Source organism: Rhodanobacter hydrolyticus (assembly GCF_044904645.1).
On the sequence record NZ_JADIKK010000008.1, the window covers coordinates 3,199,417 to 3,256,439 of the forward strand.

Here is a 57,023-nt window from a genome sequence, read left to right on the forward strand (position 1 = left end):
GCGCGACTAGACTGTCGCCGTCCCCAACCCCATCGGAGCATCCGTCATGCACTCACGCGCCCCACGCCTGGTCCGTTCCCTGCTGCTGGTGCCGGCGCTGCTCTGCGCCGCGTCTGCGTGGGCGCAGTCCAATCACAGGATCGATCCGCAGAACCTGTACCACTACTGGATCCGGCTCAACACCAAGGTGGATACGGACCTGCCCAATTCGGGTCTCAACCTGGACAAGCCGGGTTGCGCCGCGGTGACCTACACCATCGGTTCCGACGGTGTACCGATGAACGTGCAACTGGCCAAGCTCGTGCCCAGAAGCGACCTAGGCAACGCCGCAGTGACCGCGGTGAAGAACTTCCGTTATGGCCCCTCGCTCACCAATCGCATTGGCCAGCCCATCGACACTTACTACGTTGTGCCGTTCAACTCCCCCGAAGGTGCGGACGGCATGCAAAAGGTGATGGAGCCCTGCAAGTTGCCCGGCTACGGGCAGTAATCGGCGTCCCCAGGGCGGTTTCGCTATAATCCGCGGTCTTCCATCCCGTCGCCCGTCCGGGCGGCATCCACCTTTAGCGGGCGGATTACGCCTCGTTGCACGGAGTCGTCATGAGTATTGAAGATCTCGAAAGCGTCGCCCTGGCCATGGTGGCCCCCGGCAAGGGCATCATCGCCATCGATGAGTCGACCAACACCATCAAGAAGCGCTTCGAAGCCGTCGGCATCGAGAACACCGAGGAAAACCGCCGTGCCTACCGCGAGCTGCTGCTCACCACGCCGGGGCTCGGCGAGCACATCTCCGGCGCGATCCTGTATGACGAGACAATCCGCCAGTCCACCAAGGACGGCGTGCCTTTCACCCAGCTGATGAAGAAGGCCGGCATCATTCCCGGCATCAAGGTCGACAAGGGTCCGGTGCCGCTGGCCGGCTTCCCCGGCGACGTGGTCACCGAGGGGCTCGACGGTCTGCGCGAGCGTCTCGCCGAATACGTGAAGCTGGGTGCCCAGTTCGCCAAGTGGCGTGCGGTGATCAACATCTCCGAGGAGAACCCGAGCTCCACCACCATCGAGGCGAACTGCCACGCGCTGGCGCGCTATGCCGCGCTGTGCCAGGAAGCCGGCCTGGTGCCGATGGTCGAGCCGGAAGTGATCATGGACGGCGACCACACCATCGAGGTCAGTTACGAAGTGCACGAAGCCGTGCTGCGCAGCCTGTTCAACGCGCTGTACGAGCAGAACGTCATGCTGGAAGGCACCATCCTCAAGGTCAGCATGGTGATCCCCGGCAAGGAATCGTCCGAACAGGCCGACGTCGAGGAAGTGGCCGAAGCCACCGTGCGCGTGCTGAAGACCTGCGTGCCGGCTTCGCTGCCGGGTATCGTGTTCCTCTCCGGCGGCCAGACCGACGAGCAGTCGACCGCACACCTCAACGCCATGAACCGCATCGGGCCGCATCCCTGGCCGCTGTCGTTCTCCTATGGCCGCGCTATGCAGCAGGCTGCGCTCAAGCTGTGGGCCAAGGACATGAAGGCCAACTACGCCGAAGCACAGAAGACCGTGCACGCGCGCGCCAAGGACAACGGCCTGGCCGCGCTGGGTCGCTGGAACGGCTGAGGGGCGAGTTCTTGCGATCGTCCATGGTCGCGAGAGTGAAGCAGGCAGCCATCCGTGGCTGCCTGGCGCAAGAAAACGGGTGCCTCGCGGCGCCCGTTTTGCTTTTGCCTGATAAGGAATTTCAGAAGCGGTACTCGGCGCTCACCGAAAAAATGTGGGTGCCGATGTCGTAGCCGTGCTTGTTCATCGAGTAGTAGTCGAAGTTCGCACCCACGCTCCAGTGCTTGTTGAAGTCGTAGCCGGTGCCCAGACCGCCGTACCAGCCGAGCGATTCCTCGCTGCCGCGGTACGTTGCCGAGCCCAGATAGGAATCGTTGACCGAGAGCGTGGCTTTCAGCTTCCACTGGAAGCCGCCGGTGCGCGCCGACATGTACCAGTTGTCGTTGAAGTTGAAATGACCATCGAGGCCAAACGTCCAGCCGTCTGCCTTAAGTTTGGCGCGGTCGCCGTAGCCATCGGTCGAGCTGAGGCTGCCCAGATTGGTATAGCCGGCTTCGAAGCCGATGAGGCCCTGGTCGCGCCAGCCTGCGTTGAGGATGAAAGCGGTGTTGCTATCGGTGCCCGAAAGGCCATCGACCGTGGCCTTGTAGTGGGCAGTGCCGGCGCTGCCGTCCACGAACCAGCCATTGGTCTGGTCGGCGTGGGCGGCGGTGGCGAAGAAGCCACAGGTTGCGGCAACGAGCGGAAGCAGTTTCTTGTACATGTAGGGATTCCTTGTGCCCTGAAAAATTGTCGTGTCGCTTCGTTCCGCGACCGCGGAATGTTAAGAGCACGTTTACCGGGCTTCAAGGACCGTTAAATGAAGGAAGGGCGCCTTGCGGCGCCCTTCGCGGTTGCATCCGGCATTGACGATCCGGTCAGAAGCGGAATTCCGCGCTGGCCGAGATCATGTCGGTGCTGAGATCGACGTTGTGCTTCTTGGCGTCGTAGTAGTCGTAGTTCAGGCCGACGCTCACGTTTTGCGTGATGTTGTAGCCGATGCCGGCACCGGCATACCAGCTGTTGTCGCTCAGGCCCTTGTTGATCGGATTGACGTCGTTGCTCATACCGTGGCCGGTCCAGCTGTAAAGGCCGGCGCGGCCGCTGAGGTACCAGCTCGGGCTGAGGTCAAGATGGGCGTTGGCACCGGCAGTCCAGCCGTGCAGCTGCGACTTGCCTGGGGCGACCACCGGCTGGCTATTGAAGATGTTTTTCGCGCGGATGTTGCCCAGATCGTTGTAGCCCACTTCCGCGCCCAGCTGGAAGTTCGGCGACAGCGCCCAGCGATAGCCGCCATCGATCGCGTAGCCGGTGTCGTGGCCGTTGTCGTACGGGCCCTGGTTGATGGCGGTGCGGCCGACATTGCCGTTGAGGAACCAGTTGTTGCCATCGGTCGGTGCGCTCTGCGCGAAGGCGGCAGGAATGGCCAGCAGGCTGCTGGAGGCGAGGGCGAGGGCGAGCAAGGTCTTCTTCATGGAGAGTCTCCTGTTATTGGGAAGGCGGCGGCCGGTCGTCGGGGAAGGGAGCGGCGCCGCATGCCAGGATCCGGGGAGAACCAGGCACCCTACTTGGATGGCGGCTCGGCCAGAAGATTCAATACTCATTAGTACATTATTAAGTAACGATTAACTTTCACGCCAATGGCTTGCCTGTAAAGGAAAACGGGCGCCAGCGGCGCCCGTTCCGGATCACGCTGCGGAGCCAGGAAACTCAGAAGCGATATTCCGCGCTCAGCGAGTACTTGCTGGTGGCCAACTGCACGCGCTGTACACCGTTGTCGGAACCGGCGTAGTAGTCGTAGTTCAGGCCCAGGCTCCAGTTCTGGCTGAGGTTGTAGCCCACGCCGGCTCCGGCGTAGTACTTGGTGCGGTCGTACTGGCGGAACTCCGGGTTCGTCCCGTTGGTGATGCCCTCGCCCTGGGCGTAGAACAGGCCGCCACGCAGCTCGCCATACCAGTTGGGGGTGAAGCTGTGACGCAGATCCAGGCCGGCGGTGCTGCCGCGCAACTTGGACTTGCTGTTGCCGGCGATCTGGTCGGCGTACTGGCTCTGGGCAGACAGGCGACCCAGGTACTGGTAGCCCACTTCCACGCCCAGTGACGTCTCCGGGGTGATCGCGAAGCGGTAACCGCCCTTCACGCCGCCAGCGAACTTGCCGTCGTCATAGGGACCCTTGCTGACATTGGCGTAACCGGCATCCGCGCTGACGTACCAACCCTGCTGGGTAGCGGTGGCGGGAGCCTGATCCTGGGCGAAGGCAGCCGGTACGGCCACAAAGCCGGCAGCAGCCAAGGTGAGAGCGAGCACAGTCTTTTTCATGGGGGAATTCCTCTTGTTATGGTCAATCCGTGGGCCTTGGGGAAAGGGTGGCCACGGCTCGGCACCAGCTCGTAGGCGGCGCCGGACCATTAAATGAGGAGGTGGCTGAAGGAATTCAATACCGACCAGTTCATAATTAAGTGCAGGTTAATGTCAAGAAGCCAAGCGATGCCAATAGGGGCAATCGCGCGACAGCTTCAGCTGGATCGGCGACAATGCGTGCTTTTCGCCGCCGCCAGTCCCGGAGAACGCCCCATGACCACCCGCCGTCAACTTGCCAATGCCGTGCGCGCCCTCGCCATGGACGCCGTGCAGAAGGCCAATTCCGGCCATCCGGGCATGCCGATGGGCATGGCCGACATTGCCGAGGTGCTCTGGAACGACTTCCACCGGCACAATCCGGCCAATCCTCACTGGTTCAACCGCGACCGTTTCATGCTCTCGAACGGTCACGGCTCGATGCTGCAGTACGCCGTGCTGCACCTCTCCGGCTATGACCTGCCGATGAGCGAGCTGGAACGCTTCCGCCAGTTGCACTCGAAGACCCCGGGCCATCCCGAGGCGCATCACACGGTGGGCGTGGAAACCACCACCGGTCCGCTGGGCCAGGGCATCGCCAACGGCGTGGGCTTTGCGTTGGCCGAGAAGGTGCTGGCCGAGCGCTTCAACCAGCCGGGCTTCGATATCGTCGACCACCACACCTGGGTGTTCTGCGGTGATGGCTGCCTTATGGAAGGTGTCTCGCAGGAGGCGATCTCCCTGGCGGGCACCTGGAAGCTGGGCAAGCTCACCCTGATCTATGACGACAACAACATCTCCATCGACGGCGAGGTGCCGGGCTGGTTCACCGACGACACCGCGATGCGCTTCGAGGCCTGCGGCTGGCACGTGATCCGCGACGTGGATGGCCACGACGCCGACAAGATCAAGGCCGCGCTGGTCGCCGCCAAGGCGGAAACCGCAAGGCCCACGCTGGTGATGTGCAAGACCATCATCGGCTTCGGCGCCCCGCACAAGGAAGGCACCGAAGCCTGTCATGGCTCGGCACTGGGCAAGGACGAAGTGGCCGCCGCACGCGACATGCTGGACTGGCGCTCCCCGCCGTTCGAAATTCCCGCCGAGATCTATGCCGGCTGGGACGCAAAATCTGCCGGCGCGAAACACGAAGCCGAATGGAACGCGCTGTTCGATGCCTACGCCAAGGCGCACCCCGATCTGGCGGCCGAACTGAAGCGCCGCCTTGCCGCGGAGCTGCCCACGGACTGGACCGTGAAGTCGCAGGCCTGGATCGACAAGCTGCAGGCCGAAGGCCCGGACGTGGCCAGCCGCAAGGCCTCGCAGATGACGCTGGATGCCTACGGCCCGCTGCTGCCGGAACTGATCGGCGGCTCGGCCGATCTCGCCGGTTCCAATCTCACGATCTGGAAGGGCTCGGTCAGCGTCACCGAAACCAGCCCCAACGCCAACTACATCCACTCCGGCGTGCGCGAGTTCGGCATGACCGCGATCGGCAACGGCCTGGCGCTGCATGGCGGCTTCATTCCCTACGACGCCACCTTCCTGGTGTTCTCCGACTACGCGCGCAATGCGGTGCGCATGAGCGCGCTGATCCCGGCGCACTCCATCCACGTCTATACCCACGACTCGATCGGCCTGGGCGAAGACGGTCCCACCCACCAGCCGGTAGAGCACCTGGCCAGCCTGCGCTATATCCCGAACAACCGCGTGTGGCGCCCCTGCGACGCGGTGGAGTCGGCGGTGTCGTGGAAGGCGGCGATCGAGCGCAAGGACGGTCCGTCCTGTTTGGTGTTCTCACGCCAGACGCTGAAGCACCAGCAGCGCAGCGCGCAGCAGGTGGCCGACATCGCGCGGGGTGCCTATGTGCTCTCGGATCCGGCGGACACGAAGTTCAAGGCCATCCTGATTGCCACCGGTTCCGAAGTGGAATTGGCGATGGAAGCGATGCGCACGCTGGCGCAGCAGGGCTTGCCGGTACGCGTGGTGTCGATGCCCTGCACCGAGACTTTCGATGCCCAGCCGCTGGAATACCGCGAAGGCGTGCTGCCCGGCTGGTGCCGTGCGCGCGTGGCGGTTGAGGCTGCCGTCATCGATTTCTGGCGCAAATACGTGGGCCTGGACGGCGAGGTTGTCGGCATGACGACCTTCGGTGCCTCGGCCCCGGCGGAGCAGTTGTTCGACTACTTCGGCATCACCGTGACGAACGTGGTCGACGCGGTGAAACGCGTCGCTGGCTGATAGGCGGGAAACTTCCCGAACAAAAACGCCGCGGTCTCCGCGGCGTTTTTGTCAGTCGGGGAAGGCGTTACGCCAGCATCTCGGCGAGGTGGCCCGGATCGCTGGCCAGCGCCTGCGCGCCGGCCAGCTCCAGTTCCTCTCGACTGCCGAACCCCCATAGCACACCGATGGCGCGTACGCGGTTGGCCAGCGCGCCTTCTATATCGAAGCGGCGGTCGCCGACCATGGCGGCCTGCTCGGGTGCAACGCCAAAATCGGTCAGCGCGGTGGCGATCATCGATGCCTTCTCGCTGTGCGGGCTGGCCGGATGGGGGCCATACAGGCGGGCGAACGTGTCGCCGAACGGCAGGTTTTCGAGGATGGGGCGTGCATGGCGTTCGGGCTTGCTGGTGACTACGGCCAGCGTATGGCCGGAAGCATGCAGGCGCTCGATCGTTGCCGCGATGCCGGGATAGATCGCGTGTTCGCGCCAGCCCAGCGTGGCGAAGCGCTCGTGGTAGTAATCCACGGCCGCTTCGACGCGCTCGGCATCATGGTCCAGCAGGGGCGCAAAGCCGTGCCGCAGCGGCGGCCCGATCCACGAACGCAGCTCGGCCGGCGCCGGCACGCCCAGCTTGTCGAAGGCGTAGCGGATGCACGCGGTAATGCCGGGCTCCGAATCGATCAGCGTGCCGTCGAGGTCGAACAGGCAGAGGGTCACTGGCCGGAGCGCGCCTTGAGAGCAGCCACCGCCGGCAGCTCCTTGCCTTCGAGGAACTCGAGGAACGCACCGCCGCCGGTTGAGATGTAGGAGATGTCCTTCTCGATGCCGTACTTGTCCACCGCGGCCAGCGTGTCGCCGCCGCCGGCGATGGAGAACGCCCTGGATGCCGCGATCGCGCGTGCCAGCGTCTCGGTGCCCTTGCCGAAGGCGTCGAACTCGAACACCCCGACCGGGCCGTTCCACACCACGGTGCCAGCCTTGGCGATCAGCTCGGCGTAGCACCTGGCCGTCTCCGGTCCGATGTCGAGGATCATTTCGCCTTCGCGCACCTGGTCCACCGCCTTCACCGAGGCCGGTGCGTTGGCGGAGAACTCCGGCGCCACCACCACGTCCACCGGCAGCGGTACTTCTGCGCCGCAGCGCTTGGCATCGGCCAGGACCTTCTTTGCGGCGTCGAGCAGGTCGGGCTCGACCAGCGAGTTGCCTACCGAATGACCCATCGCAGCGATGAAGGTGTTGGCGATGCCGCCGCCCACGATCAGCTGATCAACCTTGCCGATCAGATTCTCCAGCAGGGTGAGCTTGGTGGAGACCTTGGATCCGGCCACGATCGCCAGCAGCGGGTGCGCGGGATTTTCCAGCGCCTTGCCCAGCGCATCCAATTCGGCGGAGAGCAGAGGGCCGGCGGCAGCAACCGGTGCGAACTTGATCACGCCGTGGGTGGAAGCCTGTGCGCGGTGCGCGGTGCCGAAGGCATCCATCACGAAGATGTCGCACAACGCGGCATATTTCTTCGACAGGGCTTCGTCGTCCTTGCCCTCGCCGACGTTCATGCGGCAGTTCTCCAGCACCACCACCTCGCCGTCGGCGACGGGAACGCCGTCCAGGTAGTCGCGCACCAGCCGTACCGGCTTGCCCAGCTTGTCGCCCAGCCATGCCGCCACCGGTGCCAGCGAGGAGGCCTCGTCGAACTGGCCTTCCTTTGGTCGGCCCAGGTGCGAGAGCACCATCACCTTCGCGCCGGCGTCGCGCGCGGCCTTGATCGTCGGCAACGCGGCATCGAGGCGCTGGGTGGAGGTAATGCGGCCGTGGTCGTCGATCGGCACGTTGAGGTCTTCGCGGATCAGCACGCGCTGGCCGTGGAGGTCGAGGTCGCTCATGCGCAGGACGGTCACATCAAAGCTCCGGTGGTAACGATGGGCCGCCAGGGCGGCTGGAATCGCCCATTTTCCCGCCCCCCGGGAGGGGATGCAAATTAAACTGCGGGTTTTCCGCAGCGGGCAGGTGCCATGACCTCAGGACTCGTGCTGTACGGCTATTGGCGCTCAAGCGCTGCCTATCGCGTGCGCATCGCGTTGAACCTCAAGGGGCTGGGCTACCAGAACCGTCCCGTGCATTTGGTGAAGGACGGTGGCGAGCAGCACGCGTCGGCGTACGCCGCGATGAACCCGCAGCAGCTGATACCAAGCCTGCGTGACGGCGACCGGACGCTGACGCAATCGCTGGCGATCATCGAATACCTCGAAGAACTCCATCCCGAACCGCCCTTGCTGCCAGTTGATGCGCGCGGTCGTGCGCAGGTGCGGGCAATGGCGCAACTGGTGGCCTGCGACGTCCATCCGCTGGGCAATCTGCGCGTGTTGCAATACCTGGAGAGCGAGCTGGGCGCCGACGAGGCGCAGCGTGGCGCATGGTCGCGGCACTGGATCGCCACGGGCTTCGCGGCGCTGGAAGCGATACTGGCGGACAATGCGGCCACCGGCGGTTTCTGCCATGGCGACACGCCAGGCATGGCCGATGCCTGCCTGATTCCACAGGTATACAACGCGCGGCGCTGGAAGCTGCCGCTGGACGACTACCCGACGATTCGCCGCATCGATGCGGCCTGCAGTGAACTCCAGGCGTTTCGCATGGCCGCGCCGGAAGCGCAACCGGACGCGCCCGCCGTGCAAGGGTGACTGCGCGGTATCCACCTGGAAACAAGCGGTGGTGCGGGCAACGCGATCGGCAGGGCGGTGGCTACGACAAGATGCTGCTTAGAGGCATGTCTCGGCCGCTCCATGCGATTGCTACCTGCTGCGTTTTCGCGGTGGCATCGGTGCCGCCGGCACGGATCGTATGGCGTGCAGGGGCATTGCCGATTGATTACCGAATGGTCGGTGCGGCGGCGAGTTCGCGTGCGCATGGTCGATCCATGTCAGCCGTCGCATCGAGGTCTTCCCCCGGCATCGAGGAACACGGCGTGGCCGTGTCGAACCTGGTGCGCGCTGAGTGCCGAGCTTCGGCCGGGTCAAGGGCGCGGGGCGGCGGTGCGCGCCCCGCGACTTGACGCCTGGGTCTAGAACCCCATCCCGTAAGGATCGTTGCTGCCGCCCATCAGTGCGTTGTCGCCTGCACCGCCGCCCTCGGCGAGGCGGATCTTCAGCGCCAGGCCATCGCGGGAGTCGGCCTTGTTGAGCGCCTCGTCGAGTTCGATGCGGCCTTCCTTGTAAAGCCGGTACAGAGACTGGTCGAAGGTCTGCATCCCCTCCTGCAGGCTGCGATCCATCGCTTCCTTGATGTCATGCACCTGTCCGCGGCGGATCATGTCGCGGATCAGCGGGGTGTTCAGCAGCACTTCCACCGCGGGCAGGCGGCGGCTGTCCTTGCCGATCACGAGGCGCTGGCTGATGACGGCCTTGAGGTTCAGCGCCAGGTTCATCAGCACGTTCTTGTGCGCCGATTCGGGGAAGAAGTTGAGGATGCGCTCCAGCGTCTGGTCGGCGTTGTTGGAGTGCAGGGTGGCCAGGCAGAGGTGCCCCGTTTCGGAGAAGGCGATGGCCGCCTCCATCGTATCGGTGTCGCGGATCTCGCCGATCATGATGACGTCCGGCGCCTCGCGCATCGCGTTCTTCAGCGCCTCGTGGTAGCTGTGCGTGTCCAGCCCCACCTCGCGCTGGTTGACGATGGAGCGCTTGTGCCGGTGCAGGTATTCGATGGGATCCTCGATGGTGAGGATGTGGCCGGCCGAATTGGTGTTGCGATGGTCGAGCATTGCCGCCAGGGTGGTGGACTTGCCCGAGCCGGTAGCGCCCACCACCAGGATCAGCCCGCGCGGCTCCATGATGAGCTCGCGGAAGATGGGTGGCAGCTGCAGTTGCTCGACGTTGGGGATCTCGCTCTTGATCGCGCGGATCACCATGCCCACTTCGCCACGCTGCTTGAACACGTTGATGCGGAAGCGGCCGGCTTCCTTCACCGCCAGCGCCATGTTGAGCTCCAGATCGCGCTCGAACTGCGGTACCTGGCCCTCGTCCATCAGCGAGTAAGCGATCTTCTTCACCATGCCGCCCGGCAAGCCGGTGTTGCCCAGCGGGTAGAGCTTGCCCTCGACCTTGATGTTCACCGGTGCGCCGGTGGACAGGAACATGTCCGAGGCGCCCTTGTCGACCATCAGCTTGAGGAAGTAACCGATATCCACGCCAGATCCCCTGTTTGTTTTCGTTGCATTGAGCGATTGCGCACGCCCACAATACGCCCAGAAGCTTAATCAGGAATGCGTGATGGTGCACATCCTCCCTTTATCGGCCCGGAATGCGACAGAATTGAGTAAGTCAATCCGATTGCCAGCCCTGTCGGCCTTGCTGGCCGGTGTGCTGCTGCTGGCAGGTTGCGCCAGCGTCCCTCCGCCGAATGAGGCGATGAACCAGGCGCAAGTGCAGTTGCAGGCGGCGCGCGATGCTGGAGCCCCCGACTACGACCCGGTGGACCTGGGCTTCGCACAAGACAAGTTCCAGCAGGCGCAGGCCGCCATGGCCGACCGCAAGTATGCGCTGGCGGCCGATCTGGCGGCCGAATCGCGGGCGGACGCCGATCTGGCGCGTACCAAAGCCAACCTTGGTGCTGCACGGGCCAAGATCCAGGACAAGATGAATACCAATGCCGAGCTGCGCGAGCAGGGCGCGCAGGCCGCCGCCGCGGCTGCCGCCGAATTCGCCAAGCCGCTGCCGGTACCGGCAGCCGCCGGCTCGGCACCCGCGCCCGCGGCTTCCGGCGCGATGCCTCCCGCCTCCCCGATGGAAGACATGCCGGCACCATCGGCCTCGGCGCTGGCGCCCCCGCCGTCTTCGTCGCAGGATTCCAACGCAACGCAGGGCTTCCAGCCCGCGGGAGGCCAGCAATGAAGCGCCTCGCCATCGCACTCACTGCCGGCATGATCGCGCTCGGCATCGCCGGTACCGCCCAGGCCCATCGCGACGACATCGACGTCAGCCGGCTGACCGGCAACCTCAACCAGCTTTCCAGCGATCCGGTGTTGGGCAACTACGCCCAGGCCGAGCAGTCGTTGGCCCGTAATGCCATCGCCCAGCTCGCCCAGGCCGACTCGCATGACCGGCCGCACGCGCTGTACATGGCTGAGCGTCTGGTAGACACGGCCCGCGCTTCTGCCCAGCTGCAGGACGCCCAGATGAAGCTGGCCCAGCTGGATCGCGAGCATGACCAGATCCAGTTGGAGAACACTCGTCGCGAGGCGGAGACGGCGCAACGCGAACTGGAGCGCCAGCGCCTGCTTAACCAGATGGCACAGGAGGAAGCGCGGCGTTTGCAGGAGCAGGGCGAGGCCTATTCGATGGCGGCCCAGCAGGCCCAAGCCGAGGCAGCCAAGGCCAAGAAGCTGGCCGAGGCGCAGAGCCGGGTGGCCCGTTCCGCCAAGCGTGAGGCCGACCTTGCTGCCAAGGCCGCCAAGGCGATGCGTGCGCAGATGCAGCAGCAGGACGCCGGCGGCAAGCCTTGATCCAGCGTGTTGGCTGGCGGTCGCGGAGGGTGTGCTGTTTTTGGGCTGCGCACCGCCGTGGCTTCTTAGTTCTTGATGCGGATTTCACGCAGCCTTAGCGGCTCGCCACAGGCGATGCCATATGGGCTTGCGGCACTTTTCCGGGGGGAGTAGGGTCGAACCCATGGAGCCGTTCCGCTCCATGCCCGCCGGTCCGAACCATGCCCCACTTTTTCGCCAGCTTCACACCCGCCACCGGTTTGCCGGTACGGGTGTGCGAAGGCGTGTGCGCATGATTCGACGGGGGGAAGGGCGCGCTCGTGCGCCCGCATGCTCACTCACGAGGAGGTTGGATCATGTTCGAAAACCAGCAGCGTGATGACGTCGAGGCATTGATGAAGGCTGATGCGGAATTCCGTCGCCTTTATCAACACCATCGGGAACTCGACAGCAAGGTGCACGACGCCGAGATCGGCGTGCTCCCACTCGACGACTTCACCCTCGCCAGCATGAAGAAGGAAAAACTGTACGCCAAGGCGCGCTTGGAACGAATGTGGGAAGGGCGGCGCCAGTTGTCCAACTAACCGGTTGACCCTATATGCCACGTCGGCCCCGGCAGCTTCCGCCCAGGAGGAGCGCCGGGGCCGCGACGTTTCTACCGGCCCGTTTGTGATGCTCGGTTATCATGAGTCTTTCTACGGTGACGCTGGCGCGCCACCGGTCTGCCATGCGACGGAGCCTCCATGAAGGTGCAGCAAAGCATTCTCGAACTGATCGGCCACACCCCGATGCTGCGTGCGCAGCGACTCGACACCGGACCGTGCGAGCTGTTCCTGAAGCTGGAGAGCGCGAACCCGGGTGGCTCGATCAAGGACCGTATCGGGCTGTCGATGATCGAAGGCGCGGAGAAGGCAGGCAAGCTCAAACCTGGGGCAATCCTGGTCGAAGGCACCGCCGGCAACACCGGCTTGGGTCTTGCGCTGGTGGCGCAGGCCAAGGGCTACCGGCTGATACTCGTGGTGCCGGACAAGATGAGTCGCGAGAAGATCTTCAACCTCAAGGCGATGGGCGCCGAGGTGGTGCTCACCCGCTCGGACGTGGCGAAGGGCCACCCCGAGTACTACCAGGACATGGCCGAGCGCATCGCCCGCGAGACGCCGGACGCCTACTTCATCAACCAGTTCGGCAATCCGGACAACCCTCGCGCGCATATCGAGAGCACCGGGCCGGAGATCCTCGAGCAGATGGATGGCAGGATCGATGCCGTGGTGGTGGGCTGTGGCTCGTCAGGGACCATGACCGGCCTGTCGCAGTACTTCGCCAAGACTTCACCGCACACCGAGATCGTGCTGGCCGACCCGGTGGGCTCCATCCTCGCCCAGTACATCAACGAGGGCACGCTCTCCACCAAGTCATCGAGCTGGCTGGTGGAAGGCATCGGCGAGGACTTCCTGCCGTCGATCAGCGATTTCAGCCGCGTGAAAAAGGCCTATGCGATTTCCGACAAGGAAAGTTTTCTTGCCGCGCGTGAGCTGCTGGCGAAGGAAGGCGTGCTGGGTGGCTCCTCCACCGGCACCCTGCTGGCTGCGGCGCTGAAATATTGCCGCGAACAGGCCAGTCCCAAACGCGTGGTGACCCTGGTCTGCGACACCGGCAACAAGTACCTGTCCAAGCTCTACAACGACTACTGGATGCTCGACAACGGCTTCCTCGAGCGTGAGCAGCATGGCGACCTGCGCGATCTGCTGCTGCGCCCGTTCGCCAAGCGCGATACCGTGGTGATCGGCCCGAACGAGCTGCTGATCACCGCCTATACGCGCATGAAGCTGTACGACGTCTCGCAGCTGCCGGTGATGGACGGCAACAAGCTGGTGGGCATCGTCGACGAGTCCGACGTGCTGCTGCACGTACATGCCGATGAGGCGCGCTTCCGCGATTCCGTGTCGGTGGCGATGATCAGCGATCTGCAGATGCTCGACGTGCGTTCGCCGATCGAGTCGCTGTTGCCGGTGTTCGAGCGCGGCCATGTGGCGATCGTGATGGATGGCGAGCAATTCCTCGGCCTGATCACCCGCATCGACTTGCTGAACTGGCTGCGTCGCAAGGTGAACTGACTGCCTGACATCGGTGTCGAAAGTTGGTTGAAACGCGCGGACGGCACAGTCGCGCTTCTGCCTGCATCAGACGACACGGAGTTCGCCATGTGTGGAATCGTTGCCGCCGCCGCCCAGCGTGACGTGGCCCCTTTGCTGATCGCCGGCCTGAAGGCGCTGGAATATCGTGGCTATGACTCGGCTGGCTTGGCCGTGCTGGAAGGCGGTGAAATCCATCGCGTGCGCGCCAAGGGCAAGGTGCGCGAGATGGAAGCGGAGTACCTGGCCGCGCCGTTTCCCGGAGTCATAGGCATCGCACACACGCGCTGGGCCACCCATGGCGTGCCGAACGAGGCGAATGCACATCCGCACGTCGCCGGGCGCGTCGCGATCGTGCACAACGGCATCATCGAAAACTATGCCAGCCTGCGCGATGAACTCGCGGCGCGCGGCCATGTGTTCACCTCCGAGACAGACACCGAGGTAATAGCGGCGCTGGTCGAGCAGCGTCTTGCCGAGGGCATGAGCCTGCGCGAGGCGGTGTTGGCCGTGGTGCGCGGCCTGGAAGGCGCCTATGCGATCGCCGTGATCAGCCGCGACGAACCCGGGCGCGTGATCGGTGCCCGCCGTGGCGCGCCGCTGCTGGTGGGCGTGGGCATCGGCGAGCACTTCCTGGGCTCGGATGCACAGGCGCTGATCCAGGTCACCAACCGGATGATCTATCTCGACGAGGACGACGTCGTGGAGATGACCCGTGATCGCGTGCAGGTGTTCGGTTTGGACGGCCAGCCGGTCGAGCGTGCGGTACACGAGAGCGAACTGTCCGCCGATGCGGTGGAGCGCGGCGAATACCGCCACTACATGCAGAAGGAGATCTTCGAGCAGCCGCGCGCGGTGGCCGATACGCTGGAGTCGCGCCTCGGCGCGAACGGCGTGCTGCCGAATATCTTTGGGGTGGGCGGTAGCGAGCTGCTGGCGAAAGTGCGCGGCGTGCACATCATCGCCTGCGGTACCAGCTATCACGCCGGCATGGTGGCGAAATACTGGATCGAGGAATATGCGCGCCTGCCGGTCGCCGTCGAGGTGGCCAGCGAATACCGCTACCGCGAGGCGGTAGTGCCCGAGGGCACGCTGTTCGTGGCGATCTCGCAGTCCGGCGAAACTGCGGACACGTTGGCGGCGATGCGCGAATCGAAGCGGCGCGGCTACCTGGGCACGCTGGCGATCTGCAATGTGCCGGAGTCCTCGGTGGTACGCGAGGCGGATCTGAAGCTGATGACGCGCGCCGGCCCCGAGATCGGTGTGGCCTCCACCAAGGCCTTCACCACCCAGCTTGCTGCGTTGGCCCTGTTGTCCCTGCAATTGGCGCGACAGCGCGGGCTGGACGATGCGCGCTACGCGGATCTGTGCGCACAGCTGCAGGCCTTGCCGCGCGCGATCGAGCGGGCATTGGCACTGGAGCCGCAAATCATGGAGCTGGCCGAGCATTTCATTCCACGCCATCACGCACTCTTTCTGGGCCGCGGTGCGCAATACCCGGTGGCACTGGAAGGCTCGCTCAAGCTCAAGGAAATCTCCTACATCCACGCCGAGGCCTATCCGGCGGGCGAGCTCAAGCACGGCCCGCTGGCACTGGTGGACGAGGACATGCCGGTGGTGGCGGTGGCGCCGAACGGCCCGCTGCTGGACAAGCTGAAGTCCAACCTGCAGGAAGTGCGCGCCCGTGGCGGCGAGCTGATCGTGTTTGCCGACAGCGCTGCGCCGATGGACGGCAACATCGCACGCGGCCATTTGCTGCGTATCGACGCTGGCGGTGACTTCATCGCACCGGCAGTGTTCACCGTGCCGCTGCAGCTGCTGGCCTACCACGTGGCGGTGCTGCGCGGCACCGACGTGGATCAGCCGCGCAACCTCGCCAAGTCCGTGACGGTGGAATAGGCCTGTCGGTATTTGGTAGCGAACATCGGAAAGCTGGAAAAGAAAAAGCCGGCAATTGCCGGCTTTTCTCGAAGAGTGGATGGCTGTCTGTTTGATCTTCGCGATCAAGGACGGCCGCAAGGATCACTCCCCGCTGTGCTGATACTGCGGCGACATCGGCATCATGTTGGTGTTTTCGTTGTACATGACCCAGATGGATGCGCCCAGCACGATCACCACCAGTACGATGGTGAAGACAAAGGACAGCATGTTCCAGCCGCCTTCCGAGCGTGTATCGAGGTGCAGGAAGTAGACCACGTGCACGAGGATCTGCACGATGGCCAGCAGCAGCACGAGGGTGATGGTCACCCAGTGGCTCTGGAATACGTGGCCCATCACCAGCCAGAACGGGATGACGGTGAGGATCACCGCCAGCACGAAGCCGGTCAGGTAGCTGCGCAGGCTGCCGTGGTTCGCGTGCTCGTCGTGGCTGTGCTCGTGGCCATGCACTGCATGGTCGTGGGAATTGGAATGGCTCATCGCAGCACACCTGCCAGGTAGACGAAGCTGAAGACGCCGACCCACACCAGGTCGAGGAAGTGCCAGAACATGCTCAGGCACTGCATGCGCCGGATATTGGCTTCGTTGAAGCCGAACTTGCCCAATTGCACCATCAGCACGATCAGCCACAGGATGCCGACGGACACGTGCAGGCCGTGCGTGCCGACCAGGGTGAAGAACGAGGACAGGAAGGCGCTGCGGCCCGGACCCGCGCCATCGGCGATCATGCTGGCGAACTCGCGGAGCTCCAGCGTCACGAAGCCCGCCGCCAGCAGGCCGGACACGGCCAGCCACAGCATCACGGCGCCCTTGCGCTTGCGCGCCATCTCCAGCATGGCGAAGCCGAAGGTCACCGACGAGATCAGCAGCAAGGCGGTGTTGATCGCCAGGCCGTGCAGGTCGAGCACATCCGCCGCCGTCGGGCCACCAGCAGTGCTGGTACCCAGCACGGCATAGCAGGCGAACAGCGACGCGAAGATGAAGCAGTCGCTCATCAGGTAGATCCAGAACCCGAGCAGGGTTCCGTTGTGCGCGTGCTGTTCCTTCAGGCAAAGGAATCGCGATTGCGCGGTATCGACAGCCGTGCTGCTCATGCGTTTGCTCCCTGGGCCGCGTCCTGCCAGTTGCCGCTGTGTTCGAACGCGTTCACCTCAGCCTTGGGGATGTGGTAGTCGCGGTGGTAATTGAAGGTGTGCACGATGCTCGCGACGATGACGCCGACGAAGGACGCCGCAGCCAGCCACCAGATGTACCAGATCAGGCCGAAGCAGCAGGCGAAGGACAGCACGCCGATGACCACGCCCGAGGCGGTGTTCTTCGGCATGTGGATGTCGTTGAAGCCTTCCAGCGGGCGCTGGTAGCCGTGCTTCTTCATGTCCATCCAGGCGTCGCGCTCGTGCACGTTCGGGACGAACGCGAAGTTGTAGTCCGGCGGCGGCGACGAGGTGGCCCATTCCAGCGTGCGGCCGTCCCACGGGTCCCCGCCCACCGCGTACTGCTTGCGGCGCAGGATGCTGATGCCGATCTGCACGATGAAACTGCCGATGCCGAGCGCGATCAGCGCGGCGCCGATGCCGGCGACGATGAAGTACGGCTGCAGCGCAGGATTGTCGAAGTGACTCAGGCGACGGGTCACGCCCATGAAGCCCATGATGTACAGCGGGCCGAACGCCAGCCAGAAACCGATCTGCCAGAACCAGAAGCTGGCCTTGCCCCAGAACTCGTCGAGCTTGAAGCCGAACGCCTTGGGGAACCAGTAATTGACGCCCGCGAACACGCCGAACACCACGCCGCCGATGATCACGTTGTGGAAGTGCGCAATCAGGAACAGGCTGTTGTGCAGCAGGAAATCCGCCGGTGCCACCGACAACATCACGCCGGTCATGCCGCCGATGGTGAAGGTGAACAGGAAGCCCATCGTCCACAGCATCGGCACGGTGAAGTGCACGCGGCCGCGGTACATGGTGAACAACCAGTTGAAGATCTTCACACCCGTCGGGATGGAGATGATCATCGTGGTCAGCGAGAAGAACGAATTGACGTCCGCGCCCGAGCCCATCGTGAAGAAGTGGTGCAGCCACACCAGATACGACAGGATCATGATCGCGCAGGTGGCGTACACCATCGACGAGTAGCCGAACAGCGGCTTGCCCGAGAAGGTCGGCACGATCTCCGAGTAGATGCCGAAGATCGGCAGGATCAGGATGTACACCTCCGGGTGGCCCCACACCCAGATGAGGTTGATGTACATCATCACATTGCCGCCGAAGTCGCTGGTGAAGAAGTGCGTGCCGACGTAGCGGTCCAGCGAGAGCAGGAACAGGGTGGCGGTGAGCACCGGGAAGGTGGCGATGATCAGGCCGCTGGTGCACAGCGAGGTCCAGGTGAACACCGGCATCTTCATCATCGTCATGCCGGGCGCGCGCATCTTGATGATGGTGACCACGAAGTTGACGCCGCTGAGCAGGGTGCCCACGCCGGACAGCTGCAGGCCCCAGATGTAGTAGTCGACGCCGGGACCCTGCTGCAGCTCGGAGACGGGCGGGTAGCCCAGCCAGCCGGCGGTGGAGAAGTCGCCCACGAACAGCGACACCATGAAGGTGATCGCACCCCAGAACGTGAACCAGAAGCTCAGGTTGTTGAGGAACGGGAACGCCACGTCGCGCGAACCGATCTGCAGCGGCATCACGTAGTTGATCAACCCGACGATGTAGGCCATCGCCACGAAGAAGATCATGATCGAGCCGTGCGCCGTGAAGATCTGGTCGTAGTGCTCGGGCGGCAGGTAGCCCATGTTCGGGCCGAAGGCGATCGCCTGCTGCGCACGCATCATGACGGCGTCAGCGAAGCCGCGCAGCAGCATTACCGTGCCGAGGATCATGTACATGATGCCCAGCTTCTTGTGGTCCACGCTGGTGAACCACTCGCGCCACAGGTAGCCCCACAGGCGCTTGTAGGTGATGAGGCCGAGCACGGCGAGACCGCCGCAGATGACCGCCAGGAAGGTGACGAGGACGATGTGGCCTTCGAGGTCGGGCTTCAGGAACGGCAGCGAGTCGAGCGTGAGTCGGCCGAACAGGAAGCTCCTGGCGGCAGGGGGTGATGTGGGTTCAAGCATGGTTTGGATCCCAGAAAACAGATCAGTGTGCGCAGATCAGTGCGTCTCGGCAGCCTGCGTTTCGGCAGGCTTGGCGGCATCGGCAGGCGTCGTGTTGTCGTCGTGCATGCCCGGCATGTCCTGCATGGCGCCGCCGGCATGGGCATCGGCAGACATCGCCGGGCTCATGCAGGTCTGGCTGGCATCGATGCAGCGATCGAGGATGCGCGTGAACAGGTCGGGCTCGAAACTGGCGAAGGAGCGCGCCGCCGCATTGCGCTCCGGCTGGCGCAACTGCTCATAGGCCGGCAGGTCGAGCGAACCGCCTCCGGCGCGGGCTTTGGCGATCCAGCTGTCGAAGTCCTGCTGGCTCATGCCTTCGAAGGTGAAGCGCATGTCGGTGAAGCCTTCACCGCTGTAGTTGGCCGAGAAACCCTGGTACTGGCCCGGCTTGTTGATGACGGCGTGCAGCATCGTCTGCATGCCGGGCATCGTGTAGATCATGCCCGCCAGCTCCGGGACGGAGAACGCATCCATCATTTCGTCCGAGGTGAGCTTGAACTGGATCGGCCGGTCTACCGGCGCCGCCAGCTGGTTCACCGTGGCGATGCCGTACTGCGGATAGAAGAACAGCCACTTCCAGCGCAGCGATACCACATCCACTTCCAGCGGCTTGACGTCCACTGCCACGGGCTGGTTCGGTGCTACGCGGGTGAGCGGGCGATAAGGATCGACCTGGTGGGTCCCGATCCAGCTGATGGCTCCCACGGCGATGATGATGACCAGCGGCGCGGCCCATACCAGCAGTTCCAGGCTTGGCGAATGGTCCCAGTGGGCGTCGTAATGAGCCTGCTTGTTGGATGCGCGGTAACGCCAGGCGATGATGCCGATGGCGACCAGCACCGGCACCACGATCAGCAGGGTGATGAGCGTGGTGACGATCATGATGTCGCTTTGCTGGCGGGCGACGTCGCCGGAAGGATCGAGCAACGCGAAGTGACAGCCCGAAAGCAGCACGAGGGGGAGCAGCAGCAAGCCGCGGAGGCGTTTCACTGTCATGGACACATGTATCTATGTAGGGAGACGACGGGGAGCTGCTTACACTGCTCCCGCAGGGAGCGCCTATAATACTCCGTATGTCGTCGAGTTTCCCCGGCTGGACGGGTTGGTCCAGGTGTGGTTCGGTGCCGCGAAGGGATTTGGATGGCCGCATGGAGCCGGCCGATCGCGTTCCGTCACGCCGACATCGGTTTTGTTCGACAATCCCCGTTGCACGCGCTTTTCCACGGAATCCCCATGTCAATCAGCAACGTCCAGTCGGCCGGCCAACCGGCTTCCCTAGCGCACGGCGCGAATCCCCATGACCAGCTCACCTCGGGCGACCTTGCCATCGGTGTGGTGATTGGTCGCATCTGCCAGTCCTTCGACCTGTTCGTGTTCGGCCTGGGCTGCGTGCTGGCGTTCCCGGAAGTGTTCTTCCCCTTCGCCAGCCACATGGACGGCGTGTTCTATTCGTTCGTGCTGTTCGCGCTGGCCTTCGTCGCGCGTCCGCTGGGCTCCATGTTCTTCGTGGTGCTGCAGCGCCAGTTCGGCATCGCTGCCAAGCTGACTATCGCGTTGTTCCTGCTTGGCATGGCCACGGCCGGCACGGCCTTCCTTCCCGGTTACTCCACGCTGGGCTGGGCCGCCATCGCGGCGCTGTCGGTGCTGCGTTTTGTGCAGGGTTTTGCGCTGGGCGGAAGCTGGAACGGCCTGGCGTCGCTGGCGGCGCTCAAGGCGCCGAAGGACAAGCGCGGCTGGTACGCCATGCTGCCGCAGCTGGCCGACCCGATCGGCTTCATCCTCGCCGCGGCCCTGTTCGCCTATATCTGGGCCGCCCTCACGCCGCAGGAGTTCATCGAGTGGGGCTGGCGCTATCCGTTCTTCGCCGCGTTCGCCATCAACATCGTCTCGTTGTTCGCCAGCCTGCGCATGGTGGTTGCGCCGCGTTACGCCGAGCAGCTCAAGGAACGCGACCTCGAGCCCACGTCGATGCGCCAGCTGATGCGCGAGCAAGGCCGCAATGTCGGCCTGGGTACTTTTGCCCCGCTGGCGAGCTATGCGCTGTTCCACTTGGTGACCATCTTCGCGCTGTCGTGGGCGCTGCTCTATACGCAGCAATCGGTGACCAGCTTCCTGCTGGTGCAGGTGGTCGGCGCCTTCGTGGCCATGCCTTGCATGATCATCTCCGGCAAGGTGGCGAACCGCTTCGGCCGCCGCACCACGCTGGGTGTGGGCGGCGTGCTGATCGCGGTGTACAGCGGCTGGACTGCACTGCTGCTTTCGGGCGGCGTGGTGAACAGCTACCTGTTCGTCATCGTCGGTTATGCCTTGCTCGGCTTCACTCACGCGCAGGCGGCCGGCGCGGTGAGCGCGAACTTCCCTCCGGAATTCCGCTACTCCGGCGCCATGATCACCTCGGACTTTGGCTGGCTGATCGGTGCGGGTTTCGCGCCGCTGGTGGCGCTGTCGCTCGCCATCTATGCCGGCGTGCCCTATGTGGGTCTGTACCTGCTGACGGGGGCCGTGGGCACGCTGGCGGCTCTGTGGTTCAGTCGCCAATCCGGCTTGCCCAACGACTGATGGGCAAATTTGTCCTTCGCCTGCCGCGTACCGTGCGGCAGGCGATCATGGCGCGCCATGTCTGACACCCCGACTTCTTTCGACGGCAGCGAGCGAAACGTGCGCGGCCCGTTGGCGCTGGCCTTGCTGGCGCTGCTGGGTATCGTGTTGTTTTCCGGCTTCGTGGCGCTTGGTACCTGGCAGGTGCAGCGGCTGGCTTGGAAGACGGCGCTGATCGCGCGCACCAACGAGCGTGTGCATGCTTCGCCAGTGCCTGCGCCGGGGCCAGAGGATTGGGTCGGCATCACCGCGGCCAACGCCGAATACCGCCATGTGCAACTCAGTGGCACGTGGATTGCTGGGCGCCAGACGCGGGTATGGACGGCCACCGAGGCCGGCGGGGGCTACTGGATACTCACGCCCATGCGGCTCGATGATGGCAGCGTTGTGATGGTGAACCGCGGCTTCGCGCCCGATGGCTGGTGCGACTTCAAGGGACATTGCCCGGCAGCGCCTGCGGGTGAAGTCAAGGTCACCGGCCTGCTGCGTATCAGCGAGCCTTCCGGCCTGGTTCCGCGCAACGATCCGGCCGCCGACAGCTGGTACACCCGCGACGTGACGGCGATCGCCAAGGCACGCGGCCTCGCCGACGTGGCGCCGTACTTCGTGGATGCCGACGTCCCGTCGGGTTCAGCCGCATCCGCATGGCCGCGCGGTGGCATGACGGTTGTCCAGTTTCCCAACCACCACCTCAACTACCTGATCACCTGGTATTTGCTGGCGCTGATGGTGCTGGGTGCGGCGGCCTACGTGGCGCGTGACGAATACCGCTTGCGCAAGCGGTTGCAACCCCGGTAGGCGGCGCGCGCGATTCGGCGGGTTTGTCGCGGCTGAAGCCGTTCCTACGCGCGGCCGTACACGTCGTCGTAGCGCACGATGTCGTCTTCGCCGAGGTAGCTGCCGGACTGCACTTCGATCAGTTCCACCGGCACCTTGCCGGGGTTGCGCAGGCGGTGCGTGCTGCCCAGCGGGATATAGGTGCTCTGGTTCTCGCCGAGCAGGAACACCTTGTCGCCGCAGGTGACTTCGGCGGTGCCGGAGACCACGATCCAGTGCTCGGCACGGTGGTGGTGCATCTGCAGGCTGAGGCTTGCGCCGGGCTTCACCACGATGCGCTTCACCTGGAAGCGTTCGCCTGCCTCTAATGAGTCGTAGCTGCCCCACGGGCGATGCACGACGCGGTGGAACGAATGCTCGCTGCGGCCACTGGCCTTGAGCTGGTCGACGATCTTCTTCACTTCCTGCGCTGCGTCCCGATGCGCAACGAGGGTGGCGTCCGGCGTGGTGACCACGACCAGATCCTCCACGCCCACGGTGGCGACGAGGTGACGGCCGTGCGAGCGCAGCAGCGAGTTGCGCGTGTCCACGGTCAACGTATCGCCTTCGCGCAGGTTGCCGTCGGCGTCGCGTTCGCCGGCCAGCCACAGCGCCGACCACGAGCCGATGTCGCTCCAGCCGCAGCTCACCGGAACCACCGCGGCGCGCGTGGTCTTTTCCATCACGGCGTAGTCGATGGAATCCTCCGGCACCTTGCCGAAGGCATCCTTGTCCACGCGCACGAAGTCGAGGTCACCCTGCGCGGCGGCATGCGCGGCACGCACGGCGGCCAGCATCGCCGGTGCGTGCTGGCCGAGTTCCTCCAGGTAGCGATCGGCACGGAACAGGAACATGCCGGAGTTCCAGTCGTAGCCACCATCGGCGAGATAGCCTTCGGCGGTGGCGAGGTCGGGCTTCTCCACAAAGCGCTCGACACGGAACGAGCCTGCCTCCAGCGCCTCGCCCCGGCGGATGTAGCCGAAGCCGGTTTCGGCGCGGTCGGGGCGGATGCCGAAGGTGGCCAGCCAGCCCTGTTTCGCCAGCGGGAGTGCCTGTGCCACCGCGTTGGTGAACGTATCGGTGTCGCCGATCAGGTGGTCCGCCGGCAGCACCAGCAGCAGCGCCTCGGGGTCGCGCTTGAGCGCTTCCAGCGCACCCAGCGCGATGGCCGGCGCGGTATTGCGCGCCAATGGCTCCAGCACGATGGCGGCACCTTCGACGCCTGCCTCCAGCAACTGCTCGGCCGCGAGGAAGCGATGATCTTCGCTGGCTACCACGATGGGTGCCGCAACCTCCGGCAACGCACGCGTGCGTGCGACGGTTTGCTGGAACAGCGTGCCGTGGCCGGCCAGGGACAGGAACTGCTTGGGCAGGTTCCTGCGCGAGACGGGCCACAGGCGGGTGCCGCTGCCGCCGCTGAGGATCAGGGGAATGAGCATGGTGCTTCAGCCTGTAAGTGTGCGTTTGCCTGCGGCATCGCGGCCCGGTTGCTGGATGTCTCAGGCGCGCTGGCGCGAAAGCGCATCCAGCACGTCGTTCAAGCCGGTTTGCCAATCGCCGAGAGCATAGCCGAAGCTCCGTTGAAACCCGGCGTTGTCCAGCACCGACCAGGCAGGTCGTTGCGCTGGCGTGGGATAGTCGGAGGTATCGATGGCAGCCACGTGCGGGGCACGCGCGATCAGGCCACGTTCCACGGCGCCGGCGAAAATCGCGCCAGCGAAGCCATGCCAGCTGGTATGGCCGCTGGCGACGAGATGGTGCGTGCCGACAACGGCGCGACGTTGCCCGGCGTCCGCGGTTTGCCACGCATCCAGTGCGGCCAGTGTGCCGGCCACGATCAGCGCGGTGCTGGTAGGTGCGCCCAACTGATCGGCCACCACGCGCAGCTCGTCGCGCTCGGCGCCCACGCGCAACATGGTGCGCAGAAAATTGTGGCCGTGCGGCGCGTACACCCATGCAGTACGGAAGATGAAATGCGTTGCGCCACTGTCGCGCAGCGCCCGCTCGCCCGCCAGCTTGCTGCGGCCGTAGGCGCCGAGCGGAGCGGTGGGTGCATCGACAGGATAGGGTGCGGTGGCTGTGCCGTCGAACACGTAGTCGGTGGAGTAATGGATCACCAGCGTGCCGTGTGCAGCAGCCCACCGGCCAAGTGCGCCGACTGCTTCGCCATTGACGCGGGTGGCCAGCGCTTCTTCCTGCTCGGCGCGATCCACGGCTGTGTAAGCGGCGGCGTTGACGATCACGTCGGGGCGCACGCGGTTGAGCAGGTCGGACAGGCTGTCAGGCGCGGAAAGGTCGGCGGTTTCGATATGGAGGTTGTCGTAGCGCCGACCGTCGCGACTGGCTGCGACCAGTTCACCGCGCGCGGCGAGGCCGCCGTCCTCGATGAGGCTGCGGCCGAGCTGGCCGTTGGCGCCGAGCAGCAGGGTCTTCATGCCATGTATGTCGGCAGTCGCTCGACGGCCACGTCGGCCAGCAGCGGTGCCTTGCTGTCCTTGTCGGACAGCAGTGGTTCGCTGATCGGCCAGTCGATGCCGATGGCCGCGTCGTTCCAGCGGACGCCGGCGTCAGCCTTGGCGTCGTACTGCGCCGTGCACTGGTAGGCAAAGGTGGCGAACTCCGAAAGTACGCAGAAGCCGTGCGCGAAGCCCTCCGGTATCCAGAAGTGGCGGTGGTTCTCCGCAGTCAACATCGCGCCAACCCACTGGCCGAAGGTAGGCGAGCCGTGACGGATGTCCACTGCCACGTCGTACACCTCACCTTCCAGCACGCTGACCAGCTTGCCTTGCGGGTTCGGCCACTGGTAATGCAGGCCGCGCAACACGCCGCGAGCGGAGCGTGACACGTTGGATTGCACGAAGCGGCGATCGACGCCGGCTTCGCGGTACTTGGCCTCGTTGTAGCTCTCGTAGAAGAAGCCGCGGGCGTCGCCGAATACCTGCGGTTCGATCACTACGGCACCGGGCAGGCGCGTCTCGATTACCTTCATCGGGCCACGCCCTCCTTTGCGACTTGTTGCAGATACTGGCCGTAGCCGGTCTTGGCCAGGGGGGCGGCCAGCTCCAGCAGTTGTGCAGCGTCGATCCAGCCGTTGAGGTAGGCGATTTCCTCGGGGCAGCAGACCTTGAGGCCTTGGCGGTTCTCGATCGTCTCGATGTAGTTGCCGGCCTCCATCAGCGATTCGTGCGTGCCGGTATCCAGCCACGCGAAGCCTCGGCCGAGCTGCTCCAGATGCAGCGAGCCGTCGTCGAGGTAGCAGCGGTTGAGGTCGGTGATTTCCAGTTCGCCGCGCGGTGATGGTTTCAGCGATGCGGCATAGTCGCAAACGCGGGCGTCATAGAAATACAGGCCGGTGACGGCATAGTGCGACTTGGGCTTCGCAGGTTTTTCTTCCAGCCCGATTACTTTGCCGCTGGTGTCGAACTCGGCTACGCCGTAGCGCTCCGCATCCTTCACCCAGTAGCCGAATACGGTGGCCCCGTGCTCGCGAGTTGCGGCGCGCTTCAGGCGTTCGGTGAAGCCATGCCCATAGAAGATGTTGTCGCCCAGCACCAGGCAACTGGGCTGGCCGGCGATGAAGTCGCGGCCTATGGTAAATGCCTGCGCCAGTCCGTCGGGCGAAGGCTGTGCGGCATAGCGAATGTCAAGGCCCCACTGCGAACCATCGCCGAGCAGGCGCTGGAACATCGCCTGCTCGTGCGGGGTGTTGATCACCAGGATCTCGCGGATGCCGGCCAGCATCAGCGTGGCCAGCGGATAGTAGATCATCGGCTTGTCGTACACCGGCAGCAGCTGTTTGCTTACGGCGCGGGTGATCGGATGCAGGCGAGTGCCGGAACCACCGGCGAGGATGATGCCCTTGCGTGTATTCGTCGTACTCATGCGCCCAACCTCTCCATGCGATAGCTGCCGTCCAGCACGCGCTGCACCCACGGCTGGTTGGCGAGGTACCAGTCCACCGTGGTGGCGATGCCGCTTTCGAAAGTCTCCGAAGGTCTCCAGCCCAGCTCGCGCTGCAGCTTGGAGGAGTCGATGGCATAGCGGCGGTCGTGGCCGGGGCGGTCCTTCACGTAGGTGATCAGCGACTCGCGGGCGCGGCCGTCCGCCAAGGGGCGGTGCTGGTCGAGCAGGACGCAGATCGTCTTCACCACCGTGATGTTGGTGCGTTCGGCGTTGCCGCCCACGTTGTAAGTCTCGCCGAGGCGGCCGGCTTCCAGCACACGCCGGATAGCGCTGCAGTGGTCGCCGACGAACAGCCAGTCGCGGATGTTGAGGCCGTCGCCGTATACCGGCAGCGGCTCGCCGGCCAAGGCCTTGGCGGTCACCAGCGGGATGAGCTTCTCGGGGAACTGGTACGGCCCGTAGTTGTTCGAGCAATTGGTCGTGAGCGTGGGCAGGCCGTATGTGTGGTGGAAGGCGCGCACCAGATGGTCCGAGGCAGCCTTCGATGCGGAGTAGGGCGAATTCGGCGCGTACGGCGTGGTTTCGGTGAACATGCCGGTTTCGCCCAGCGAGCCGTACACCTCGTCGGTGGAGACGTGCAGGAAGCGGAAGTTTTCGCGTGCAGCGCCTTCCAGGCCGCGCCAGTAGTCGCGGGCGCATTCCAGCAGGCCCAGTGTGCCCACCACGTTGGTCTGGACGAATTCGGCGGGGCCGTCGATGGAGCGGTCCACGTGGGATTCGGCGGCGAAGTTCACGATAGCGTCGGGCTTGTGTTCGGCAAGCAGCTTTGCCACCAGGGCACGGTCGCCGATGTCGCCTTGCACGAACAAGTGGCGCCCGTTGCCCTCAAGCGCTTTCAGGGTGTCCAGGTTGCCGGCGTACGTGAGCTTGTCCAGGTTGACGATGCGTAGACCATCGGTCACCGCCTGCAGTACGAAGTTCGCGCCAATGAAGCCGGCGCCGCCAGTGACGAGGAGGGTTTGCATGAGTGCGGTGATCCACGTGGCGACAAAGCCTCATTTTTGCATGCTCTCCCTGCGACTCATATACGCCGGCGTGCGGTACTCGAGCCGAATGCCGGGCTTGGTTAAGGCAAATGTCAGTCACGCAGGTACAATGCACGATCCTTTCACGCGGCAGCCGGTTACAGGCAGTTGTCGCTCAGCACGGTTGCTTGTCATGTCCAAGAAGACGCCTGTCGCCAGCCACGGACTCGGAACGCGCGCGATCCACGCGGGCCAGCATCCCGATCCCTCGACCGGCGCGATCATGACGCCGATCTACGCAACCTCCACCTACGTGCAGGAGAGTCCCGGCAAGCACAAAGGGTACGAGTATTCGCGCACGCAAAATCCTACGCGCATGGCTTATGAGCGTTGCGTTGCGGACCTGGAAGGTGGCGTAGCCGGTTTCGCGTTTGCCTCGGGCCTGGCGGCAGCGGCCACCACGCTGGATCTGCTGGATTCCGGCAGTCACGTGATCGCGATGGACGACCTTTATGGCGGCAGCTATCGCTTGTTCGAGCGGGTGCGTCGGCGTTCGGCGGGACTGGATTTCAGTTTCGTCGATTTGAACGACATGTCTGCGTTGAAAGCGGCGTTGAAGCCGAACACGCGGATGATCTGGGCGGAGACTCCTACCAACCCGATGCTGAAGCTGGTCGACCTGGCCAAGGTCGCGGCTTTCGCGAAGAAGCATGGTTTGATTCTGGTGGTCGACAACACGTTCTGTTCGCCGATGGTGCAGCGTCCGCTGGAATACGGCGCAGACCTGGTGCTGCACTCGGCCACCAAGTACCTGAATGGCCATTCCGACATGGTGGGTGGCATCGTGGTGGCCAAGAGCAGGGAACTGGCTGAGCAGATGGGTTTCCTGCAGAACTCGGTGGGTGCGGTCGCTGGCCCGTTCGATGCCTTCCTAGCCATGCGCGGTCTGAAGACGCTGCACCTGCGCATGCAGGCACATTGTGCGAGCGCGTTGGAGCTGGCCGGTTGGCTGGAGAAGCATCCTGCGGTGGAGCGGGTGATCTACCCGGGCCTGAGGAGCCACCCGCAACGCTCGCTGGCGAAGCGTCAGATGCAGGGCTTCGGCGGCATCGTCACCATCGAGGTAAAGGGTGGCCTGAAAAAGGCGCGCCGCATGCTGGAGCGTTGCGAGCTGTTCGCACTGGCCGAGTCGCTCGGCGGCGTGGAAAGCCTGATCGAGCATCCGGCCATCATGACCCATGCCTCGGTGCCGCCGGCCAACCGCAAGCGGCTGGGTATCAGTGACGGGCTGGTGCGACTCAGCGTCGGCGTGGAGGATATTCGCGATCTGCGCGAAGAATTGACGGCAGCGCTTGCTTGACCGCGGGCGTCCCGAACAAGGGAATGAGGTTACCGAATTGAATCTTCCCGCTGCTGCCGTGTCAGGCCGATCCGCATCCGGGCCGTTCAATGCACTCGTTGCTCACCGGTCGCTGACGTTGGAGTTGGCCAAGCGCGATGTGCTGGGTCGTTACCGTGGTGCCAGTTTTGGTTTGCTGTGGTCGTTGATTAGTCCGTTCCTGATGCTGATGGTCTATTCGTTCGCTTTCGGCTTCGTGATGAAGTCGCGCTGGCCGCAAACGGATAGCGGCCATGCCCACTATTCGATCATCCTGTTCATCGGCCTGATCGTGCATGGTTTCTTCGCAGAATGCCTCAACCGATCGCCGCACTTGATTACTGGCAACGCCAATTTCGTCAAGCGGGTGATTTTCCCGCTGGAAATTCTGCCGTGGCCGATGGTTATGTCGGCGCTCTTTCATACTTTCATGAATTTTCTGGTGTTCCTGGTGCTGCACTTGGTGCTTGACCATACGATGGCGTGGACAACCGTCCTGCTCCCGGTGGTGATGTTGCCGCTGGTGTTGCTGACCTTGGGCGTGTCCTGGTTGCTGGCGGCTCTGGGGGTTTATCTGCGCGACATCAGCCAGATTACCGGTGTGCTGGCGACCGCCATGCTGTTTCTGTCCACGGCAATGTTTCCGATCACGGCGCTGCCGCCGCAATACCGCTGGTTGCTATTCATGAATCCGTTGAGTTTCATCATCGACCAGGCGCGCGAAGTGGCGTTGTGGGGACACTATCCCGACTGGATCGGATTGGGCATTTACACGTTGTGCGCCTTGATCGTGCTTTATCTGGGGTACTCGGTATTTCGTCTTACCCGACGGGGGTTCGCCGATGTCATCTGAAGCTGCCATTCACGTCGAGCGGCTCAGCAAATCATTTCCCGTCTACGACAAGCCGATGCATCGGCTTTATCAGATGTTTTCTCCGCGCTCGGCCAAGCAACGTTGGTACCGTGAGTTCCGCGCGTTGAGGGACATCGATCTCACGATCGGCAAGGGAGAGACCCTGGGTATCGTCGGGCGCAACGGCTCGGGCAAATCCACCTTGCTGCAGATCATCTGCGGCACGTTGGAGCCGTCCGCCGGCAAAGTGCAGGTCAGTGGACGCATTGCCGCCTTACTGGAACTGGGGGCCGGATTCAATCCCGAATTCACCGGGCGCGAGAACGTGTTGCTGTATGGCACCGTGCTTGGACTTACGCGGCAGCAGGTTGAACAGCGTTTCGACGAGATCGCCGCATTCGCGGATATCGGCGAGTTCATGGATCAGCCGGTCAAGTGCTATTCGAGCGGCATGTATGTGCGCCTGGCGTTTGCCGTGGCGATCAACGTGACGCCGGACATCCTGGTGGTTGATGAAGCTTTGTCGGTGGGCGACGAGGCGTTCCAGCGCAAGTGCTTCGCACGCATCAACCGCATCCGAGACGAGGGTGCAACCGTATTGTTCGTTTCCCATTCGGCAGGCATCGTCACACAGTTGTGCGACCGCGCGGTGTTGCTGGATCGGGGTGAGTTGCTTTCGAGCGGTTCACCCAAGTTCGTGGTGTCGCGATACCACAAGATGCTGTACGTGCCAGCGGATCGTGCCGATGCCGTACGCGAAGCGATCCGCGCCGAACGCGAGGATGTGCAGCAGCCCGTCGAGATGCCGGAGATGTCCGAGGCCGATCGCGAGGACGTTCGTCTGGTGGCTTCGGTGGGTATAGAGGGAAGGCCGCCGGTTGCTGCAGCGGATTCGGATGCGCAGGGCTGGTTCGACGAAGGCCTCGTGCCGAAAAGCACGATGCGTTATGACACGCGTGGCGCACGGATTACCGTGCCCCACATCGAGACGCCGCAGGGGCGCAAGGTCAATGTCCTGTGCGCCGGAGACGATTACGTTTACGTTTACCGCGTGGAGTTTTTGGAACCGGCGGCCTCGGTGCGTTGCGGCATGCTGATCAAGACCTTGACTGGGCTGGAACTTGGCGGCGGTGCCACCAGCCTGCCACAGGGTTCAATCCCGCTGGTGGAGGCTGGGCAGACTATCGAGGCACGCTTCCGTTTCCGCTGCCTATTGGACTCTGGGACCTATTTTCTCAACGCCGGTGTGCTGGCGCGGATCGCAGAGGAGGAGACCTACGTCGATCGCCTGATCGATGCGGCGATGTTCCGTGTGATGCCGCAACCCGAGCGTCTTGCTACAGGATTTGTCGATTTCTGCGTGACGTCGGAGGCAGCCGTGATGGATTTCTGCAAGGTGCAGGCATGACCAAGGGACAACATGGCCGCCGGCAGGCCCTGCTGGTCATAGGCATGCATCGCAGTGGCACCTCTGCGCTGACGCGGCTGATCAATCTGCATGGGGTCGCGCTTGGTTCCGATTTGCTAGAGGGCGCTTTCGACAACGAGGCGGGCTTCTGGGAGAACCGCAAGGTGGTGGAGTTCCATGAGCGGGTACTGGCTGCGCTCGGCTCGAGTTGGGACGACCCTCGCGAATTGCGCGCGGGCTGGATCGATCAGGTGCGGGCGGCCGGCTTGTTCGATGAGTTGGCGGTGCTGATCGTGGCCGAGTTCGGCGACACGCCGATCTGGGCCGTCAAGGACCCACGTCTCTGCCGCCTATTGCCGATATGGCTGGAAACGCTGGCGCGACTGAATATCGAGCCGAAGCTGATCTTCGCGATGCGCCATCCGGGTGAAGTGGTGGGCTCGCTGATGCGGCGCAACGACTTGTCTGCGGCAGCGGCTTCGTTGATTTGGTTGCGGCATCTCGCCGAGCCGGAGCGCGCATCGAGAGATGCATGCCGCTGCATCACCGATTATGGCGCCATGCTGGGTGACTGGCGTGCCTGCGTGGCTCGGATCGCGGACGACCTCGGTGTGGCTTGGCCGGTACCTTCGTCCGATTGCGCGGGCGAGGCTGACGCCTGTTTGCGACACGATCTGCGGCATCAGCATTCTCCGATAACGGAGCCTCTGCTCCCCGCCGCTTGGCGTGAGCCCATGCTGCATGTCTATGCGAACGGCGTGGCCGTGATGGAGCGTGTGGGCGATTGGAGCAGCTTCGAGGCGCGTCTGGATGCACTGATGGCTCGCTTCGAATTCGCGCGGCCATTGATGACGGAGCTGCGACCCAAGTCCGGCCTTGATCACCTGAAGGCCAGGCTGGCTGAGGCCGAGCGAGGTATGGAAGCCTACCGAGTTGAAGCGAGGCGCCTGTTCGCTGAAAGCGCCGCGGCCCACGGGGAAGCGACGCAGGCGAAGCAGGAGCTGGAGCGCACGCGAGCGACGCTAATCGAGGTTCGCGGCGAGCTCGCGAAGCGCAATGCCCGCATTCGCGTACTGGAGCAGGTGCGCGACGAATTGGAGCTGATTAAGAGCAGTCGCTCCTGGCGTTGGACACGCCCACTGCGCTTCGTCTTGCGCATATTGCGCGGCGGCGGCCGCATGGGTGATGCCGACCGTGAACAGTTGCGGCGACAGTTGAGGCGTGCCCGTGCGTCCCAATCGGAGGTGGCGTCGAGCGAGCCTTCTGCCTTCGCCGCGCTGCCGGTGCAACCTGCCGCGTGGCTGGCACCGCCATCAGACGATCGCCGCGACGTGTTCGTGTGGGCCGTGATCGACTGGCACTTCCGCATACAGCGTCCACAACACCTGTCGCGCGAAATGGCTTATGCAGGCCATCGTGTGTTTTACATCTCCAACGAGTTCATCGATCGCGATGAGCCCGGTTTTGCGGTCGAATCGCTCGACGACACTGGACGGCTGTTCCGCATTCGATTGCATCTGAGGGGGTGTCCGGCGATTTACCACGCCGTCCCCACTCCCGATGCGCAACAGCAGTTGCGCGCCGGCATCGGCCAGTTGCTGGCGTGGACGCACAGCCAAGCGTGCTTGTCGCTGGTGCAGCACCCTTATTGGCTGGAGACGGCTCGCATCCTGCCCAACAAGCGGCTTGCCTACGACTGCATGGACCATCACGGCGGCTTCGCCGACAACAGCCCGGACGTGCTGGGGCGCGAAAACGAGCTGATGCGAACCGCCGATTTGTTGGTGGTCACCTCGGATTGGCTGTACGCGGAAGCGGGCAAATACAACCCGCAATGCCTGATGGTGCGCAATGCCTGTCAGTACGAGCATTTCGCCGCGCCGCCGGCGCACGTCTTCCGCGACAAGCAGGGGCGCAAAGTGATCGGTTACTACGGTGCGATCGCCGAATGGTTCGATCTCGACCTATTGGAGAAAGTGGCGCAACGTCACGCTGATTGCCTGGTGCTAGTAGTTGGCGCCGACACCGCTGGCGCGCAGCAGCGGGTGCGGCACTTGGCCAATGTGGAGTTCACCGGCGAGGTGCCCTACGCGGAGTTGCCGTACTACCTGCATGGCTTTGATGTGTGCCTTCTGCCGTTTCAGGTGATTCCGCTCACGCTCGCCACGAACCCGGTGAAGGTCTACGAGTACCTGAGCGCCGGGAAGGAAGTGGTGTCGATCGCGTTGCCTGAGATCAGTCAGTTCGGCGACCTGGTGCGCGCAGGAGACGATCATGCCGCATTCCTCGCCGCGGTGGACGAGGCCTTGCGGGTTACGCCCGATCCGGAAATTACCGCGCGACGTCAGCGCTTCTCCGCCGAGCAAACCTGGGCGCATCGCGCGCACGACCTGATGCGGGGCATCGATGCATTGCCCGAAGCGAGGGTCAGTGTGATCGTGGTCACCTACAACAATCTCGATCTCACCAAGGCCTGCCTGAGCAGCCTGGAGCAGTACAGCGACTACACCAACCTCGAAGTGATCGTGGTCGACAACGCTTCCAGCGATGGCACGCCCGACTACCTGGCGGCATGGGCCGCTGCCGGCAAGGACCGGCGCCTGATCCTCAATCTCGACAATCGCGGCTTTGCCGCTGCCAACAACCAGGGCCTGGCTGTGGCGGATGGCGATTACCTGGTACTGCTCAACAACGACACGCACGTGACGCCCGGCTGGATCGCCACGTTGGTGGCGCATCTGGGACGGACGAAAGGACTCGGCATGATCGGCCCGGTGACCAACAACATCGGCAACGAAGCCCGCATCGAGATCAGTTACGACGACATGGACGGTATGTTGCATGCTGCGGCGGACTACACAACGCGCCACGCGGGGCTGCTGACGCCGCTGCGCACCGCTGCCTTCTTCTGCGTGATGGTGCCGCGCGCCGTGTACGAAAAGGTGGGGCCGCTGGACGAGGCGTTCGGCATCGGCTTCTTTGAAGACGATGACTACTGCCGCCGTGTGGAGCAGGCCGGCTGGGGCATCGCCTGCGCCGATGACGTGTTTGTGCACCATCACCTGTCCGCGTCGTTCAACAAGCTGAAGCTGGAGCAGCGGCAGACCTTGTTCGAGCGGAACAAGGCGATCTACGAGGCAAAGTGGGGCGCATGGTCGCCTCATAAGTATCGTGATAGGCAGGCTTCGTGAGTGACGTACAGGATGCCTTTGCTGCCGGCGACGTAGCTGCGTGGTGGTGACCTCAGAGGGAGGGTTGCGATGCAAAAAAGCTTCGACATTCGATCGGGAAAGATGGAGGTTTTTTGCCTTTGGTATGCTCGGATGCATGTGAAAGTGATTGGCCGCGATTGATCAGGTCACAATGAAAATGCGAGAAAAAATCTGTACGGCGGGGTGTGCATAATGCTGGCGCAGGGAGCTCAGGCAATAAAACGACGCCTTGGCGTGTGGCTGGATAACCCCGGCCTGACGGCGATGATCGTCTTTCTTGTCTGTGGGTTGCGGCATCTCGATTTGCCGGGGCTGTACATGGATTCAGTCAATCCGGATTATCTGGCTGCCCATGCCTTGCATCCTCATCTGAATAATTTTCGTGCCCTGTTGCCAGGGGGGGAGGGGATTATTCTGCTTGGAAATTATTATCATGGGGTGCAAAATTACTATCTGGCGCGGTTTTTTCTACGCATTTTTGGTACTTCAGTAGTAAACATACGATTGGCGCAGATGCTTCTTGGATGCGTCATCGTTGTGGCGTGCACGGCTTTGGCAAGGCGTTTCACTCGTTCTAATGCGTGGGCCTTGGTATGCGGGTTGTGCCTGGCAACAGATATTGCCTTCATTGGTTCGTTCCGCAACCAAAACTATATCGTCTTGGGCGGCTTTGCATGGTTGTGCGTCTCGTTGTTGTTGCTTGTTCCAGGTCGTGAGGCTGAGCCAAGTCGGCGCGGTGTCTTTGCATCTGGGGTATTCGGTGGATTGGCGGCTTATGGCTATTTTGTCATGTTGTTTTTCTATCCGGCCGTCTTGGGGATGGTGATTTCGCGAACGCGAGCCAAGGCAAGAAGTGTGCTGATATGGTGTGCGGGCGTGGTGATTGGGCTTTTGCCCTACATTTTTGGCTACTTGCACATGCTTCAGGCATTTGGAGGCTTCGCTGAGTTCAGGGCAGGCATGTCAAATGCGGTAACGAATTTACATCCCGTCGAACAGGCCAGCACGTTGATCGACCGGGCACAGGCAGTCGTGCAATTCGCGCAGATGGCCATGTCCGACAATGAGAACACCATCATGGCGTTCGAGCACTCCATTCCGAATACCTGGGGGACATTTAAGCCGCACTTGTTCGTGGGCGTGATTGCCGTGTTAATTGGTGTTTGGTTCTATGGCTTCGCGCGGCGGCGCGAAACTGCAAACGCTACGCAGCTCGCATGGCTTCCGGTTTCATTTATAGGGGTTGCGGCAGTGGCGTTCGGTGGGCGCCTGGGGCCGCATCACTTCTCGGTGATGATTCCGTTGCTCTATCTTCTCCTGGTCGTGTTGCTAGCCGGGGCGCTGCAACACGTGGACAAGGAGGGGCGATGGCACAAAGGCTTGGCCTTGGCTGTACTCGTTGTGGTTTCAGGTGCCAACCTGGCACAGCAGCAGGGCTACATGCACATGCTGCAAAAGACCGGCGGCGTCGGGAGGTCTTCGAGCGCACTCACCGCGATGGCCGAAGAGGCGTATGAAGATGGCAAGGACGCCATCTACGTCTTCCCAGATTGGGGATTCTATACTTCGTTTGCGTTACTGACTGAAAACAGCGTCCCATATGTAATGGATGCAGCGCCATCCACGCTGGGCAATGCCGCCAAGCAGTTCCCGGAACGTAAGCAGTTCCGCCTGGTGTTTTGGAGTCAGGGTGACGCCGCTAAATACACGGATGCGATGATGAAGTCGGGCATATCCTCCATCACCGAACGTGGTTTCCATCAGCGCGATGGCAACATCGCCTTCTACATGCTTGAGGGTCAAATGGCTGGGATGTCTGCTTCCAATAATGCGAAGCAATGATCCCCCGCATGCGGCAGATCCTCACAACTTTCGGGTATTCAATATGGAATCGATCCGCGTCGCAGTTCTTATCCCGTGCTACAACGAAGAAGCCACCGTAAAAGACGTGGTGGCGGCCTTCCAAAAAGTACTTCCGGATGCCGCTGTCTACGTATACGACAACAACTCCCAAGACGATACGTATGGGCGCGCGTTGGCAGCAGGCGCCATCGTGCGGCGTGAGCCGCAACAGGGAAAGGGGGCCGTGGTAAGGCGGATGTTCCGGGATATAGAGGCGGATTTCTATGTGATGGTGGATGGCGACATGACTTATGACGCCACGATTGCCCCAGTCATGTTGAAAATGGCGATCGAGGAGCGCCTAGATCTGGTCAATTGCGTGCGTCAGGAGACCGAGCACGAGGCGTACCGTGCAGGGCACCGGCTCGGCAATGTCATGCTAACCGGCGCCGTGCGCTTCGTTTTTGGCGACCGCGTGCAGGATATGCTCTCTGGTTACAAGGTGTTTTCGCGTCGTTACGTAAAATCCTTCCCGGCTTCATCGATTGGATTTGGTATTGAAACCGAGCTGACCGTACATGCATTAGAGCTTGCCATGCCAGTTGGGCACATTCCTGGGGCTTACGGCGGCAGGCCATCCGGGTCAGCGAGCAAGCTCAATACTTATCGAGACGGCATTCGAATCCTCTGGCTGATCATGCAGCTCTTCAAACATGAGCGGCCACTCAGCTTCTTCGGTGCGATCGCGTCGATGCTGGTTCTGGTTTCGCTCGCTTTGGGGCTTCCCGTGGTTGACGAATATCTTCATACGGGTCTCGTGCCGCGTTTCCCGACCGCTATTCTCGCAACTGGCATCATGCTGTTGGGCACGCTCAGCTTTGTGGCGGGGCTAATTCTTGACACCGTGACACGTGGGCGGCGCGAGTTTAAAGCGTTGTCGTACCTGTCGTATCCATTTTTTCAGGCCAAGCAATGAATGCGGTGGACTGCATCAGGCCATCCTTTTTTCAGCAATTGCCTGGCCGCATGCGCAGGGTACTTTTCTCGAATAATGGAACGGTGCTTGAAAGCATAGCTACGCATGACAATAACTACAATTTGATACGTTTCGCGCTGGCGGCGGCAGTTATTTTTTTTCATGCGAGTTATTTGGCGGGATCTTCCGCGCCAGACGTTCTGAGCAGCCACCTGCAGCCGATTACCGATCTCGGGGGGCTCGCGGTACAGTGCTTCTTTTTCCTAAGCGGCCTGTTCGTTTCACAAAGCCTATCCAAAGATGCCAGCTTGATTGATTTTTCGGTCAAGCGCTTCATGCGCATTTTCCCGGGCTTGTTCACTTGCACAGTGGTATGTGTTGTCGTACTTGCGGCGGCTTCCTGTGGTTGGGACTTCTGGAAGTCCCTGGCGATTCCCGACACATACGACTACATTCTTAAGACAGGTACGCTGATTCATTTGCAATGGTCAATCCCGGGCGTCCTTCTGAACAACCCGGTTCAGACCATCAATGGTTCCATCCATACATTGCCAAGCGAGCTTAAGATGTATGTCATGCTCGGACTGCTTGGTTTTGCCGGGTTGGTGCGGAGCAAAAACTATTTCCGGATTTCAGCGTTTGCCCTCTTGAGCCTCATGATAGTAGTTGGCAGGCCGGTTCTCGCTTTGTGGCGTGTGCCCGATGACGCGTTCGCCATGGTGTTTTTATTCATCGCTGGCATGCTGGTTTATGCTTGCGCCGATCAAATCCGTATCAATTTGGCACAAGGTGGGGTGCTTATTTTTGCCTTGTGCTTATCGGGCTCTGTGGCGTTGCTGAATGCTATTGCTTTGTATGCGTTCGTCATATGGCTAATGCTCTATTGGGGACAGTTGCCTTGGTTGCGCAAACTCCTTCATCCGCGCACTGATCCGAGTTACGGTATGTATATCTACGGTTGGCCAAGCGAGCAACTGGTCAAAATTGCGTATCCGGCTGCGAGCGCAAATGTGGTTGCGCTGGCTGCTCTGTTTGTCGCTTTTGGCGCCGCGCTGCTCAGTTGGAAATATATCGAAAAACCATGCATGGACATGGGCAAGGACATCACTCAGCGGCGCAGCTCAATTTCCGAATTGCGCGCCAGCTTTTCTTCCGGCAAGCATTGGGTGGTCAGTTTTCGCTGTCAGGCTGCGCTGCTCGTGATATGCCTTGGTCTGTCATGGCTTACTTTTCGGGTCAATCTGTTGCCGACCACGATGATGGCGGCGCGCATTGTAGACTTCGGACCCAAGGAAATTCCTGCACGCAGCGGAGGCGATAATAAATCAGGAGTTGATTCGGCGTTGTGGCTGAAACTTTCCTCTCCGCCGCCGGCTGGAGCTAAGGTGCTCTTTGCTGGCCATTATTTGGATACCACCGTGTCGATCCAGTCCAGTACCGTCACCGCGATTCTGCCTGCTTCCTTGTTGAATGTCGGAAAAAAACGCATATTTTTGCGTGGCTTCGTAAATCAGAAAATGCAGCAGAGCAATACTGTTTTAATGATTGTCGGTCATTAAGCTGGGTTGCGCGCCGCTGTTTTTGTAAGCTATTGAATAAGCCATTCCCATTTTGGCGTCTAAATGCTGCGCGGTTGGGTGATTGCTTGTTTGTTTGGCGTGCATCTTTTATGAATTTTGCAAGCGCTCGTCGGATTTTAGGGTGACTGCTCCGGTCTTGGATATATTCCCGCTGCTAGCGCCGGTGTTCGTTGCACTGTTCGCGAGTTCAGCATGACGAGCAAGGTCCGCATCTGGCGCCAGCTTGGATGCGGCGTGCCCATTAAGGTCATATTCGATATCGTCTGGGCACGTTGCCTACTTTACAATCCGCATTGACCTGTCGGCTTGAACGGGCGTTGCCATTTCGCGTACTGCGTTGACTTTGCATCGCTCGGGGAGAATTTAAATGGAGCGTCATGAAAGAGCCTAAGCACATCCTTTGCATCGTCGGTACACGCCCCGAGGGCATCAAGATGGCGCCGCTGATCAAGGCGCTGAAGCGTGAGCCGTGGGCGCGGGTGACGGTGCTGGCCACGGCGCAGCATCGCGATCTGCTGGATCAAGTGCTTGCGCTGTTCGACATCGTGCCGGATGTGGATCTGGACATCATGCGGCCAAACCAGGCACTGCCCGAACTCACGGCGCGGCTGGTCATGGCGCTAGACGAGAAGTTCGGCGAGTTGGCACCAGACGTGGTGCTGGCGCAGGGCGACACCACGACGGTGATGACGGCGGCGCTGGTGGCGTTCTATCGCCGCATCCCGTTCGGGCACGTGGAAGCAGGATTGCGAACCCACGACCTGGACAATCCGTTCCCGGAGGAGATGAACCGGTTGGTGGCCGGGCACCTGGCGCGCTGGCACTTCGTGCCAACCCAGCGGTCGCGGCAGAACCTGTTGCGCGAGGGCATCTCCGACGCAGCAATACATGTGACCGGCAACACGGTGATCGACGCGCTGCTGGAAGTTGCAGCGACTGAGTGGCCGCTGGACATTCCACTGGATGCTAGCAAGCGGCTGGTGCTGGTCACTGCGCACAGGCGCGAGAACTTCGGCGAGCCCTTCCGTGCTGTATGCCGCGCGATTCGGCAGCTAGTGGATCTTTATCCGGACATCGAAGTGGTCTATCCGGTACATCCGAATCCGAACGTGCGTGCTACGGCGCACGAGCTGCTCGGCAATCATTCGCGTATCCGTCTCTGCCAGCCGCTCGACTATGCGCCGTTCGTGGAGATACAAAAGCGTGCGTACCTGATCCTTACCGACTCCGGCGGTGTGCAGGAGGAGGCGCCGGCGCTGGGCAAGCCGGTGTTGGTGCTGCGCACGGAAACCGAGCGTCCGGAAGCAGTGGACGAAGGTGTAGTGCGACTAGTCGGCACCGACGAGGCATGCATCGTGGCGGAGGCTTCGCAACTGCTTGAGAACGAGGCGGCTTATCGCGCGATGGCGCGCGGAGTTTCGCCCTACGGCGACGGCTACGCGGCGCGACGCATCGTCGACGTGTTGCGTGATGCCTTGTGCGCAGACGCCGGAAGTGCCTGACGACTCCGCAGGTGTGGAACCTTCATTCGTGGCCGATCGCGAGCACTTGAGGTCTGCTCTCCTGTAAGCTCGCTGAAACGATTCGGCGCGGGGGCGCAGATGACATTATGGCGGCGAGGGGCTCGCGCAGCGCGGGCGTGGAGAATTGTTGCCGTCACGGCACCGATCGTTGTCATGGCGTTGGCAAGCGTGGCACTGGTGTGGTGGCTGGATCTTGCGCTGCGTTGGACCTTCGAACCCGCGTTGCTCTGGCGCAACGCTCTGCCGGTTTTCCTGGTCATGCTGCTGATCTACGGCCTGAGCGGCCGTGCGCTGATGGCACTCTTGCTGGGCGGCGGCATCGCGCGTCTCGTGTTCGAGGTGAATGCGATCAAGGAGCTCAATTTGGACGAGCCCCTGCTGCCTGGCGATCTGGTGCTCTGGCATCAGGTGCTGCACAACATGGGTTTCTTCGCGCATTACACCGGTCACCGTCTCGTGCTGTTGTTGCTGGCGCTGTTGGCGGCCATGGCAGTGTTGTGGGCGATCTGGCGATTGGAGGGACGTTGGCGGCGGCCGCACTGGGTGGCTCGTGCGTCGTGGATTGTGCTGTCGCTGCTGCTCCTCGGCACCTTGTACCGTGGCATCGGTCCCTGGCGCGAGGCATATGCGGACGAGGCATTGCCCGATTTTCAGCTCTGGGATCCGATCGACAGCGTGCAACATGTCGGTTTCATGGCCGGTCTTGTGCGAATGTCGCAAGAGGCGGACACGACGATACCGAAGGCTGACGAGTTGCTCGTGCGCGATTTCGCCGCACGTCACATTGCGGACCTGAAGGCGCGCATGACGCGCCAACCGCCCGCCGATTTGCCGGACATCGTGGTGGTGCAGAGCGAAGCGTTCTTCGATCCCGGTGTCCTGAAGGACATGGACTACGGGGTGTTCGTGCCCAATTTCGAGCAGCTCGCGGCCACGGGTATCACCGGCAATCTGACTACTCCCACCTACGGCGGAGGCACCATCCGTACGGAGTTCGAGACTCTGACCGGTTACCCTATGCAGGCGTTTCCGTCCGTCGTGTATCCGTACTACGGGCTGGTTGGCGGATGGATGCCGGCGGTGCCGCGAAGGTTGGCGGCTCTTGGCTATTCGACCACGCTGTACCATCCGTTCAGTGGCAGTTTCTGGAATCGTCGGCAGACGATGCCCGAATTGGGGTTCCAGCATGCCTATTATCGACAGGCCTTCGCTGGCGCCGAGCGCGCCGGAGAGTACATCTCCGATCGGGCCTTGTTCGATTACGTGCTGGCCCATCTCGACGACGGCGGCTCCGGACCGCACTACGCGATGGCAATCACGATGGAGAACCACGGTCCGTGGGATTTCGACGTGGGCATGCTCGCCAACGTGCTGGGCCGGCGCCCGCTGCCCAAGAGCCTGTCGGCGGCCGGCACCGAGGAGATGGTTTACTACCTCTCCCATTTGGTCAACGGTGATGCCGCGCTCGGTGATTTCGCGAAGCGCTTGCTCGCGCGACCACGTTGGACCGTGCTGATGTTCTATGGCGATCACCTGCCCGCACTTCCGAGCGCGTTTGCGGATTTACACTTTGACGATGACGGCTTGGAAGTCCAGGAGCACACCCGTTATATGCTGGTGTCGAATCGGCCATTGGCGCCGCGCAAGCTGGATCTCAGTTCATACGATCTGCCGGCCCTGCTGTTCGATACGATAGGTCTGCCCGAGGACGGCTACCTTGCGTTCGATTCGGTTGCCCGGCAGGCCTGGGCACAGAATCACTACCAGGATGGTGTCAAGTACGGCCAGGTGCTGTTCAATGCGGCACAACTGGAAGTGGCCTGCCGGCGGAAGCTGGATGCAGCGGGGGACTGCGGTAGTGTCCCATCCCAGGATCAGCCACAGCCCGGTGTCGCACGGAAAGAATGATCTTTGGGTACACACGGACGGGATTGCCGTGAGCCGTGGCGGCGTATCTGGAAGCTCCTGGCGATCCGGGTCGGCCGAGAGAAACTCGGATGGCGCGTCGTTTGTACTGAACGGGCGTGGAAGCTGCGTGGCGACGTTGCACGCTGTACCAGGCGTAGTCAGGCGGACGGCCGTCGCTGAGCTTGTCGCTGCCGCCGGCGATCCGGGTGCGGATGATGATGGCGAATGCGATGTAGCTCGCCAGCGATCGGGCTAGCTCTTGCAGGCCAGGCGCCCGATACGGATCTCGGCGAGCGTGCGCATGCCGCTGGCGTCGGTCAGGGTGATCCGTGTGCCCGGCACGACCCATCTGCCGGTTGAGGCCGTGCCAACGGGTCCCTGCTCCATCCATAGCGTGACCTGATCGTTGCCGAACGCGTCCGGGTTGTGCGCCCACAGCCTGATCGGTTTGCCCTGGGTGGCTTTGTAAGCGCTCCAGCTCACGCTGACGCTGCTCGGACGGGTAGCGCCACCGCAACCTCTGAGTGAGGACGGTGTTGCGCTGAGCTTGGGCTGGCCGCAGCCGGCCATGACCAGCGTGCCGAGTGTGACGAAAAGCAATCGGTACATGCAGCCCCCTTGGCTTACTTGAGTTCGTGCAACTGGCCGAAGATCCACGCGTAGTAGGAAGCGAGGAGCGGCTTGTCCGCGCAGTCCCCGTACCGCCCGTCGCAGCGATCGCGAAGGCTGCGCAGCGCAGAGAAATAGGGGTCTTCGGGAAGCCCTGCCGCCTGTAGCACCATGCTGGGGAGGTAGGCGATGTCGAGCATGGGGTAGCTGGGCAGTGCCGGTCCGGTAAAATTGCTCTTGACCATGTAATACGTGAGGTTGTGCTTGTACGGTTCCACTCCAGATGGCAGCACGCGTTGCATCTCCCGTATCAAGCCACTGAACGATGGCTGGTGGTCGCCGAAGTGCATCAGCACTGTAGGTTCCTGGCGATCGAGGAAGTCGTGCTCCAACTGGTGCATGCCCTCGTCGGAGTCGCGCAACTTCGACAGGTAGGTGCCCAGGTTCAGTGCCTGATCGGCAGGAAGGCCGCGGATGGGATTCCGGTTGAACGGAGCCGGCAGCGACGACAGCGGCTTGGTGTCGTGCGGGCCGTGCTGCTCCATTGTCAGCACCATGATGAAGACGGGCTGGCCCGGTTTGCGCACCTTGTCGTAGACACGCTTGGTCGCATCGAACAGCTGCGCATCGCTGGCGTGCCACATCTGCAGGCCGAGGTCGTGGATGTCGTAGAACTGGTCGAAGCCGTACGACTGGTAGGCATTGCGTGCATTGAGGAAGTTGCCGCCGACAGGGTAGATCGCCACGGTGAGATAGCCGAGTCGGCGCAACAGCATAGGCAGCGTGTCGTGGGTGCGCGGTGCCAACACATACGGGGCATACATGCCGGCAGGGCCGAAGATGTCCTGCGGCATGCCGGTCAGCACGGCGAATTCACTGACCCAGGTGCCTCCGCCGAAAGTGTGCGTGCGCAACAGACCGTGTCCACGCGTGCGCGTGTCCGACTCGAACATCGGCATGCGGCACTGCGGGATGTCGCATCCGGTGAAGATCGAAGGGTCGAAGGTGCTTTCCTCCAGCACCTGCACGATGTCAGGGTGGGGATTGGTGCGGGCCGTCGGTGATGGCATCCGGTACCGCAGTGGCTGCCCAGCCTTGCTCGGCCTCCGCAGTGCTTGCCATCGCCGGCATGCAGATCGTCGAGTCGTGGATCGTGATGAAGAAGTTTGTCAGATAGGCCCGGTCTGAGAGCTTGCTCCACAACCCCTTGTCATAGATCGCCTTGAAGGGACCGTGCGGCAGCAGGCAGATCCAGAACGCCAGTACGCACGCTGTGGCACCTGCTGCGCGGACGCCGGCCTGTTGTCCGCCACGCAGGCTTGGGAACAGGCGGTGGTCGGTGTTCCACACCAGTACCAGCAACAGCGGAGCGAGCACGCACGCCGCCACGCCCAGTCGCAGCAGGTGTGGGTAGTGTTCCAGCGTCTCCACGAGACTGGTGTGCGCGAAATAGACGAAATCCGCAGGCATCAGCGGCGATTCGAGATAGCGCAACTTGGTCGCCGAAACGAATTTCAGCAGCAGGAGCAGGCTGCTGCTCACCAGCACTGCTGTGGCCGGCCTCGCGAACGCGAACAGCAGAGTGCCTGCCGAACACAGCAAAAGGGTGAGGATGAAAATTTTTTCCTGCGGCGCAGGTTCGCGACAAGCCACTATGGTTATCGCAAGAAGAAACGCGGCAGTGGTGCACGACCACGAGAGCAAGTGGCCGATGGAGAATGGAAGGCGAAGTTTCATGGATCCGTCCGAAGGTTGCCGAAGCGCGCAAGATGCCGGCATTTTGTCTGCATTTCCTGCTCTCGTCCGACCGGCCCCGCAGATGTGGAGCTGACATGACCCGGTCCGATTCAGCATGTCGTGACGAGGGCATTTAAATTATATGACACAGTTTCTTGCGATTTGTCGCATTTCGCGAATCGCCTGGACGGAGCAATTGGAGGAGTCATCATGGGTAGCGCCGAATCCGAACTGGCCATGCCGTCGCGCATGCAATGGCTCACGTTCTTCCGCCAGTGGCTCAAGCACCCACGCAGCATGGCGTCGGTCGCACCGTCCGGCCGGCAACTGGGGAGGCTAATGGCCACTGCGCTGCCGAGAGGCGCTCATCACATCGTGGAACTTGGCGCGGGCACCGGTGCGATCACCCAGGCGCTCGTGCGGCACGGCGTCCTGCCGCAGCAGCTGTTAGCCGTGGAGATGAACCCAGTGCTGCACGACGTGCTTGCCCGGCGCTTCCCGCGGATGCATCTGGCGCATGGCGATGCATGCCACCTGCCGGAACTGGTCGCCAAGAGCGGTGCGTTCGCCTGCGGCGAAGTGGATGGCGTACTCAGCAGCCTCGGCCTGTTGTCGATGCCGAAGAAGCTGCAGCGGGACATCCTGACCGCTGCCTTCGCGGTCCTGCGACCGGGCGGAGTATTCGTTCAGTACACCTACGGCCTGCGCAGCCCTTTGGACGAAGACGTGTGCAGGCAAATGGACTTGCGCTGCATGTCGGCCGGATTCGCGTGGTGCAACCTGCCGCCAGCTCGGGTGTTCGTCTACGGAAGACATTGATCCGTCGCAACGACGACACGCCGGTCTGGTTCGGATGCTCGTGGCACAATGCATGGTTTTCGCGCACGGCCTACGAACGAATGGGCGCATCAATGAATCTATTACGGACCTATCCGGGTGCATCGGGAAATGCGGGTATGAACAACCTTGCCGGTGCACCTCAAGCTGCCGTTGGTGGTTGAGGGATGCATGCTGCTGCGTGCGATCGGAACTCCCTTGTGCCCGTCTGTTAGGTGTCGATGATGCGAATTCTGCTGATCGCCTATGACTATCCGCCACTCGCGTCGCCGCAGGCGATCCGCTGGCATTACCTCACGCGCGAACTGGTCGCATTGGGCGTCGACGTACATGTACTCGCACCTCAGCTGCCAGCTTCCTGCGCCGCGCTGGCAGTGCCGCCAGGCGTGACAGTTCATCGCTGTGCCGCGGGTGGCCTTGCCGGTTTGCTTGAGCGTCGCCGCAGGCGTTCGTCGAGCGCGGTCGCGGGGCCTTTGACGCCCGCCAATGCGGAAGTCGTTGCATCGTCGACTCCGTCGCTGAACTGGAAAGGACGTCTATACCAGCGGTTGGATGTGTTGATTGGCCTGTGGTGTTATCCCGACAGCCGCGGGCAATGGCGCAAGCCGGCGCGAGCAGCCCTGTCGTCGCTCATGGCGCAGCTCCGACCGGACATTGTGATCAGTTCGCACGAGCCGGCAGTGAGTCTCGAACTCGGCATCGATGCGGCCAACAGCACTGCCGCCTGGCTTGCGGATCTGGGCGACCCGGTTCTGGCGCCCTACACACCTAGGCGTTGGCGTCGGCGCGCTGGCCGGCTGGAGGCGCAGGTCTGCGTCAAGGCCGCAGCGGTCAGCGTAACGACGGCGCAGACGCGTGAATTGCTGATCGCACGTCACGGCATCGACCCCGACAAGGTATCCGTGCTGACTCAGGGTTTCGACGAACGCGCTGCGCGCTGCGCCTGGAATCCGAATCCCGACAGTTTTGCGCGCGACGGCCAATGGCACCTGCTTTACACGGGGCGGTTCTATCCGTTCCGCAGCCCGCTGGCGTTGCTGGAAGCAGTACTGGCGCAGCCGCGCGTGCAGCTGACAGTGGCGGCGCCCGAAGTGGCGCCGGAATGCCTCGCTCTTGCAGATCGCAGCGGCGGCCGCATCGTCTTTCTTGGCGAGCAGCCGCACGCGCGGGTACTTGAACTGCAGCAGCAATGCGACGTGCTGGTGAATATCGGCAATGCGCTGGCAGCACAGACGCCAGGCAAACTGTTCGAATACCTCGGCAGCGGCAAGCCGATCCTGCATTGCTATTCGGTCGACGACGACCCGGCCAACGTGCTGATTCGCAGCTGGGGACGCGGTTGGGTGTGCCGCAACGACCGTATCAACCTGCAAACATTTCTGCGTACGCTGGTGGAGTCGCCGGGGCAACGATGCGCCGAGCTGTCACGTGACGATAGCGGTGTTGCGGAGTACGGATGGTCCGTGTTGGCGCGGCGACTGCTGCAGCTCTGCGAGCAAGTAGCGAAAGAGGATTTGCGATGACGAAAGGAATGCAGCTTCCTTCGGAGCGAGCACGTGAGTTCCTGATCCACGTTCTTGCGTGGGGAGTGGCTTGCGCTGCCTTACTCAATGCATGTTTGTTTGTGTGGCATACGGCCAATCCTGTCCTGCGTTCCGATGCGTGGTATTCCCTCGATGTATTCGTGCGCAAGGCGGTGGAGGGGCATCTCGGTCTGGCGGACTTCTTCACACGACGTTACGTGGATGACCATGCGCAGCCGTTGCTGAAGCTGATAGAGCTGGCTGAGTGGCGCTGGTTCGATCTCGACTGTTCAGTCGGATCGATGATGGGGCTGTTGGCTGCATGTGTACTCGTCTTGATATTGCATCGAGTGACGACGACGACACATGGTGATAATGAGCAGGGCACGCATCGCTTCGTTGCCTGGGCCACGCTGACGGCCGTCCTGCTCTCGCTGAACGCATCTGGGATCTGGACATGGCCGATGGCGGCGCTCGGGTATGTCACGTTCGTGCCTGTGCTGCTGTTCTATCTGGTGGTTTGGCGTGCCTTGCGCAGGCGCAGCCTGGCGTTGTTGACCATCGCCACCTTCTTGCTCTGCGCACTAGCCGATGATGTGGCCATGATCGCGGAGATCTCCGTCGTGCTGGCGTTGGCGTTGCTGGTGTGGCGCGCGCCCGGATCGTCATGGGGCCATTTCGGGAAAATGGTTGTTGTGATGGCCGCCTGCACTGGGATGGTGCGCATTGCGTACGGCTTTGCACCCCTGCTGGATGGCACACCTGGGATGTCACTGGCGGCACGAGTGATGGTGCTGGTCGGAGAGCTGCGCAGCGGCGAGGCGTGGCAATGGATCGCGATCCCGTTTTCACGATCGGTTGCCTGGGGTGTTCCCTTCAAGGGAATTCCCATGGATGCATGGAGGGGCATTTCGACGGCATTCGTCATGTGGCTGCTGCTTGCGCATGTTGCGTTCTGGTGGCGTGCGTCGCGTGGTGAGCAGAATCTGTCGACTTTTGTTGCCATGGGGCTGATGCTACTTTCCTATGGCTTGTTGGCTGGCATTATCCTGGTGCGTGTCTCCCTCCTCGGCAGTGGCTATCTCGGGCAGGAACGCTATGTCGAGTTCTATCAGATAAATCTGGTTGCGCTGTTGTTGATGTGGGCGGGAACGCGGATGCCCGGGCCGCTGGAACCTATGTGGCGGCGCGTGATGTTGCGATACGTACCGACGCTGGGTTGCGCAATTCTCCTGTTGCTGCAACTACCGTTGGCGCGGATGGCGTGGTTGCAGCGCCCTTACGAACAGGTGTACTACGCCCGCATGGCTGATCAGATAAATCAGCTGGCGGCAGCGCCAGAGCAAACCACTGGCTGTCTGCCCGAACTGGTCGTGTGTCGTTGGCCGCTGGAGCGACGGCAAGCGGTACTGCACCTGCTGGGCCTGCATCGCCTCAACGTGTTCTCGCCGCGGGTGCAGGCGTGGCACGTTTTCCTGCCCCGCTTAGAGTCTGGAGCGCGGCAGTCGGCTCTTGCGACGGGGGCTACTCGATGACGATATCTTGGATGCCACGCGTAAGTTGGTCCGCGCTGGCGGTCATAGTGGCGCTCGGAATTGTCATGTGCCTATTGGCTTTCCTTGCGGAAGGGCACACCGGTTTCAACCTTTGGGACGAGGGATACCTGTGGTACGGCGTGCAGCGCGTATTGCACGGTGAAGTACCGATCCGGGACTTCATGTCCTACGACCCGGGCCGTTATTACTGGGCGGCAGCGTGGTTGCGGATTTTTCACGATGAAGATCTCGTGGTCGTGCGTGCTGCCACCGCAGCCTTCTCTGCATTGGGCGTCGTGGCTGCAGGCATATTGGTATGGCGCGGATCCATCTGTCGAGGCGTCGCACGGCTTGCTCTGTGCGCATTCGCGATGGCGCTATGCCTGCTGTGGATGGTGCCATGGTGGAAGGGTTACGATGCGGCCATTTCGATCATCCTGACAGCCAGTCTGGCTAGAGTGCTGGTGCTTCCTATCGCAGGGCGTTTTTTTCAGCACGGCATGGTTGTCGGACTGGCGGCGGTCTTTGGGCGCAATCATGGCATGTACGGTGTGCTGGCCTGCCTACTGGCGACGCCAGTACTAGTGTTTGCCGCGAAGCCCATTTGGCGCCGCTGCATCCCTGCATGGATTGCCGGAGTCGCGTTGGGTTTTTCTCCGGTGCTGTTGGCGATCGTGTTCAACCGCAGTTTCGCGGTGGCTTTCTGGGACAGCATTCGTTTCTTGTTGTTCGAGTACAAAGGTACCGATCTGCCGTTACCGGTGCCGTGGCCGTGGACTGTGGTAATGGCGCATCAGTCGCTGTCGACATTGATTCGACCGTCGCTCATTGGGTGCTGCTTCGTCGGGCTGCCGTTGTTCTGTGTGGCAGGTGTCGCGCGAGCCTTGCGTGGTGCATGTAGCAGGCGCGAGCTCGCGCAACCGCAGTTCGTGGCGTGCGTGGCCACCGCGATTCCCTACTTGAACGTGGCGTTTGCGCGGGCCGATGTCTCGCATTTGGCGCAAGCGATCCTACCGTGTCTGCTGGGATTGCTGGTGTGGCCTTATCATGCACGCGTGCGAAGGGGATTTGCCTGGATCGGGTTGCCGTTGCTGGCTGCCGGCACGTCGTGGATCATCTTGCCGTTGCATCCGGCTTATGCAATGCGTATCGAAGGTGGCTGGCGACAGCTCGATGTGGGTGGCGACATCCTGTGGATGAATCCTTCGGCGGCGACTTCGGTGGCGGACATCGAAGAATTGGCGCGCCGATACGTCCCACCCGGAAAGACGATCCTGTCGGTGCCGGTATGGCCGGGGGCCTATGCCTTGCTCGGCGTCAGATCGCCTGTATACGAGATCTATCCGCTGCTGCCGCGAAACGACGAGTTTCAGGAGCAGGAGATCGCCCGTTTGCGACAAGCCAGTCCGGCCTTGATAATTCTTAACGATATCGGTGTGGATAGCGATGAGCGGTTGCGCTATGCGCATACGCATCAGCGGATCTGGAGCTATATCGAAGCGCACTATCGCAGGATTGCCTCGCCGCCGGACGAGCCGCAGCTGAAGATCTATCTGCCTGACGTCGGTGGTTAACCGATTGGGATCCGTGCACGGCGTCTTCGTAGCAGCGGCAGCAGGCATGCAAGGCCGGCGAGTGCGATCAACGGCGTGAGCAGACGTATCGCAATGGCCGTTGTTTCCGCTTCCGCGGCGGATGCACCTAGCCAGAGCATGATGCCGCGGCTGCCGAGTTCGGATACACCCAAGCCCCCGGGCGTCATGCTGACGACCACCGCTAACATGACGCTGCCCAAGAGCAGCGAAATCCGATCAAAATTTAGCATGACATGCATGGACATGGCGGCGATCCACCACAGTCCTGCGTACAGCAGCCAGATGAAGACCGTCAGCGCAGCCGCCAGAACCACACGGCGCGTGTGGCGCAGTGCTGCGGCGTAGTGGCGCACGCGTTGCGGTAGGTGCGCGATTTGGGAGGAAAGCAAGCTGAGACACGCTGCGCCAACTAGAGGGAGTGCAAGCGCGAGAGGTGCCATCCAATGCCAACCGAAATGCGCCATTAGTCCGTGCAGACCGAGGCCAAGCATACCGCACAGATCCAGCATGCGTTCTATGAAAAAGCCGGAAACACCAAGGCGCCACGCACTGCCATGATGATCGGGAATCATCCTGATCTTGACGATTTCGCCGAGTTGGAGTGGGGTCAATGAGGCCAACCCGGCTGCCGTACCGTTGGCGCAGAACGAGCGCCAGAACCGAGCGCGGTTGAAGGGGATTCCAAGCACGATTAGCCAGCGCCAGCCGCGCAGTGCGAAGATGGTTGCAAGCACGGGCAGGCCGCCGCCAAACAGAACACCAACGTTTAGCTGCCGCAGGGAGTGCGTCACCATGCGCCAATCGAATGACTGGATAGTGATGGCTACAGATGCGATCAGGATCAGGGCTGCCAACAGGTGCCGCAGGTGTCTCAGGCTCAGCATGCTGCGCATTGGTGGGTTGGGCATGAGGGTTGGCCAATCCGCGGGCAGTGGATCGCTATCGACCTACAAACCTGAGAGGAAGTCACTGGCGATCCGCATAACGTGATCCTGGTGTGGTTCCAATCCAACCCACATTGGCAGTCGGACTAGCCGGTCGCTGACGGCATCCGTATGCTGCAGTGCGCCATGAGTGCGCGCATAGCGCCGACCAGCCGGGGAACTGTGCAGAGGGATGTAGTGGAATACCACGCCGATGCCCTCGGCTTTCATGGACTCGATGAAGCGAGTGCGCGTAGACAGATCGTTCAACAGTAGATGGTACATGTGCGCGTTGTGCCGACAATCGGGTGGAATGATCGGGCGGCGCAGCAGTCCGCGTGCCTCCAGCGGAGCGGCCCAGGCATGGTAGTGATCCCATATCGCGAGGCGTCGCGCGGTGATGGTGTCCGCGTCCTCAAGTTGGGCAGCCAGAAAGGCCGCGATCAGCTCGCTCGGTAGGTAAGACGAGCCGATGTCGACCCAGGTGTATTTGTCCACGTGGCCGCGGAAGAATTTGCTGCGGTTGGTGCCTTTCTCGCGAATGACCTCGGCACGCTCCGTCATTGCAGGGTCGTTCACCAATAGCGCGCCGCCTTCACCGGCAATCACGTTCTTGGTCTCATGGAAACTCAAGGCTGCAAGATCACCGATGCTGCCCAGAGCGCGTCCTTTGTAGCTGGAGAAGATGGCCTGGGCGGCATCCTCGACCACTTTCAGGCCGTGCCGGGCGGCGATAGCCATGATCGTATCCATCTCGCAGGCTACGCCCGCGTAATGCACCACGCAGATAGCGCGGGTGTGTGCTGTTATGGCAGATTCGATTAGCGTCTCGTCGATGTTCAGCGTATCAGGACGGATATCCACGAATACCGGTACTGCGCCGCGCAGTACGAAAGCGTTGGCAGTCGAAACAAAGGTGAACGAGGGCATGATGACCTCGTCACCGGGTTGCAGATCCAGCAGGATCGCCGCCATTTCAAGTGCAGCTGTGCAGGAGTGCGTAAGCAGGGCCTTTCGCGTGCCGATGCGCTGCTCTAGCCAGGTGTGGCAGTGACGGGTGAAAACGCCATCACCGGACAGCTGTCCATTGGTATGCGCCTGGGCGATGTTGTCCAGTTCCCGGCCGACGAGATAGGGACGGTTGAACGGAATACTCATGCTTGCCTTGTATGGGCGGATTTGACTTCGACGCTCTTGCTGCGATGCCCCCAGATGTATTCGGGCGCCTGCGGGCCAGTGTTGAAGATCAGGTCGATGATACTCACTGCATGCTCGAAAGGAGGATGCGACTGCGGATATGCGGGGTAATCCGAATAGTCCTTGTAGGACAATTCGATACCCAATTCTTCGAAATACGCGGGGTCTATGTAATCCTTCGCTGCTGGTCCGGACACGTATGCGGTAGCGTTGACCTTGCGCAGCAGATCCAGCAGGCGATCAAGTCGCTGTCCCTGCGCTGCGAGTTCACGCGAGTCGCGAAATGCCGTGGTGATGCCAAGCAGATCAGTGGCGATGCGCCTGATCAGATGTTGGTTCATCGTGGATAGTGATGACCACCTTGCACCGAGATAGAAATCCTCGAAGAATTCGCGGTACACCGAAAAATAGGGTGCTTTGGAATAATTTTGGCAAATGCTGCGCCAATGCTTCGCCTGCCAGGCTGGATCGTTCAGCACCACTTCGCAGATCAGTCGGCGGATGTCAGGCCCAGCAGGCACGCTCAGCCACTGTAGGCCCTGCGATGTCTTGATGCGATTGCGCGTACGCCAATCGCTCTTGGTGAACTGCACGTCGTCGTAGAAGATGAACTCGTCTACATCATGCATGATGTCGAAATAGCCCTTCCACGGCAGGTAACTGGATTGAATCACCGCTACACGGTGGCTGCAGCCAGTCATGTCCGGGCCCCGACGCAGCGATGGTTCCAGCGACCACTCATTGGCACGAATGTATCGTCCGGCACGTCGGCGTGATCGACAATTGCAGCCGCGGCACCGATAAAGCATGAAGCGCCGATCTGCGCATGTCCGCAGATTGTTGCATTGGGTGACAGGAAACTATTGGAGCCAATGCGCGCATCGTGGTTCACACAGGCACCCGGCCATGCCACCACGATCTCGCCGAGACATGCTCGTACATCGACGATTGCGCCTGCCATCACCATCGTACCGTCGCCCAGTTGTGCGCCACTCGCTACATAAGCGCGTGGATGAATCAAGGCTGGGGCCGCATATCCGGCTCGTTGCAGCTTTTGCCAGGCATGCCAACGTGCGGGCAAATTGTTGTAGCCGATGGCTATGGCTACGCCGAAGTCGTGAGGCGGATGGCTGTGTTGGATGCTGTCGGAGTCACCGATGATCTCGCCGTCCTTATGGAAGTCGTCGACGAAACCGCAGGGTTCGTGCCCGCAATCCAGTGTCAGCGCTACCACCGTTTGCGCGAAGTCACGCGATCCCAAGATCAGCAGTTTCATGATGAGCTGGTGTCGTGAGCGATTAGGAACAGGGGCTTGCGCGAGGACTTGAAATTGATCCGCCCGATATATTGGCCGACGACTCCAAGCACTAGCAGTTGCAGTCCACCAAAGAACACGATGCCAGCCATCAACGACGCATAACCGGAGGCGGTGATGTGCCCTACCACCCTTTCCACCACGATCGAGACCAGCCACGCGAAGCCGACGAGCGAGCTCAATATACCCAGCCAGGATGCTAGGCGCAGCGGCAGGTCGGAGAAAGTGACCAGGATGTTGAGCGTGTGCAGCACGAGCTTGCGTGTGGTGTAGTTGCTAGAGCCGTGGGCGCGGTCGAAGTGCGGAACATCCACTTTCGCATAGCGATTCGTCAGCCAGGACAAGTAGCCGTCCACGAACGGAAATGGGGAATCGAATGTGACTAGCGCGCGCGCGATGGAGCCACGGATGAGGCGCAGGCTGGTGTAATCATAGTTAAGAGACGGGATGGCTGTGCGGAACAGTCGGCGCGCCACGTTTGACGTGAGGTTTCGCCACCAATGGTGGCTGCGCTCGGGAAATACTCCGTACACGAGATCATAGCCTTCGCATGCCTTCGCCATCATAGCGGGCAGGGACTCGGGAGGGTGCTCGAGGTCGTCGTCGATGGTAGCGATCCATTCGCCCCGCGCTTGCGCGATGCCGCAGAGCGTGGCCGCGTGCTGCCCGAAATTGCGGCTCAGTTGGATGCCGCGTAGTTCGGAATGAACCTTGGCCAGTTGTTGGATCAGTGACCAGGAGTCATCACCGCCGCAATCCTCCACCAGCAGGATCTCGAACGATGGGAAGTTTTCCCGGCAGATGGCTATCAGGCGCCTGCACAGTTCGGTCAAGGAGCTGTGAGCACGATAGACGGGAACGACGATCGACAAATTCGGGGTGGCGTCCATGTTCTCCTGCGCGCGAGCGGTGACGTCACCGGTGTCGATGTAAGAATGGGCATATTGTAGCAATGCCGTTCGATGGTAGCGCGTGGATTGGGTGCATATCGGCAAACAGCGTGGGGGTCGTCGACGGGCTTTATTGTGGAGCTGTCTTTACCGCCGCAATCAGCCGGGTGCCACCTGCGGGGAAGCGCAGGCCGATTTGGATCAGCCAACGTTCCAAGCATAGCGCGCCGTAAAGCGATGAGTTGAGCAGAGGCGACAGTCCGAATTCGCTGGTAGATGCTTCGCCGTCAGCATCCAACGTTTGCCTGCGCCAGCGTGAAGCTGCAAGCAGCGGTAATAGTAGGCTGACGAAGGAAGTGGAGAACACCACTCGGAAACCTATGGTTCGAAGTTTGTTTGCCAGTTCGCTGCGACGATAACGACGCTGGTGACAGGCGTGTTCGTCTTGTGCGCTCCAGAGCCATGGGTGTTGAGGCACTGTAAAGATGGCGCCGCCGCCAGGCATAAGGGCATGATGGATCTCGCGCAGCACCCGCATGTCGTCGGCAATGTGTTCGACGACGTCGAACGCGCCAATCAGATCAAATTCTTCGACAAACGGGACCCGTTGCGCATCCATCTGGAACAGGTCCGCGACAGGAACTCGCCGCGAGGCAAAGGACAGCCCCTCGAGAAAGATCTCACTGCCGCATACGCGTAATTGCGGTAGCTTATCTGTTACCTCGCGCAGCACGTAACCGGTGCCGCAGCCAATCTCCAACATGCTGCGAGCATGCGGGAAATACCGACGCAGCACATGGACGATCAGCTCGTTCCTGGCGCGGAACCAGAAATGGCCGTCTTCCACGGCAGCTAGTTTGGCGAAGTGCTCTGCCTTGAACCCGGGGGATTCGCGTGCGAGCTCGGGTGCATAGCAGGGTATGCCATCAAGCAACGTCACGGCTGCGCCACAGGCAGGACACGCCGTCGTGTGTAAAGGTGCGGAGAAGGGATGTCCGCAATGCAGGCATTGTCTCATCAGGGCTCCTTCTAGCGAGCCGTCGCAGACGATGCCATGCATCGCAGCACCATCCAGCGCGGTGTTGACGGGGATTGGTGACAGATCGGGCAGCGTCAACAATCGGGTAGGTAAGTCGTCAATCCCGAGTCAGCCCGATACCGTGCGGCACTAGGTAGGTGCTTTGTAGCCAAACTCAACCAAGTGACTGTTCCAGCTCTGGAATCAATTTGAACAGATCCCCCACCAGTCCGAAATCCGCCACCTCGAAGATTGGCGCCTCGCCATCCTTGTTGATGGCGACGATGGTGCCCGCGTCCTTGATGCCGGTGAGGTGCTGGATGGCGCCGGAGATGCCGATGGCCATGTACAGCTCGGGGGCGATGATCTTGCCGGTCTGACCCACCTGCAGGTCGCTGGGTACGTAGCCGGCGTCCACCGCGGCGCGCGAGGCACCCACTGCAGCGCCGAGCTTGTCGGCGAGCTTGAAGATGATGTCGAAGTTTTCCTTCGAGCCCACGCCGCGGCCGCCGGAGACCACCTTGCTGGCGCTTTGCAGGTCGGGGCGATCGCTCTTGCCCGACTGCAGGCCGACGTAGCGGGTGTGGGCGGGCAGGGTCATGTCCAACGTTATCGCTTCGATCGATGCGTTGTTCGTGCCCGTCGCGGCAGCCGGCCACGACGCAGTGCGGATGGTGGCGACCACGGGATGCGACGGTTCGGCTTCGACGGTGACGATGGCGTTGCCTGCGTAGATTGGCCGCTTGAAAGTATGTGCGCCTTCCACGCTCATCACATCACTGACCTGGGCTACGCCGAGTAAAGCGGCAACGCGCGGTGTCACGTCCTTGCCGAAAGTGGTGGAGGGCGCGAATACATGGCTGTAGCCTGCGGCAGCCTTGGCGATCTGCGGCGCCAGCACGGCGGCCAGCGGGTGCGCATTCTCGGCGCGCTCGACGGTGAGCACGCGGCTCACGCCGTCGATCTTGGCGGCCTCGACGGCGAGCGCGGCGACGTTGTCGGCCAGCACCAGCACGTCGACGGCTTCGGGTTTCACCGCGGCAGCGGCCGTCACGGCGCGGGCGGTGGAGGAGTTCAGCTTGCCGTCCAGATGTTCGGCGATGACGAGAATCTTGCTCATGGCATGGTTCCTTGAGTCTTGCTTTTCAGCAGGGGCGGCTTCAGCTGCGATACGCGCGGTTGTTCTCGGTTGAAGCCGTTCCTACGGGTGATGTGGTGTTACAGCAAACCCTTCTGCTTCAGCGCCGCGACCAGTTCGGTCGCGTCCTTCACCATCACGCCCTTGCTGCGCTTGGGTGGTGCGGCATAGTGGGTGGTCTTCAGATGGTCGCCGCTGTCGACGCCCAGTGAGGCCAGCTCGACCACATCGATGGGCTTGCTTTTGGCCTTCATGATGTCCGGCAGCTTGATGAAGCGTGGCTCGTTCAGGCGCAGGTCGCTGGTGACGACGGCGGGCAGTTCCACTTCGATGGTTTCGAGGCCTGCATCCACTTCGCGCGTCACCGTGGCTTTGCCTTCGGCGATCTCGACCTTGCTGGCGAAGGTGGCCTGCGGGCGGTCCCACAGCGCGGCCAGCATCTGGCCGGTCTGGTTGGCGTCGTCGTCGATGGCCTGCTTGCCCAGTAGTACCAGGCCCGGCTGCTCCTTCTCGACCAGCTTGAGGAAGGCGCGCGCGGCGGTGAGCGGCTGCACGGCATCGGCAGTGGTGACGTGGATGGCACGGTTGGCGCCCATCGCCAGGCCGTTGCGCAGGTGCGCGGTGAGGTCGGCCGGGCCGATGCCCACCACCACCACTTCTTCGGCGATGCCTTTCTCGCGCAGGCGCAGGGCTTCTTCCAACGCGATGTCGTCGAACGGGTTGGCGGAAAGTTTTACGCCGTCGGTCACCACGCCGGTGCCGTCGGGCTTGACCTGGATACGCACGTTGTAGTCCACCACGCGCTTGTAGCCGACCAGAATTTTCATCTGTGCTTCCTC

The 57,023-nt window shown here is 62.2% G+C and carries 51 protein-coding genes (1 of these 51 running past the window's edge); 25 read left to right on the forward strand and 26 right to left on the reverse strand.

Annotated features, from left to right (window positions below):
• From ISP25_RS16960 to ISP25_RS16970, 3 genes are all read left to right on the forward strand, one after another.
• A protein-coding gene (locus ISP25_RS16960; protein WP_404615544.1) for a hypothetical protein crosses the window boundary here: on the forward strand, nt 1-10 show its final stretch. The gene continues 554 nt to the left of window position 1, outside the view; the window shows 10 of its 564 coding nt (coding positions 555-564); its start codon lies beyond the left edge, outside the window; it ends in the stop codon at nt 8-10.
• 36 nt (nt 11-46) lie between these two features.
• Entirely contained in the window at nt 47-490 is a 444-nt protein-coding gene (locus ISP25_RS16965; protein WP_404615546.1) for an energy transducer TonB, read from the forward strand.
• A gap of 110 nt (nt 491-600) precedes the next feature.
• Nucleotides 601-1,605 carry a class I fructose-bisphosphate aldolase gene (locus ISP25_RS16970; RefSeq protein ID WP_192158270.1) on the forward strand — a complete coding sequence of 335 codons (1,005 nt, stop codon included), beginning with the start codon at nt 601-603 and terminating at the stop codon, nt 1,603-1,605.
• Nucleotides 1,606-1,726: 121 nt separating this feature from the next.
• Here ISP25_RS16970 and ISP25_RS16975 read toward each other — a convergent pair whose 3' ends face one another.
• The 3 genes from ISP25_RS16975 to ISP25_RS16985 form a co-directional block, all read right to left on the reverse strand.
• The gene (locus ISP25_RS16975; protein WP_404615548.1) at nt 1,727-2,308 is read right to left on the reverse strand and encodes an outer membrane beta-barrel protein; all 582 of its coding nucleotides are present in this window, start codon (nt 2,306-2,308) and stop codon (nt 1,727-1,729) included.
• A gap of 154 nt (nt 2,309-2,462) precedes the next feature.
• Nucleotides 2,463-3,059, reverse strand: coding sequence for an outer membrane protein (locus ISP25_RS16980; protein WP_404615550.1), 597 nt, complete (start codon nt 3,057-3,059; stop codon nt 2,463-2,465).
• 235 nt (nt 3,060-3,294) lie between these two features.
• Nucleotides 3,295-3,903: an outer membrane beta-barrel protein gene (locus ISP25_RS16985; protein WP_192158276.1), complete on the reverse strand. Its 609-nt coding sequence runs from the start codon at nt 3,901-3,903 to the stop codon at nt 3,295-3,297.
• 255 nt (nt 3,904-4,158) lie between these two features.
• Between ISP25_RS16985 and tkt the strand changes: the two genes are divergently transcribed.
• Nucleotides 4,159-6,159, forward strand: coding sequence for a transketolase (gene tkt, locus ISP25_RS16990; RefSeq protein ID WP_404615552.1), 2,001 nt, complete (start codon nt 4,159-4,161; stop codon nt 6,157-6,159).
• A gap of 67 nt (nt 6,160-6,226) precedes the next feature.
• Here the strand turns inward: tkt and ISP25_RS16995 are convergent, their stop codons facing one another.
• Both ISP25_RS16995 and ISP25_RS17000 read right to left on the reverse strand, forming a co-directional pair.
• Nucleotides 6,227-6,859: an HAD hydrolase-like protein gene (locus tag ISP25_RS16995; protein WP_404615554.1), complete on the reverse strand. Its 633-nt coding sequence runs from the start codon at nt 6,857-6,859 to the stop codon at nt 6,227-6,229.
• The gene (locus ISP25_RS17000; protein WP_404615556.1) at nt 6,856-8,037 is read right to left on the reverse strand and encodes a phosphoglycerate kinase; all 1,182 of its coding nucleotides are present in this window, start codon (nt 8,035-8,037) and stop codon (nt 6,856-6,858) included. The genes ISP25_RS16995 and ISP25_RS17000 overlap by 4 nt, the downstream gene beginning before the upstream one ends.
• Nucleotides 8,038-8,151: 114 nt before the next feature.
• Between ISP25_RS17000 and maiA the strand changes: the two genes are divergently transcribed.
• Nucleotides 8,152-8,820: a maleylacetoacetate isomerase gene (gene maiA, locus ISP25_RS17005; protein ID WP_404615558.1), complete on the forward strand. Its 669-nt coding sequence runs from the start codon at nt 8,152-8,154 to the stop codon at nt 8,818-8,820.
• 380 nt (nt 8,821-9,200) lie between these two features.
• On the opposite strand, the gene ISP25_RS17010 is transcribed toward maiA, so the two are convergent.
• Nucleotides 9,201-10,322: a PilT/PilU family type 4a pilus ATPase gene (locus tag ISP25_RS17010; RefSeq protein ID WP_192158286.1), complete on the reverse strand. Its 1,122-nt coding sequence runs from the start codon at nt 10,320-10,322 to the stop codon at nt 9,201-9,203.
• Nucleotides 10,323-10,446: 124 nt separating this feature from the next.
• Here ISP25_RS17010 and ISP25_RS17015 point away from each other — a divergent pair, with 124 nt between their 5' ends.
• The 5 genes from ISP25_RS17015 to glmS all read left to right on the forward strand — a co-directional run bounded on the left by ISP25_RS17015 (nt 10,447) and on the right by glmS (nt 15,646).
• Nucleotides 10,447-11,025, forward strand: a complete 579-nt coding sequence (locus ISP25_RS17015) for a DUF4398 domain-containing protein (RefSeq protein WP_225578416.1) — start codon at nt 10,447-10,449, stop codon at nt 11,023-11,025.
• Nucleotides 11,022-11,636 (forward strand): hypothetical protein, encoded by a 615-nt coding sequence (locus ISP25_RS17020; RefSeq protein ID WP_404615560.1) that lies wholly within the window; start codon nt 11,022-11,024, stop codon nt 11,634-11,636. The genes ISP25_RS17015 and ISP25_RS17020 overlap by 4 nt, the downstream gene beginning before the upstream one ends.
• Before the next feature lie 335 nt (nt 11,637-11,971).
• On the forward strand, nt 11,972-12,199 hold the full coding sequence (locus ISP25_RS17025; protein ID WP_192105879.1) for a YdcH family protein: 228 nt from the start codon (nt 11,972-11,974) through the stop codon (nt 12,197-12,199).
• A 159-nt stretch (nt 12,200-12,358) separates the two neighbouring features.
• Nucleotides 12,359-13,729 (forward strand): pyridoxal-phosphate dependent enzyme, encoded by a 1,371-nt coding sequence (locus ISP25_RS17030; RefSeq protein ID WP_192158290.1) that lies wholly within the window; start codon nt 12,359-12,361, stop codon nt 13,727-13,729.
• Nucleotides 13,730-13,816: 87 nt separating this feature from the next.
• The gene (gene glmS / locus ISP25_RS17035) at nt 13,817-15,646 is read left to right on the forward strand and encodes a glutamine--fructose-6-phosphate transaminase (isomerizing) (protein WP_404615563.1); all 1,830 of its coding nucleotides are present in this window, start codon (nt 13,817-13,819) and stop codon (nt 15,644-15,646) included.
• A gap of 123 nt (nt 15,647-15,769) precedes the next feature.
• Here glmS and cyoD read toward each other — a convergent pair whose 3' ends face one another.
• The 4 genes from cyoD to cyoA form a co-directional block, all read right to left on the reverse strand.
• Entirely contained in the window at nt 15,770-16,165 is a 396-nt protein-coding gene (gene cyoD / locus ISP25_RS17040) for a cytochrome o ubiquinol oxidase subunit IV (protein ID WP_404615565.1), read from the reverse strand.
• On the reverse strand, nt 16,162-16,779 hold the full coding sequence (cyoC, locus tag ISP25_RS17045) for a cytochrome o ubiquinol oxidase subunit III (RefSeq protein WP_404615567.1): 618 nt from the start codon (nt 16,777-16,779) through the stop codon (nt 16,162-16,164). The genes cyoD and cyoC overlap by 4 nt, the downstream gene beginning before the upstream one ends.
• Nucleotides 16,776-18,764, reverse strand: coding sequence for a cytochrome o ubiquinol oxidase subunit I (gene cyoB / locus ISP25_RS17050; RefSeq protein ID WP_225578426.1), 1,989 nt, complete (start codon nt 18,762-18,764; stop codon nt 16,776-16,778). Before cyoB ends, cyoC begins: the two co-directional genes overlap by 4 nt.
• Before the next feature lie 75 nt (nt 18,765-18,839).
• Nucleotides 18,840-19,841, reverse strand: coding sequence for a ubiquinol oxidase subunit II (gene cyoA, locus ISP25_RS17055; protein WP_404615569.1), 1,002 nt, complete (start codon nt 19,839-19,841; stop codon nt 18,840-18,842).
• Between the two features lie 237 nt (nt 19,842-20,078).
• Here cyoA and ISP25_RS17060 point away from each other — a divergent pair, with 237 nt between their 5' ends.
• Together ISP25_RS17060 and ISP25_RS17065 are read left to right on the forward strand one after the other, a co-directional pair.
• Nucleotides 20,079-21,404, forward strand: coding sequence for an MFS transporter (locus ISP25_RS17060; protein WP_225578417.1), 1,326 nt, complete (start codon nt 20,079-20,081; stop codon nt 21,402-21,404).
• A gap of 57 nt (nt 21,405-21,461) precedes the next feature.
• Nucleotides 21,462-22,241, forward strand: a complete 780-nt coding sequence (locus tag ISP25_RS17065; protein ID WP_404615571.1) for an SURF1 family protein — start codon at nt 21,462-21,464, stop codon at nt 22,239-22,241.
• A 44-nt stretch (nt 22,242-22,285) separates the two neighbouring features.
• On the opposite strand, the gene ISP25_RS17070 is transcribed toward ISP25_RS17065, so the two are convergent.
• Genes ISP25_RS17070 through rfbB form a run of 5 tightly spaced genes read right to left on the reverse strand, consistent with a single transcriptional unit; the run spans nt 22,286 to nt 27,187 of the window.
• Nucleotides 22,286-23,698: a mannose-1-phosphate guanylyltransferase/mannose-6-phosphate isomerase gene (locus ISP25_RS17070; protein ID WP_404615573.1), complete on the reverse strand. Its 1,413-nt coding sequence runs from the start codon at nt 23,696-23,698 to the stop codon at nt 22,286-22,288.
• Nucleotides 23,699-23,758: 60 nt separating this feature from the next.
• On the reverse strand, nt 23,759-24,694 hold the full coding sequence (rfbD, locus tag ISP25_RS17075; protein WP_404615575.1) for a dTDP-4-dehydrorhamnose reductase: 936 nt from the start codon (nt 24,692-24,694) through the stop codon (nt 23,759-23,761).
• Nucleotides 24,691-25,248 (reverse strand): dTDP-4-dehydrorhamnose 3,5-epimerase, encoded by a 558-nt coding sequence (gene rfbC, locus ISP25_RS17080; protein ID WP_404615577.1) that lies wholly within the window; start codon nt 25,246-25,248, stop codon nt 24,691-24,693. The genes rfbD and rfbC overlap by 4 nt, the downstream gene beginning before the upstream one ends.
• Complete coding sequence (rfbA, locus tag ISP25_RS17085; RefSeq protein ID WP_404615579.1) at nt 25,245-26,141, reverse strand: glucose-1-phosphate thymidylyltransferase RfbA; 897 nt, start codon at nt 26,139-26,141, stop codon at nt 25,245-25,247. The genes rfbC and rfbA overlap by 4 nt, the downstream gene beginning before the upstream one ends.
• Nucleotides 26,138-27,187, reverse strand: coding sequence for a dTDP-glucose 4,6-dehydratase (gene rfbB, locus ISP25_RS17090; protein WP_404615581.1), 1,050 nt, complete (start codon nt 27,185-27,187; stop codon nt 26,138-26,140). The genes rfbA and rfbB overlap by 4 nt, the downstream gene beginning before the upstream one ends.
• A 193-nt stretch (nt 27,188-27,380) precedes the next feature.
• Here rfbB and ISP25_RS17095 point away from each other — a divergent pair, with 193 nt between their 5' ends.
• The 9 genes from ISP25_RS17095 (at nt 27,381) to ISP25_RS17135 (ending at nt 41,867) form a co-directional block, all read left to right on the forward strand.
• Nucleotides 27,381-28,547 carry a trans-sulfuration enzyme family protein gene (locus tag ISP25_RS17095; protein ID WP_404615583.1) on the forward strand — a complete coding sequence of 389 codons (1,167 nt, stop codon included), beginning with the start codon at nt 27,381-27,383 and terminating at the stop codon, nt 28,545-28,547.
• 37 nt (nt 28,548-28,584) lie between these two features.
• On the forward strand, nt 28,585-29,418 hold the full coding sequence (locus ISP25_RS17100; protein WP_404615585.1) for an ABC transporter permease: 834 nt from the start codon (nt 28,585-28,587) through the stop codon (nt 29,416-29,418).
• Nucleotides 29,408-30,826, forward strand: a complete 1,419-nt coding sequence (locus ISP25_RS17105) for an ABC transporter ATP-binding protein (protein WP_404615587.1) — start codon at nt 29,408-29,410, stop codon at nt 30,824-30,826. The genes ISP25_RS17100 and ISP25_RS17105 overlap by 11 nt, the downstream gene beginning before the upstream one ends.
• A gap of 1,841 nt (nt 30,827-32,667) precedes the next feature.
• A complete protein-coding gene (locus ISP25_RS17110; RefSeq protein ID WP_404616337.1) occupies nt 32,668-34,017 on the forward strand; it encodes a glycosyltransferase in 1,350 nt (449 codons plus the stop codon).
• 213 nt (nt 34,018-34,230) lie between these two features.
• Nucleotides 34,231-35,880 carry a glycosyltransferase family 39 protein gene (locus tag ISP25_RS17115; protein WP_404615588.1) on the forward strand — a complete coding sequence of 550 codons (1,650 nt, stop codon included), beginning with the start codon at nt 34,231-34,233 and terminating at the stop codon, nt 35,878-35,880.
• Between the two features lie 43 nt (nt 35,881-35,923).
• On the forward strand, nt 35,924-36,856 hold the full coding sequence (locus tag ISP25_RS17120) for a glycosyltransferase family 2 protein (RefSeq protein ID WP_404615590.1): 933 nt from the start codon (nt 35,924-35,926) through the stop codon (nt 36,854-36,856).
• Complete coding sequence (locus ISP25_RS17125; RefSeq protein ID WP_404615591.1) at nt 36,853-38,415, forward strand: acyltransferase family protein; 1,563 nt, start codon at nt 36,853-36,855, stop codon at nt 38,413-38,415. The genes ISP25_RS17120 and ISP25_RS17125 overlap by 4 nt, the downstream gene beginning before the upstream one ends.
• A 398-nt stretch (nt 38,416-38,813) precedes the next feature.
• A complete protein-coding gene (gene wecB / locus ISP25_RS17130) occupies nt 38,814-39,938 on the forward strand; it encodes a non-hydrolyzing UDP-N-acetylglucosamine 2-epimerase (protein WP_404615593.1) in 1,125 nt (374 codons plus the stop codon).
• 174 nt (nt 39,939-40,112) lie between these two features.
• Nucleotides 40,113-41,867, forward strand: a complete 1,755-nt coding sequence (locus tag ISP25_RS17135) for an LTA synthase family protein (RefSeq protein WP_404615595.1) — start codon at nt 40,113-40,115, stop codon at nt 41,865-41,867.
• A 252-nt stretch (nt 41,868-42,119) separates the two neighbouring features.
• Here ISP25_RS17135 and ISP25_RS17140 read toward each other — a convergent pair whose 3' ends face one another.
• From ISP25_RS17140 to ISP25_RS17150, 3 genes are read right to left on the reverse strand one after another with little or no spacing between them, the layout of a single operon-like run.
• Nucleotides 42,120-42,476 (reverse strand): hypothetical protein, encoded by a 357-nt coding sequence (locus ISP25_RS17140; protein WP_404615597.1) that lies wholly within the window; start codon nt 42,474-42,476, stop codon nt 42,120-42,122.
• Between the two features lie 14 nt (nt 42,477-42,490).
• Nucleotides 42,491-43,546, reverse strand: a complete 1,056-nt coding sequence (locus ISP25_RS17145) for an LTA synthase family protein (protein WP_404615598.1) — start codon at nt 43,544-43,546, stop codon at nt 42,491-42,493.
• Entirely contained in the window at nt 43,509-44,213 is a 705-nt protein-coding gene (locus tag ISP25_RS17150) for a hypothetical protein (RefSeq protein WP_404615599.1), read from the reverse strand. The genes ISP25_RS17145 and ISP25_RS17150 overlap by 38 nt, the downstream gene beginning before the upstream one ends.
• Nucleotides 44,214-44,450: 237 nt before the next feature.
• On the opposite strand from ISP25_RS17150, the gene ISP25_RS17155 reads away from it, so the two are divergent.
• From ISP25_RS17155 to ISP25_RS17170, 4 genes are all read left to right on the forward strand, one after another.
• The gene (locus tag ISP25_RS17155) at nt 44,451-45,032 is read left to right on the forward strand and encodes a class I SAM-dependent methyltransferase (RefSeq protein ID WP_404615601.1); all 582 of its coding nucleotides are present in this window, start codon (nt 44,451-44,453) and stop codon (nt 45,030-45,032) included.
• 242 nt (nt 45,033-45,274) lie between these two features.
• A complete protein-coding gene (locus ISP25_RS17160; protein WP_404615603.1) occupies nt 45,275-46,573 on the forward strand; it encodes a glycosyltransferase in 1,299 nt (432 codons plus the stop codon).
• Entirely contained in the window at nt 46,570-48,108 is a 1,539-nt protein-coding gene (locus tag ISP25_RS17165) for a hypothetical protein (RefSeq protein WP_404615604.1), read from the forward strand. Before ISP25_RS17160 ends, ISP25_RS17165 begins: the two co-directional genes overlap by 4 nt.
• 65 nt (nt 48,109-48,173) lie before the next feature.
• Complete coding sequence (locus ISP25_RS17170) at nt 48,174-49,682, forward strand: hypothetical protein (protein ID WP_404615606.1); 1,509 nt, start codon at nt 48,174-48,176, stop codon at nt 49,680-49,682.
• Here the strand turns inward: ISP25_RS17170 and ISP25_RS17175 are convergent.
• From ISP25_RS17175 to ISP25_RS17210, 8 genes are all read right to left on the reverse strand, one after another.
• Nucleotides 49,679-50,611, reverse strand: coding sequence for a lysylphosphatidylglycerol synthase transmembrane domain-containing protein (locus ISP25_RS17175; RefSeq protein ID WP_404615608.1), 933 nt, complete (start codon nt 50,609-50,611; stop codon nt 49,679-49,681). The two genes, ISP25_RS17170 and ISP25_RS17175, sit on opposite strands and share 4 nt — an antisense overlap.
• A 39-nt stretch (nt 50,612-50,650) precedes the next feature.
• Nucleotides 50,651-51,784: a dTDP-4-amino-4,6-dideoxygalactose transaminase gene (rffA, locus tag ISP25_RS17180; RefSeq protein WP_404615610.1), complete on the reverse strand. Its 1,134-nt coding sequence runs from the start codon at nt 51,782-51,784 to the stop codon at nt 50,651-50,653.
• A complete protein-coding gene (locus ISP25_RS17185) occupies nt 51,781-52,524 on the reverse strand; it encodes a WbqC family protein (RefSeq protein WP_404615612.1) in 744 nt (247 codons plus the stop codon). Before ISP25_RS17185 ends, rffA begins: the two co-directional genes overlap by 4 nt.
• Complete coding sequence (locus ISP25_RS17190; protein ID WP_404615614.1) at nt 52,521-53,099, reverse strand: PglD-related sugar-binding protein; 579 nt, start codon at nt 53,097-53,099, stop codon at nt 52,521-52,523. The genes ISP25_RS17185 and ISP25_RS17190 overlap by 4 nt, the downstream gene beginning before the upstream one ends.
• Complete coding sequence (locus ISP25_RS17195) at nt 53,096-54,028, reverse strand: glycosyltransferase family 2 protein (protein ID WP_404615616.1); 933 nt, start codon at nt 54,026-54,028, stop codon at nt 53,096-53,098. Before ISP25_RS17195 ends, ISP25_RS17190 begins: the two co-directional genes overlap by 4 nt.
• Before the next feature lie 130 nt (nt 54,029-54,158).
• Nucleotides 54,159-54,968: a class I SAM-dependent methyltransferase gene (locus ISP25_RS17200; protein WP_404615618.1), complete on the reverse strand. Its 810-nt coding sequence runs from the start codon at nt 54,966-54,968 to the stop codon at nt 54,159-54,161.
• Between the two features lie 253 nt (nt 54,969-55,221).
• Nucleotides 55,222-56,166, reverse strand: coding sequence for an electron transfer flavoprotein subunit alpha/FixB family protein (locus tag ISP25_RS17205; RefSeq protein ID WP_404615620.1), 945 nt, complete (start codon nt 56,164-56,166; stop codon nt 55,222-55,224).
• A 98-nt stretch (nt 56,167-56,264) separates the two neighbouring features.
• A complete protein-coding gene (locus tag ISP25_RS17210; protein WP_404615622.1) occupies nt 56,265-57,011 on the reverse strand; it encodes an electron transfer flavoprotein subunit beta/FixA family protein in 747 nt (248 codons plus the stop codon).
• Nucleotides 57,012-57,023 lie beyond the last annotated feature (12 nt).

What these genes read in the sequence shown, in the direction of transcription:
- ISP25_RS17190 (WP_404615614.1), bottom strand. Translation starts at nt 53,099, where the DNA reads ATGAAACTGCTGATCTTGGGATCGCGTGACTTCGCGCAAACGGTGGTA.
- ISP25_RS17165 (WP_404615604.1), top strand. Translation starts at nt 46,570, where the DNA reads ATGACGAAAGGAATGCAGCTTCCTTCGGAGCGAGCACGTGAGTTCCTG.
- ISP25_RS17060 (WP_225578417.1), top strand. Translation starts at nt 20,079, where the DNA reads ATGTCAATCAGCAACGTCCAGTCGGCCGGCCAACCGGCTTCCCTAGCG.
- ISP25_RS16965 (WP_404615546.1), top strand. Translation starts at nt 47, where the DNA reads ATGCACTCACGCGCCCCACGCCTGGTCCGTTCCCTGCTGCTGGTGCCG.
- ISP25_RS17175 (WP_404615608.1), bottom strand. Translation starts at nt 50,611, where the DNA reads ATGCCCAACCCACCAATGCGCAGCATGCTGAGCCTGAGACACCTGCGG.
- rfbB (WP_404615581.1), bottom strand. Translation starts at nt 27,187, where the DNA reads ATGCAAACCCTCCTCGTCACTGGCGGCGCCGGCTTCATTGGCGCGAAC.
- ISP25_RS16970 (WP_192158270.1), top strand. Translation starts at nt 601, where the DNA reads ATGAGTATTGAAGATCTCGAAAGCGTCGCCCTGGCCATGGTGGCCCCC.
- ISP25_RS17025 (WP_192105879.1), top strand. Translation starts at nt 11,972, where the DNA reads ATGTTCGAAAACCAGCAGCGTGATGACGTCGAGGCATTGATGAAGGCT.
- rfbA (WP_404615579.1), bottom strand. Translation starts at nt 26,141, where the DNA reads ATGAGTACGACGAATACACGCAAGGGCATCATCCTCGCCGGTGGTTCC.
- ISP25_RS17030 (WP_192158290.1), top strand. Translation starts at nt 12,359, where the DNA reads ATGAAGGTGCAGCAAAGCATTCTCGAACTGATCGGCCACACCCCGATG.
- rfbC (WP_404615577.1), bottom strand. Translation starts at nt 25,248, where the DNA reads ATGAAGGTAATCGAGACGCGCCTGCCCGGTGCCGTAGTGATCGAACCG.
- ISP25_RS17125 (WP_404615591.1), top strand. Translation starts at nt 36,853, where the DNA reads ATGAATGCGGTGGACTGCATCAGGCCATCCTTTTTTCAGCAATTGCCT.
- maiA (WP_404615558.1), top strand. Translation starts at nt 8,152, where the DNA reads ATGACCTCAGGACTCGTGCTGTACGGCTATTGGCGCTCAAGCGCTGCC.
- tkt (WP_404615552.1), top strand. Translation starts at nt 4,159, where the DNA reads ATGACCACCCGCCGTCAACTTGCCAATGCCGTGCGCGCCCTCGCCATG.
- ISP25_RS17155 (WP_404615601.1), top strand. Translation starts at nt 44,451, where the DNA reads ATGCCGTCGCGCATGCAATGGCTCACGTTCTTCCGCCAGTGGCTCAAG.
- cyoD (WP_404615565.1), bottom strand. Translation starts at nt 16,165, where the DNA reads ATGAGCCATTCCAATTCCCACGACCATGCAGTGCATGGCCACGAGCAC.
- cyoC (WP_404615567.1), bottom strand. Translation starts at nt 16,779, where the DNA reads ATGAGCAGCACGGCTGTCGATACCGCGCAATCGCGATTCCTTTGCCTG.
- ISP25_RS16980 (WP_404615550.1), bottom strand. Translation starts at nt 3,059, where the DNA reads ATGAAGAAGACCTTGCTCGCCCTCGCCCTCGCCTCCAGCAGCCTGCTG.
- ISP25_RS17070 (WP_404615573.1), bottom strand. Translation starts at nt 23,698, where the DNA reads ATGCTCATTCCCCTGATCCTCAGCGGCGGCAGCGGCACCCGCCTGTGG.
- ISP25_RS17210 (WP_404615622.1), bottom strand. Translation starts at nt 57,011, where the DNA reads ATGAAAATTCTGGTCGGCTACAAGCGCGTGGTGGACTACAACGTGCGT.
- ISP25_RS17145 (WP_404615598.1), bottom strand. Translation starts at nt 43,546, where the DNA reads ATGCCATCACCGACGGCCCGCACCAATCCCCACCCTGACATCGTGCAG.
- ISP25_RS17065 (WP_404615571.1), top strand. Translation starts at nt 21,462, where the DNA reads ATGTCTGACACCCCGACTTCTTTCGACGGCAGCGAGCGAAACGTGCGC.
- ISP25_RS17170 (WP_404615606.1), top strand. Translation starts at nt 48,174, where the DNA reads ATGTGCCTATTGGCTTTCCTTGCGGAAGGGCACACCGGTTTCAACCTT.
- ISP25_RS17115 (WP_404615588.1), top strand. Translation starts at nt 34,231, where the DNA reads ATGCTGGCGCAGGGAGCTCAGGCAATAAAACGACGCCTTGGCGTGTGG.
- ISP25_RS17135 (WP_404615595.1), top strand. Translation starts at nt 40,113, where the DNA reads ATGGCGTTGGCAAGCGTGGCACTGGTGTGGTGGCTGGATCTTGCGCTG.
- ISP25_RS17205 (WP_404615620.1), bottom strand. Translation starts at nt 56,166, where the DNA reads ATGAGCAAGATTCTCGTCATCGCCGAACATCTGGACGGCAAGCTGAAC.
- ISP25_RS16985 (WP_192158276.1), bottom strand. Translation starts at nt 3,903, where the DNA reads ATGAAAAAGACTGTGCTCGCTCTCACCTTGGCTGCTGCCGGCTTTGTG.
- ISP25_RS17185 (WP_404615612.1), bottom strand. Translation starts at nt 52,524, where the DNA reads ATGACTGGCTGCAGCCACCGTGTAGCGGTGATTCAATCCAGTTACCTG.
- glmS (WP_404615563.1), top strand. Translation starts at nt 13,817, where the DNA reads ATGTGTGGAATCGTTGCCGCCGCCGCCCAGCGTGACGTGGCCCCTTTG.
- ISP25_RS17020 (WP_404615560.1), top strand. Translation starts at nt 11,022, where the DNA reads ATGAAGCGCCTCGCCATCGCACTCACTGCCGGCATGATCGCGCTCGGC.
- cyoA (WP_404615569.1), bottom strand. Translation starts at nt 19,841, where the DNA reads ATGACAGTGAAACGCCTCCGCGGCTTGCTGCTGCTCCCCCTCGTGCTG.
- ISP25_RS16975 (WP_404615548.1), bottom strand. Translation starts at nt 2,308, where the DNA reads ATGTACAAGAAACTGCTTCCGCTCGTTGCCGCAACCTGTGGCTTCTTC.
- ISP25_RS17160 (WP_404615603.1), top strand. Translation starts at nt 45,275, where the DNA reads ATGCGAATTCTGCTGATCGCCTATGACTATCCGCCACTCGCGTCGCCG.
- ISP25_RS17140 (WP_404615597.1), bottom strand. Translation starts at nt 42,476, where the DNA reads ATGTACCGATTGCTTTTCGTCACACTCGGCACGCTGGTCATGGCCGGC.
- rffA (WP_404615610.1), bottom strand. Translation starts at nt 51,784, where the DNA reads ATGAGTATTCCGTTCAACCGTCCCTATCTCGTCGGCCGGGAACTGGAC.
- ISP25_RS17150 (WP_404615599.1), bottom strand. Translation starts at nt 44,213, where the DNA reads ATGAAACTTCGCCTTCCATTCTCCATCGGCCACTTGCTCTCGTGGTCG.
- ISP25_RS17195 (WP_404615616.1), bottom strand. Translation starts at nt 54,028, where the DNA reads ATGGACGCCACCCCGAATTTGTCGATCGTCGTTCCCGTCTATCGTGCT.
- ISP25_RS17110 (WP_404616337.1), top strand. Translation starts at nt 32,668, where the DNA reads ATGGTGCGCAATGCCTGTCAGTACGAGCATTTCGCCGCGCCGCCGGCG.
- wecB (WP_404615593.1), top strand. Translation starts at nt 38,814, where the DNA reads ATGAAAGAGCCTAAGCACATCCTTTGCATCGTCGGTACACGCCCCGAG.
- ISP25_RS17120 (WP_404615590.1), top strand. Translation starts at nt 35,924, where the DNA reads ATGGAATCGATCCGCGTCGCAGTTCTTATCCCGTGCTACAACGAAGAA.
- ISP25_RS17105 (WP_404615587.1), top strand. Translation starts at nt 29,408, where the DNA reads ATGTCATCTGAAGCTGCCATTCACGTCGAGCGGCTCAGCAAATCATTT.
- ISP25_RS17095 (WP_404615583.1), top strand. Translation starts at nt 27,381, where the DNA reads ATGTCCAAGAAGACGCCTGTCGCCAGCCACGGACTCGGAACGCGCGCG.
- rfbD (WP_404615575.1), bottom strand. Translation starts at nt 24,694, where the DNA reads ATGAAGACCCTGCTGCTCGGCGCCAACGGCCAGCTCGGCCGCAGCCTC.